Genomic DNA, 55,680 nt, shown 5'->3' with positions numbered 1-55,680 from the left:
GAGACATGCCAGGCCCTGGGCAACGGTGCCACCCCCGGCCAGCGCTTCGGAACGCATCCGCCGAATTCCGTTTCGCGCGCGGACTGCCCCGCGCCGCCCGGGAATTCCGTGGTCGAGGTCACTGCTCGACCGGACCCTTGCCACGCCTGAAGGACATTCTGACCGTGATCGCACCGACGAGTACGGCGATAGCGCTGACAGCCACCAGCCACACCTGACCGGTCGCCACGCCCGTGGCGGCCAGTGTGCTCCCGGGACCCACGATCGAACCGTACGGCATAACGCCTCCCTGAAAGGAAAAATTCGGTACGCCCTTTATATGCGCGAATTCTGAAGGCGGCGCGTTTTGTCTATTCCATTCGAATATGCCAACTCGATTCGCGGGTGTCCGCATCCGCGTTGCAGTCCGCTGGTATGCGCCTTCCCGCCCTCGGCCCGCAGACTGTTCGCGACGGCCCGGATCAGGCATCGCACAGAGTGCGGACCGTGTGCCACGGCGTCATGCCGGCTCGGATGTCGTGGCACAGGAAAGCTCCTCCCAACGCCAGAGCTGCGGCGCCGAGTTGGCGGCGCCGTCAGCGGTAGGCGAGGCTCCGTGAGGGGTGAGCCCGCCAGCTCCACAGGTGACCGGCTCCGCCTGTATGTTGTCCTCCGCACGTTGAAGCAGCGAGGGAAACGACGAGTGCCGGGGGCGGACAGCGGACGGGGCGAGCGGAGAGAGCTGACGGGCAGTCGGCTTCGCGTGTACTTGGGCATAGGTGCCTCGACCGTCGCGCTCCTCGCGTTCTTCGGGATCAGTAACTTCGACGATCTGCGCCAGATGGTCGGCTCCGGGTCGGGCAGCGGGTCAGGTGTGGCGGATGCGTGCAATGCCGCGTACGCGGCATTCCACGGCAAGGAGAACGACGACCGGAGCGTTCCGGTGGACACCGGCCATGAGCAGGGCAAGGCGGCCGAATTCCACGCATACGCGGGAAAGTGAGGCAGGCGGCCGACCTGACCGACGAAGCAACGCTCAAGGCCCATCTCGTCAGCCGTGCCGACGACGTGCAGCACATCGGCGGCTGGTGGGCTAATCCTGCCCGCTCCGAACAGGGCGAGCCGACGCTGATGATGCTGATGGACGATCCGTGGAAGAGGGACTGCTTCGCTCGCGGAATCAGGGACCCCACGAGGTGACCGTGCGCATGCTGCGGGCCTGCGCCGGGTGTCCGCCGCCTCGCGTGTGCTGATCCTGCACCGCTGGTCCCGGCCCAGGCGGTAGCTTCACGGAATGGACACGCGCGTAACCGGCATCCTGATCGAGAAGAGCAGGATCCTGCTCCTGGACCAGGACCCGGACACCGGCGGGAAGAGGACCTGGTCGCTGCCCGGCGGAAAGGTCGAGAACGGCGAATCCCTGGGCAACGCCCTGATCAGGGAAATACGCGAGGAAACCGGCCTGACAGTCCGGGTCGGCCGGTTGCTATACGTGTGCGACAACACCGAGGCGAACATCGTCCACATGACGTTCGAGGTCCACCGGTCCGGAGGAACCCTCGGGAACACCCACGCCGAGGCGGAGACACATCCGATCCGCGCCGTCGCGTTCATCGACCTGGACGACCTGCACCGGCTCGGCTTCACCCACCGGTTCGTCACCCTGTGCCGTGAATCGTTCCCCGGGGCCGGGTCCTACATGGGCCCCAAATCCACCATCGGACTCTGACCCGCCGCCACGACGGCTACGCGGGAAGGTCCGCGACGTACATCGCGGCCGAGCCCCCGCACCCGCCGGACGGGCCGACCGGCACCTGCCCCTGGAAGAACAGGCCCAACGCTCTCCCCAGGTACGGACAGCGCAAGGGGCGGACACGGGTCTGGAATCGATCAATCGGCACGCCGGAAGCGGAAGGGCTTCCCGCCCTGCAGGCCCGTGGGAGTCGCTTCCATGGTGTCCCCGTCGACCACGACCTCCAGGCTCACCGGAACGTTGACCGTGATACACGCGGAACTGAACGCGATGCGGTACTCCAAGCCGTCGCCCTCGTCCTTGGCAGTCACCTTCGCGTCCCCGCACAGCCTCATCGGCGACGTACCGAGTATGGCCTTGCCGTCCTTGTCGACGCGGATCATCGCCAGGTCCGCGAAGTCGGAGAACCCCGACGGCTGCGGCCCGTCCGCGACCCACTCCCCGGTGATCGGCTCCGACTCCTCCGAGCACCCGACGAGCAGCAGTCCGACAGCGAGGGCGGTCACAGCGAGCGTTCGACGCATACGGGTCTCCCGGTGACGGACGGCTGGCTGGGCCGCATTCAATCAGATACGGCGCGAGGCGCGTCAGCAGATCGCCTGGTCCGGCATCCAGGGCGGCTGCGCCGATGTCTCATGCGGTAGCTGGCGGCGTCACTCAGCTTGTTCTTTTTCTTCCGGACCCGACGCCGAAGGTTGGGCAGGCAGCCGCGTGATCGTTGATCTGTGATGCGCCACAGCTCGCTGACCTGGCAAGATGCTCATATGGAAACTGGGTTCCCCTGGGGGTCTACACCAACCGTCGATATCCGCCTGTGGCGTGCTGACGCGATCGTGCTGTTCGACTGGCTGATGAGCACCGACCTGCACACCGTACCGATCACGCACCCGGCTCAGAAGCAGGCTCTCGTAGACCTGCTGGCGCGCTTGGAGGATGTGGACGTCATGGAGTCCACCGAGGAAGAGATCGCCGCAGCCCAGGCCGAGGTGGCCAAGGACATGGGTTGGTAGGGACTCGCTCGAGGTCCGTGATCGCGGACTTCGAACGGTGTCTCGAACTGGGTCGCTCACCTGGGGATTCGCCGGACGCGGGGGCGGCCTTCGTCTGGTCATGTGCTCCGACCAAGGTGCACTGACCAAGACGAAGGGTCGGGTAGCCGGGGCGCCTCCGCGTCCCGGCCCCCTCAGAACCGGACGTGCGGCTTTCACCGCATCCGGCTCAAGCAAACCCCTCTGGGCTTCGATTGCACCTCGGGTCCTTTCCTTCCGGGGGTGCTGGTGAGATATGCCGACGACTTCGTGGTCATTACCCATACGAGGGAAGGACTGGAGAGTTTTTCCGCGTCGTCAGGGACCCGCATATCGTGATCGTCAGCGACGCCGGCTACAACCCTTGACGGTGAGGATGTGCCATCCTTCGGCGATGGTGTCCTCCTGGGCCTTCCGGGCCTGGTCGCGCAGCGCCTGCGCGCGGCGCCGGGCGCGGGCGGCGGCTTCTTCCATTTCGTAGTCGTCGTAGGTCATGTGCCCATGCTTTCACCGCCGGTTGGGCGTGGCGGGGGAGATGTCTGAGAGACGGTTCGGTCGGGAAGGCGGCCGTCGCGGGCACCGGTGGGTCGACGTGCGTGCGGTGTGCGCCGGGTGATGCGGTGTGGGTGCGCTTGTGCGCCCCTTCGGTATGCCGCCTGCGGGGCCGGTGCGGGGATAGCTTCGTAACTTATATCGAGTGGCGGGCCGGGCCCGCCGGACTGGAAGGAGTGCTGGTGCTGAAGCGTGCGGGGTTGTCGGTGGCTGCGGCTGCTGTGCTGGCCGGGGCTGTGGTGCCCGTTGGTCTGACGAGTGAGGCGTTCGCCGTCGGGGCAAAGGCGGGGGTGTGCGAGTCGTCGGTGGACGGTACGTACTGCGGCTACTACTCGGGGTCGGCGTACACCGATCGCGGTGATGCGGGAGCCCGGGTGAGGGAGATCCAGGCGCTGCTGATTCAGAGTCACGGGTACTCGGTGGGTCCGAAGGGTGTGGACGGCTACTTCGGGGCGGGCACGGTGTCGGCTGTGAAGCGGCTCCAGAAGGCCCATGGCTGGAGGGCCGACGGCATTGTGGGGGCGAGGACGTGGGTCGCGCTGCGTGGGGAGCCGGTGCGCTGAGGGCGTTCTTCTCCGGCAGGGGCGAGCGCCTTTCCCTGCCAGGCGACCGGTCGGGATGTCCCCGGAGCCCTGGAGCGCGGCGGCCGGCGAGGTGCTGGCCGTCACCTGCCGCGGGTGCCCGGAAGGGTGAACCGGCGGCAGGTACCCCGTGTGGCCGCCGGGCCGGGGCTACGCTCACCCGCATGAGCGGTGCGGGGGACGAGCGGCGAGTGCGGGTGGTCTACCGGCGCGTCGGGGCGCGCGGCGGCTCCAACGGCTCCACGCCCCCGGAGCCGTTGGAGGTGTCCGTGGGCCGGTCCGCGAGCGAGGACGTGGCGCGGGCGGTGGCCCGGGACGTCCGCCCCTACCTGCTCAGCCCGGTGTACCGGGTCGTGATCGAGGAGGGTGGCCGCAGCGGCTACGTGCTGTGCGGCGTCCGGACCGGCGGCGAGTTCGTGATCGAGAACTTTGCCTGAGCGAGTGTGTGAGAACTCCGGCTGGGAGATGTGTCCCGGACCTGCTTTCGGCGTGCGCCACACGTCCTCCGTCTGGGTGACCCTGGCAGTGGTCAAGGGGATCTCCGGGAGCCAGGCCGATCATCATGGGCGCATGAATCGATCCGTATCCCGACGTACCGCCCTTGCTGCTGTGATCGCTGGTGCGGCTGCTGCGGGTCTGCCCCATGCATCTGCTCTGGCCTCCGATCGTCGCGTAGCGGCCGAGGAGAGCAGTTCTGCGAGCACGGCGTATCGTTACTCCGTCAACCTCGAATCCTGGGCGCATCCGTGGGTGAGTGATCCAAAGGCCGCGCATCTGGCCAATCTTCCGTCGTACGTCGGCACCGTCGTTTTGTGCTTCATGCAGCCTGACGCGCAATACACGCGCGGGTCCTATTCGTTTCAAGGGACCGGCGTCCAGTTCTCCTTCGACGGGACCGTTGTGCGTGATGCGGTGTCCCTGCTGCGCGAGCGCAACCCCGGCGTCGAGGTGCTCGTCTCCGTCGGCGGCGCTACCTACCACAACTGGGCGGGCCTGAACGTGCGGGCGATCGCCGACTTCGTCAGGGACTTCGGTCTCGACGGCGTCGAGGTGTGCTACGAGCCATCGGGCCCGGGGTGCGTGCCGTCCGGGGGTGGGTATACGTGCCGCACAGACGCGGAGTACACGTCGATCGTGAAGGAATTCTCCAAGGCACTGCCCACTGGATCGACTCTCGCGGTCGCCGCATTCCACGTGGGCGCCTATGGCGAGGGGGCGTGGGCCAACTCCCAGCCGGTATCCGCCTACACCGGGATCTCGCTCGGTCTGCTGCGCTCGGACGCGGCCAGTGCGATCACCCGGCTGAACGTCATGGCCTATGACGCCAGCACCGTGTACAACCCGAAAGAGGCTCTGGCCGCCTACCAGCACTACTTCAAGGGACCCGTCCTGCTCGGTGTCCAGATCGCACCCGAGGCATGGCCGCAGGAAGATTCACCCTACGCCCACGTACTGACACTTGACGAGGTCAAAGACCTGGCCAACGAGGTCAAGGCCCGAGGCGCCGGTGGCATGTCGCTCTGGAGCCTGTACAAGCAGCCGAAGTCCGGCACGCCTAGTGCCCGGGAGGTCTCCCAGACCATCTGCGACGCCCTGGAACTGGGCGACAGCACACAGCCGTGGCCGTGGTAGCGGGGGATCACGGCAATGGATCGGTGCGCGCAAGGCGCACCGTCCGGTGGAGAGATCATGTCAGGCGCCAGGGTCGTGGCTGGGCCCCGGTGTGAAGGGCGGGTGACCCTGCTGCCCACCGCTCCCCGAGCACGGCCGACCCCGATGCCTTCCGCGCAATATGCACTCGCTGTACATGTGTTACTACTTTGGGTTACGGCACAGATTTGTGCCCTCTCCTCGCGATCCTCTGGAGGATCACGCATGCCCGCACGCCTGCACCGCACCCTCGCCGCCACCGCGACCGTGCTCGCACTCGCAGCCCTGCCCGCCCTCACCAGCTCCCCGGCAACGGCCGTCCCCGCCCCCACGCGCGCAGCAGCAGCAGCAGCAGCCGAATCGTCCCTTCCGCCGATCGGGGCGGAGATCCCGTCGTCCATGATCTCCATCAACACCCCGATCCGGATCGGAGGTTCGCTGCTCCGGGTGGACCTTCGAGGCGGCATCAAGCAGCGCGTCGAGCCGAACCCGGACAACCCGAACCACAGCGTGCGGCTGCGCACCATTGGCTTCCGGATGACGGGGGAACTCCCCGACGGTGGCACGATCACCATGGAACAGAACGACATCGACGTGGACGCGAACAGCACACTGACCGTGGAGCAGGCTTCACCGCCCAAGCTCGTGGAGCGGGACGAGCTCTCGTTCTCGGTCACGATCGAGCAGCCTGACCAGGACCCGGTCGTACTGGTCTCCAGGGACCCCATGGTCCTCAAAGGAAACCTCACCCAGTTCCCCGCACGAGGTGACCTCTACCGGCTTGTCCAGCCGGTAGACCTGGTGGACCCGGAGAACCCCGACTCGGCCACAGCCACCATCGAGCAGTTCCCCGTCAGGCGCGGCGGCCTGTAGGACGCAGCAGCGCCGAACGAGCCCAGTGCCCGGGCCCGCCTTCTGTTCCCCACAGGCGGGCCCGAGATACACCCATCGGCTCCGAAGATTTCCCCTCTGGCTTTGTTCACGAGAATGGGTTCTGGCTCACTTGAAAGTGAGCCAGAACCCATTCTCGTGAACATAACCAGGCGTGGCGTTCTTCGAGATCCCTGAATACGTCGCCGATGATTGCTGCGCTAATGACGTGCGGTCCCACCTGGCCGGAACCGCATGTCAGCAGCACGCCCCCGAGGTCGTGGGGGCGTGCTGCACAAGGCCGTCCCCACCAAGGCCACCTCTACCAAATGAGGCGAGCAGAGCTACGGACGATCGCCGTCCTCAACGCGCACACTGCGGACTGTCTGGCCAAGGACGTATGAGCGCATCCACCACCACAGGTTCCGTACCCGAGGAGTCGACTATGCCGCGTCCGTTTGCCCTGGCCCACGCCACGATCGTTACCGGCGATGCCGAGGGGACGGTGCTGCCCGACCGGACGGTCGTGGTGGGCAGCGATGGGAACATCGAGAGCGTCGGGGCCGCGACGGACACACCGGTGCCCAGCGGCTACCGCACAATCGGCTCACAAGGGCGGTTCGTCCTGCCGGGCCTGATCAACGCGCACGCGCATCTGTTCTCCGACGGCAAGCCCCTGCCCGCCATCCTGCTCAAGGAGTCCGCGCAAGGCGCGGTCCAGGTCCTGGGCCACAGCCCGCTCGGGAAGATGCTGTTCAAACGGCGCGCGAAGACGAACATCACGACTCAACTGCACTCCGGTGTGACCACGATCCGCAGCGTCGGGGACGTCGACTACGAGGTGGTCAAAGTCGCGGACGAGATCGACCGGGGCAAGTACGCCGGCCCCCGCGTCCTGGCCTCCGGTCCGCTTCTGGCGATGACCGGCGGTCACGGGGCCCCGCAGATCGCCCTGATCAGTGACTCCCCCTGGGAAGCCCGGCGCAACACTCGCCGCAACCTGAAGCACGGGGTCAAGGCGATCAAGATCTCCGCGACCGGCGGGGTCACCGACGCCCGCACCGTGGGCCACGCGGGACGGCCGGAGATGACTCAGGAAGAGATGACGGCGATTTGCGAGGAGGCGCACAACGCCGGTGTCCTGGTCGCCGCCCACGCCCAGAGCGCGGAAGGCATCCTCGCGTCGCTGCGCGCCGGAGTCGACACGATCGAGCACGGTGCGCGCATGACCGAGGAGATCATCGATCTGTTCCACGACAACCCGCGCTCGCTGCACGGCACGTCAGCGCTCATCCCCACGCTCCAGGCATGCCTGCCGCTGGTGAAACTCTCCCAGGAGGTCACCGGCATCAACGACGTGAACAAGGCCAACGCAGAGCTCGTCCTCGAGGAAATGGTCCAGAGCATCCACACCGCCGTGGAGCACGGGATCACGCTCGGAATGGGGACCGACTCGGCCCTCACCTTCGTCACCCATTACAACACCTGGCGCGAACTAGACCTCTTGGTCCGCTACGGCGGCCTCACTCCCGCCCACGCACTCAACGCCGCGACCCGCACGAACGCCACCATCCTGGGCCTGGACGCTGTCACCGGCTCCATCGAGGCGGGCAAGGCCGCCGACCTCGTGGTCCTCGCGTCCAACCCCCTGGACGACCTCCGCGCCTTGGCCGACCCGCACATGGTCGTCGCACGCGGCACGGTCATCGAACACCCATCCATCACCCGCTACCCGGACATCGACAACATGCTCGACACGTTCTGACCACCCGGCCCGGCCTTGAGCCACCCCCGTTCGCGCAGCGGCCCCCGGCCCACAGCAGAGAGGCGGTCCGACCCCGATGACCGCAACCCTGGTGATCCTGCTCCTGGCCGTCACCGCGTTCATCTCCAACAAGATCGCGCCCCCGATCGTCGCCCTGGCCGTCGCCCTCGCGCTGTACGCCACCGGCACCGTCACCCTTGCTGAGTCCCTGGCCGGGTTCAGCGACCCCGTCGTTCTCTACCTGGCGGCCCTGTACGTGGTCAGCGAATCTCTTGACGCGACCGGTGTGACCGCCTGGGCCGGACAGCAACTGGTTCACCGGGTCGGAGGCAGCCTCACCGCCGTCACCGCCGCGCTCATGCTCGTGTGCGCGGCCCTGACAGCACTGATCAGCGTGAACGGTGCCGTGGCCGCGCTCGTACCCGTCGCGGTCATGGTTGCCACCCGTACCGGCGAGCCGCCGTCGCAGATTCTGATGCCGCTGGCCTTCGCCGCCCACGCAGGCTCCCTTCTCACGCTGCTGGGCACACCCGTCAATGTCCTGGTCTCGGAACTGTCCGTGGAAGCTGGCTCCCGCCCCTTCGGCTTCTTCGAGTTCGCCTTTCTCGGACTCCCTCTCCTGGGCGGCACCATCCTGACCTCCCTTCTCATGGGAAAGCGTCTCCTGCCCAGCCGTCAGCCCATGAACGCGCGCCCCGACCTCAGCTTTCACGCCGAGACTCTGGCCGCCCACTACGCCGTCGACGACGACCGCACCTCCATCTCCCACAACCGTGGGGTGAGCGAAGTCATGATCGCCCCCCGCTCCCCATTCGAGGGCAGTCCCGTCTTCCCCGGCATGCGAACCCAGTCCGGTGACCTCGTCGTCGTCGCCGTCCACCGCGCAGGCGAAGACATCGGCAGTGCCCGGCTGCAGGCTGGCGACGTCGTCGTGCTCCGCGGAACCTGGGACGCCCTCGACCGGCAAGCCGGACACCCCGGACTGCTGCCCGTCAACCCGCCCTCCGAACTGCGCCGCCACGCCGTGCGACTGGGCGCCCGCTCCTACACCGCCCTCACGGTCCTGGCCGCCATGTGCACCATGCTCGCGCTCGACATCGCCCCCGCAGCCATCGTCTCCCTCACCGCCGCAGGGACACTGGTCGCACTGCGCGTCCTGTCCGTCCCCCAGGCCCAGCACGCCATCTCCCTGCCGACGCTGCTGATCGTCGCCGGCATGGTCCCCATGTCGACGGCCATCCAGAGCAGCGGACTCGCTGACTCCATCGCGGACGGGCTGCTCCGAGCTTTCGGCGACCGCTCCCCTCTCCTGCTTCAGCTGACGATCGTCCTCACCGTCGTCGTCATGGGCCAGTTCATCTCCAATCTGGCGACCGTACTGATCGTGGCCCCGATCGCGATGACGGCCGCGGCGACCGCCGATCTCTCGCCCCTGCCGCTGCTCATGGGAATCACCGTGGCAGGCGCGGCCTCCTTCATCACGCCCGTCGCCACCGCCGCCAACCTCATGGTCCAGGAACCCGGCGGCTACCGCTTCGGCGACTACTGGCGCCCGGGGCTGCCCAACCTCGCCCTGTTCGTACTGGCCGGATCCTTCCTCGCACCGCTCATCTGGCCCTACTGACCCATCCACCACCGGAAGGCACACACATGTGGACGGCACTCGGTGACGCCCTGCCTCTGGCGACCGGCCTCGCACTCAGCCCACTCGCCGTCATCACCGGCGTCGTCCTGCTCCTCGGCGACCGAGGACGAACCAAAACCGCCATGTTCGGCCTCGGCTGGTTCGTCGCGATCTACGCCGTGGCAGCCCTCGCGCTGTGGGTGGTCGAGGCCGCAGAAGACACCGCAGCACAAGAGACAGCCGACGGCGTGGACATCGTCCAACTCGCGTTCGCCGTACTCTTCCTGGCCCTCGCCTACCTCATCTGGCGCAAACGTCCCAGCAGCGGCGAACCCGTCCCCCAGAGCAGACTCCTCGCCCGCCTCAACAACATCGGTATCCCCGGATCCTTCGTACTCGGCCTTGCCCAGGGGGTCGTCCTCATCCAGGCCCTCCCCCTGTCCCTCGGCGCCGGCGCGCGCCTTGGCGAAGCCGGTCTCGAAGGTACCGACGCCGTTGTCAGCCTGCTCATCTTCTCCCTCGTCGCCACCGCCGGTGTGCTCGTCCCCCTGGCCGTCGCCCTTGTCGCAGGCGAACGCCTCACCACCCCGCTACGCAACACCCGCCAGTGGCTGGAGGAGAACATGGCCGCCGTCACCATCACCATTCTGGTTATCCTCAGCGGCTACTTCATGGGCCAGGGCTTCGGCGTCCTTGACTGACGAGCTCGTGCAGCCGCCCGTCGGCCAACCGCACCGGGTACCGCGTCCCGCCCACAGACGGACGCCGGAGGCCATGGCGGTCTCGCCTGTATGGCCTTCGAGGAGCAGGTCGCCGTCGGCGCTGTCCTTGTGCACATCCTGACCAGTCAGGATGTGCAGGCGCATTGCCTGGCCGTCGCCCTTCCGACTATGCCGTGCCGGACGCGCCGTGGGGGCGCCGCCGGTCGGTCTACCTGCAGAACGGCTCCGATCCGGTGGTGTGGTGGTCTCCGGGGCTCGCCCTCCACCGTCCCGACTGGCTGCACACGCCGCCGGCCCGGGACGTCTCCACCGCCATGCGCTGGTATCCGCTGGTCACGTTCTGGCAGGTCGCCTGTGACCTGGCCGGAGCCGACGGCGTCCCCGACGGCTACGGGCACCGGTACGGGGCGATGCCGACGAGCGCGTGGGCCGAGATCACCCGGCCGCCGGGCTGGACCGCGGCGGAATCGCGGCGCCTCGCACGCCACCTGACGGCATGACACCCACAACGCCACCTTGCATCCGATTTGACATCTTTTGCGCTTATTCTTCAACTGTCCTGGCCTGGTGGCCGTGATGGAGGCCAGCGGCCGCAACGGAGGGAGGAGTCGGGCATGCGCCTGACACCGTCGGATTCCGAGAAGCTGTTGCTCAGCGTGGCCGGGATGGTCGCGCGCGACCGTCGTGAGCGGGGTATCCGGCTCAACCATCCGGAGGCCGTGGCCCTGCTGTCCAGTTGGGCCATGGAACAGGCCAGGGAGGGCCGGACGGTGGCCGAAGTGATGAACGACGGACGACACGTCCTGACGCGGGACGAGCTCATGGAGGGTGTCCCCGAAATGCTGGGCGACATCCAGGTCGAGGCCACGTTCCCCGACGGGCGCAAGCTCGTCACGATCTCGGAGCCCGTCCAGTGATCCCCGGAGAGATCAGGGTCGGCGAAGCGCCGCTACCCGAAGCGGATGCGAAGGAGCGCAGGACGCTGGTGTTCGTCAACGACGGCGACCGCCCGATCCAGGTCGGCTCGCATCTGCATCTGCCGCTGGCCAGTCCTCACCTCACCTTCGACCGCGCTATGACCGAGGGCTTCCGGCTCGACGTTCCTGCGGGTACCTCGGTGCGCTTCGAGCCCGGCGTCAGCCTCCGATTGAACTGCGTGCGGCTGGCCGGCACGCAGTTCGGGAACCGACCGGGCCGGGAGGGCCACGCATGAGCAGTCCGGGACGGCGCGAAGCGGCTCAGCTGTTCGGGCCCACGGTGGGCGACCAGATCCGGCTCGGTGACACGGATGTGTGGATCGAGGTGGAGCAGGACCGCACGGACCGCGCTGACGCCGCGGTGTTCGGCGGCGGGAAGACCATTCGCGACGGCATGGCACAGGGGACCACGTCCCGCGAGCAGGGCGCGCTGGACCTGGTGATCACCAATGTGGTGTTGCTCGACCACTGGGGCATCGTGAAGGCGGACGTGGGGGTCCGCGACGGCCGGATCGCCGGCGTCGGGCGGGCCGGCAACCCGGCGATCTCCGACGGAATCGAACCCGGGATGGAGATCGGGCCGGGCACCGACGTCATCGCCGGCGAGGGCTGCCTCCTCACGGCCGGCGGCGTCGATACCCATGTCCACTTCATCTCCGAGGAGCAGGTGCGCGAGGCGCTGGCCACCGGCACTACCACCCTCATCGGCGGCGGCGCGGGGCCGACCAAGGGCACCAAGGCCACCAGCGTCACACCGGGTGCCCGGGCCCTGGCCATGATCCATCGGGCCATGGACGAACTGCCCGTGAACGTACTGCTTTTCGGGAAGGGCAGCACCGTCAGCGCCCGGGCGCTGCACGAGGACGCACTCGCTGGTGCGGGCGGCTACAAGATCCACGAGGACTGGGGTGCGAGCCCGCAGGTGATCGACGCCGCGCTGCGGGCCGCCGAGGAGCACGGCCTTCAGGTGGCACTGCACAGCGACAGCCTGAACGAGACGGGCTACCTGCCGCACACCATCGAGGCCATCGGCGGGCGCGGCATCCACGCGTTCCACTCCGAAGGCGCCGGCGGTGGCCACGCCCCGGACATCATCGCGATCGCAGGCGAGCCGAACGTGCTCCCGGCGTCCACGAACCCGACCATGCCGTACACAGTGAACACCGTGGACGAGCACCTGGACATGCTGATCGTGTGTCACGCGCTCAATCCGAAGGTGCCCGAGGACCTGGCGTTCGCCGAGTCCCGGATCCGTGCGACCACCATGGCGGCCGAGGATCTGCTGCACGACATGGGCGCGATCTCCATCATGTCCTCGGACAGTCTGGCGATGGGGCGCATCGGGGAGATGATCTGCCGCACCTGGCAGACCGCGCACGTGATGAAAACACGCTTCGGGCGAGGCGAGTCCGCGCTGCCCGCGGACAACGAGCGGGCCCGCCGGTACGTGGCCAAGTACACGATCTGCCCGGCCGTCGCGCACGGCGTCGATCACGAGGTCGGCTCGGTCGAGGTGGGAAAGATCGCCGATCTGGTGCTCTGGAAGCCGGCCTTCTTCGGCATCCGTCCGGACGCGGTTATCAAGTCCGGTGCGGTGGTGGCCGCCCCGCTGGGCGATGCGAACGCGTCGATCACCACGCCCGAACCGGTGCTGATCCGCCCCGGGCTGCCGGGCCACCGGGCGGCCGCGGCCCATCTGTCGACGACCTGGGTCGCGCCGACCGCGCTGGAGAACGGTCTCGAGGAGCGGCTGGGTCTGCGCCGCCGGATGGCGGCCGTCCGCCCCACCCGGGAGACCGGCAAGCGCGACCTGCCGAACAACACCGCCCTGCCGCGGATCGAGGTGGACCCGGAGACCTTCGGGATCAGCATCGATGGTGAGCGGGTCGATCCGCAGCCGGTGACCGAAGTGCCGCTCGCACAGCGGTACTGCCTGTTCTGACAGCGGATTGCGGCGGTGGATTCTGGTGGACCTGGCAGCACTGGTATTGGCCGACGGAAGGCTGCCGACGGGCGGGCACGCACAGTCCGCGGGGCTGGAGCCCGCGCTCGCCGCGGGCCTGGCCCCGGGGCTGATCCCCGACTTCCTCGCCGCCCGTCTCGACACGGTCGCGTCCGTGGACGCCGCCTGTACGGTGCTGGCGCGGCGCGCGGCGCTGTCCGACACGCTCGGCCCCGCGCTGGCCCGCATCACGCAGGAGTACGAGGCCCGCACCCCCAGCCCGCCGATGCGGGCGGCGTCGATCCTGCTCGGACGGGGAATGGTGCGCTTGGCCGAGCGTCTGTGGCCGGACCGCGCTCCGGTGAAGGCACTGCGCGCCCTGTCCCGGCCCCCGCGGCCGGTGGCGCTGGGCGTCGTCTGCGCCCTCACCGGCCTCGACGACATCCAGTCGGCCCGGGTCTGTCTGTACGAGGACGCGCAGACGGTGGCATCCGCGGCGCCGAAGCTGCTGCCCGTGGATCCGCTGGAGCCCGTGCAGTGGGTGCTGGCCGCGGCCGACGCCATCGAGCGGGCGGCAGTCCGGGCCGTTGGCGTGAACGGCCCGGAGGACATTCCCGCGACGGCCGCACCGCTGATGGAGCTGTGGTCGCTGGATCATGCAGAACGAGAGCGGAGGATCTTCCATGCCTGAACCGACGGCCGTGATCCGACCCGATCGCCCCCGGCGCGCCTTGCGCCTCGGGGTCGCCGGTCCCGTCGGCACCGGCAAGAGCACGCTGATCGCGACGCTGTGCCGCCGGCTGTCCGGCGAGTTGCAGATCGCGGTGGTGACCAACGACATCTACACCGACGAGGACGCCCGGTTGCTGAGGGCCGCCGGCGTGCTGCCTGTCGACAGGATCGTGGCGGTCGAGACCGGGGCGTGTCCGCACACCGCGATCCGGGACGACGTCACCGCCAATCTGCTGGCCGTTGAGGACCTTGAGCGCGCGCTGGCACCGCTGGATCTGGTGATGGTGGAAAGCGGCGGCGACAACCTCACCGCTACCTTCAGCCCCGCCCTGGTCGACGCGCAGATCTTCAGCATCGACGTGGCCGGTGGGGGCGACGTGGCACGCAAGGGCGGGCCCGGCATCGAGCGCGCCGACCTGCTGGTAGTGAACAAGACCGACCTCGGCCCCCATGTGGGGGTGGATCCCGAGGAGATGGTGCGCGATGCGCGTTCGGTGCGGGGCGGCCTGCCGGTGGTGGCGCTCAGCCAGCGCGACGAGACCAGCGTCGACCAGCTCGTGCAATGGGTGAGGGACATGGTCGTCATCCACCGCAACGGCGCCTTGGCACCCACCGATCCGGGCCCGATGGCTCCCCACGTGCACGCCGACGACTCCACCCACGAGCATGCTGACGACACCGCCCGCCGCCGCTGACACAGCGGGCGGCACCAGGGCCGTCCCGGTGCGTGCCACCGTGCCGACGCGGGTACGCGCCGAGCTGCACGGCGGGCGCGTCACGCTGCCGGATCTCCAGGCAGGCGACACGCTCGTGCCCCGGGTGCTCGGCGTCGACGGGCCCCGGGTGCGGGTCGCGCTCGTCGGGCGCCGGGCGACGCTGCTCGCGGACGACCGGGTCGAACTGGACATCACAGTCGGCGCCGGGGTCCGGATGGAGATCGTGGAACCGTCCGGCACAGTCGCGTACGACGCTCACGGCAGGAAGTCCTCCTGGGAGGCGCGGATCGACGTCGCACCCGACGCCTCCCTGGCCTGGCGCGCGGCGCCGTTCGTGGTCGCCGACGGCGCGGATGTCAGCCGGGACCTCGATGTGCACCTGGCCGACTCGGCGGTGGCGCTGCTGTCCGAACTCCTGGTCCTCGGACGGTCCGGCCAGGCCGGCGGCGCGCTGTACGCGCGTCAGCGGGTCCGGCACGCGGGCCACTCGCTGCTGGCCGACGACCTTGACCTGCGCGACCCGCGGGCGAGGGCCCGGCCCGGGATCCTCGGCACTCATCGGGTGATCGGCACCGTCGCCCTCCTCGGCACCCGGCCGCCCTCCGCGCCGGAGCCCCCTGCCGGCGTGCTGGCCGGGCCGGGAGCCATGGCGAGGGTGGTGGCCCACGACGCGCACCGCGCACAGCCCGAGTTGGACCGGTGGTGGCATGCGTGGTGCGGGCTTCACGCCGCGGGGACCTGCACCGGATCCTGAGGGCGGTCGCTGTCGCGCCGCCGGGCGAAGACGAGGGCGACCGGTGTCACCACCGAGGCGACCAGGCCAGCCGCGAACCCGTTGCCGTACAGGTTCAGCCCTCCGGCGAACGCGCCGGTGACCTGGCCGACCGAGACATGCAGGAAGCCCGCCAGCACGCCCCAGTGGGGGCCGAACCTAACGACGACCGGCGCCAGGCACGTGCCGAACAAGGCGGCCCACACCACACCGGGATCGGTGAAGCCGAACGGCTTGGCCAGCGCACCGAGCAGTACGCCCACCATCACCGGCACGATGTTCACGGAGTGCTTGCCGCACGCGCCGAAGCCCATCACGCTCACGATGCCGCCGACGACCGGGCCGTTGAAGTCGGCGCCGACGATCACTACGAAGGCGGTGGCGATCACCCCTACCGCCGCCATGTTCAGCAGCGTCGGCCCGGCGCCGTCCGAGGCGATGAAGTCGGCGGGAGCCTGTCCGGTACGCCGGTGCAGCGCCACGTATCCGCACCACGGCCTGCGATCCAGGACGAATGCCGCTGCGATCACGCCCAGCACCATGGCCGCGACCAGGGTCAGCAACTCGGCGTCATGACCCGATGTCCACACCATCGGCGGCTGCGCGGCCAGTCCGTACGACTGGAAAACGGCGACCACCACCGTGCCGAGGACGCCGGCCACGAACCCCATGTTGTACAGGGTGAAGCCGTTGTGCGCGCGGAAGAGCTGACGGGCGACAGGCGGCACGACGAACCCGATCAGCACCGATGTCGCGAAGCCGAGCGGCACCGAAACCGACCGGTCCAGCGCGGAGTTGAACGCCACCTCGGAAAAGACCGGCGCCAGCGCGGTCGCGAAAATGGCGGTGGTGAGATAGTCGCGCACCGGCTCACGACGGACGACGGCATAAAGGCCGACCCCCATGACGACGGGCCACACATTGAGCACGGTCTTCCCGAACAGAGCGAAGCCGAGAAGCATGTAGACACAGCCGACCGCGGCGCCGTCGACACGTGCCCCGGTCAAGCGGTAGGCGGCGCAGGCGATGAGGGTGAGCAGGCCCGCCTGGACGAACGCCCCGCCCAGACCTCCGAGGTCGATGGAGTCTGTGATCAGCACATCCGGAGCGATCACGATGCGGCCGACCCCGCGCACCACCTCTGCCGGCGAATCCACGAGGAAGCCGAACACGACACAGCCGAGCGCCGTCAGAGCCAGTAGCCACAGCAGGACCGACTCGCTACTTCTGTCCAGATTTGTGTGCACGACTCATCTTGACACGCACCACCGCACCTTGGACTCGTGTCACCTTGCCTCTTCCGCCGGGCCGGTGAATCGGGCTCGGCGCACTCGCTCCCCCTCCTCCCTCAAGGTGGACGGCACCTACGGGACGTTCGAGGAGTTCCAGGGCACCGGCTGCCGGTCGGCTACGTCGACGCGATTGGATCGCGCCGCTCACATCGCGAACGCATATGTTTGCTCCGCGAAACCGATCTGCCTGAGGAACAGTTGGCCCTTCTGCGCTCCCCGATCGGCCTCGATCTCGGCGCACACGTCCCCGCAGAGACCGCAGCGTCGATCACTGCAGTAGTCTCGCCCACGAGCATCGCGCCAGCGGTCAGCCCTCTCGCAACGCCAGGGGGCCATACGCCGGAGTCATCACGCGTAACCCACGGCCATCCCGTGCTGGGCACACCGAACGACCTGAGCACGCGCAAGATCGAGCACGTTCTCCCCTGCCTGCAACAGCACGACGACGGGCTTGCCCTGGCCTGCTCCGACCTCTACGACGAGCTCGTAGCCGAACGGGACGAGCTCCTCGCGCGCATCGATACGCTCCGAGCCCCGGCCGACGCGCCCCAGACAGTCATCGCAGCCAGCCCAGGGGGCCCACCACTCTGAACTCCTCCAAGACGGGTGCGGCCTCATCGAGGACCCGGCGGTACACGCCGCCGCTGACCCCGACCGCGACGACAGCCGCGACGGCTACCCCCCCCCGTTACCGTCTTCGTGGCTCCGCAATGGGGCCTCCGGCCTTCGGGTCCGGCATGACTTCCCCCCCTTGTTGTTCATGATCCGGGGGGTGGTGTCACCGGGCCCGGAGGCATCGACGGACCGCTGATGAGGGGCTTGAGCACCGGTTTCACCCGAGCCGGGAGAGCTCTCCGTAACGTGGATGTGGCAGCTCGGTGCCCTGGCAAGGTCGGACGAAAGCGTGATGGAGGGGCCTGCACGTGATCGACACCGGCGACATCGACGTCTTCCTCGGCCTGGACGTCGGCAAGGGCGAACACCACGCCACCGCCGTCACACCGGCCGGGAAGAAAGCCTTCGACAAGCGCCTGCCCAACACCGAACCCAAGCTCCGCGAGCTGTTCGCGAAACTCCAGGCCAAGCACGGGACAGTGCTGGTCGTGGTCGATCAGCCGGCTTCGATCGGCGCCCTGCCGCTGGCGGTCGCCCGGGACGTGGGCTGCCCGGTCGCCTACCTGCCCGGCCTGACGATGCGCCGGATCGCCGACCTCTACCCGGGCGAGGCCAAGACGGACGCGAAGGACGCGTTCATCATCGCCGACGCCGCCCGCGCGATGCCGCACACGCTGCGGACGATCGACGGCGAGGACGAGACGATCGCCGAGCTGCAGATGATCGTCGGCTTCGACGACGACCTCGCCGGGGAAGCAACCCGGGTCGCGAACCGGCTGCACGGCCTGCTGACCCAGATCCATCCCTCGCTGGAACGGGTGCTGGGACCGCGGTTGCAGCACCCGGCCGTCCTCACACTGCTGGAACGGTTCGGATCCCCGGCCCAGATACGCAAGGCCGGACGCCGACGGCTGATCACCCTGCTGCGGACGAAGGCACCGCGGATGGCCGAGCGCCTGGTCGAGGAGATCTTCGCCGCCCTGGACGAGCAGACCGTCACCGTTCCGGGGACCGACGCGGCCGCGCTGATCGTCCCAAGCCTCGCCGCATCCCTGACGGCGGTGCTCGACCAGCGGAAACTTCTGGCCAGGCGGATCGAGGAACTCCTGGAGGCCCACCCTCTTTCGAAGGTCCTGACGTCGATGCCGGGAGTCGGTGTCAGGACCGGAGCCCGGATTCTGATCGAGGTCGGTGACGGCAGTACCTTCCCGACCGCCGGCCACCTCGCCGCCTACGCAGGTCTCGCCCCGGCAACCCGGAGCTCGGGCTCCTCGATCCGCGGCGAACAGCCCTCCCGGAGGGGAAACAAGCAGCTCAAACGGGCCTTCTTCCTCTCCGCGTTCGCCGCACTCGGCGACCCGGCATCGCGGGCCTACTACGACAAGAAGATCACCCAAGGGAAGCACCACACCCAGGCCCTGCTCTGCCTCGCCAGACGCCGGGCCGACGTCCTGTTCGCGATGCTCCGCGACGGAACCTTCTACGAACCCCAACCCGCTGCGGCCAGGTGAGGGGTCCAGACTGCTCGATCAGTCCTCCGGCCGAAGCCGCTGACGAGCGGCCTCAAGCCGCTGGTCATAGTCAGGTGCGAACAGCTCAGGAAGCGCCTTGTCGAGCGTTCCGGCAATCCGATGGATCGGCGCCCAGACCGCCGGATCGTCGACAACGCGGCTGAGGTCCGTCATCTGGAGCTTCTCCAGCCAGTGCGACAGCACCAGTGCCTCGTCACTTGTGAGCTTGATCGTCACCTGACTATCACTCATGCACACCCCCTACGGCTCGGCCTGCCCTTGACCACACGAACCTACTGGCCTTGGACCTTGACCAAACACATAGGGGCACCCCCCCTGCTGCGCCGCGGCCCGGCCCAGACTCGGAACGCCCAGCAGCACGACGACCGGCATACCGCCGCGCCGGACGGTCGCGAGACCACCCTCGCGCCCGGGCTCCGCATCGACGCGCGGTTCAGGTCGTTTGACGTGGGTGACCCCCAGCTTGTCGGGCGACACGAGAGTGTCAGTGGTCGGCGACACGGGATGTGGCAGTGGTAACCGGGGCTCGGGAAGTAGCGGAGCAGGGAACCCCGGTATGGCGTTCAGGCTGCGCAGGGCGAGGACGGCCAGGGCGAGCAGGACGGGTTCAGCGAAGCGGCTAGCCATCTCGGTGTAGGTGCCCCAGGTCGTGAGGTCCTGGCCGCTGGAGCGGAACACGACGGAGTTCAGGACGACTTGCAGAGCCTTGTCGAAGCGTTCTGCGGTGAACCGGTTGCCGGTGGGCAGTGTCAGCTGCGGGTCCTGCTTGTCCACGGTCAGGGTCACCCGTCCGCCGCCGACCGGGACGGTGCCGGTGGCAGTCTGCTTCGGTGAGGAGTCGGGCAGCCCGAGGCCCATGACGAGCAGGATGGTGATGGTCATGGCGGTCAGCAGCCACGCCAGGGGGCGGGTGGCGCGCAGGCCGTAGCCGGAGAGCAGCCAGTACGCCCACAGCAGGCCACGTCCGCCGGGCGGGGTACCGGTGCGGTCGTGGCGGCGCATCTCCATCCAAGCGCTGCTGACGGTCTCTGCGACGGATATCGACGAGCACCTGCAGGAGGCGATCACTGCGCTTCGGCGGGGTGTTGACGCGCCGGAGCCCGTGATGGCCCTGAGCCACCACTCGGCCCACGCCGCTGTGGCCGCTCTCCACGCAGCCGTTGAGCAGGGCGGCCCCCAGCCTTCGCCCCGGTGCCGTTCGCTCACGAGAAGGCAGGCGCGGGCCTGGCGGGTGGCCTGGACGCGCTGTTCCCCGGTGCTGCCTCCGGGGCCGGGGCGGCCCCGGAGGGAGCGGCGCTCGGCAGCCTGCCGGCTGGCGACCCGAGCCATCAAACCGATCATGAAAACACGACGGCGAAGGGCACGCGGCCGGACCGGACGGGTAGTCCAGCAGGCCGGGACCGGCGTGGCCCCAGCCGGATGGAGCTTGTTCCCGAAACGTGCCGGGCGGCCTAGGCTTCCGGGATGACGACATCTCCGGTGACCCCGTTCGGCGCGGTGGTATTCGACTTCTTCGGTGTCTTGACTTTCAACATGGTCGAGGTGATCCAGGCTTTCGAAGACCGGGAGAAGATCGTCAGCGGAACGTTCCTTCGAGGGTGGGCCTCCCCGGAGGGGCAGGAGTTGTTCCGCTGGCTGGAGCTCGGCCAGATCACCCAGGAGGAGTGGAACTCCAGCTTCGGCAACTTGATCGACGTCGAGCCTGCCGGCTTGATGGCGCGCTACCTCCACGACGCCTTCCCTGCCTACCCGGTGCTCAACGTCGCCCGTCAGGCGCGCGCAGCCGGGATAAAGACGGCGGTGCTGTCGAACTCACTCGGCCGCCAGCCGTTCGACCCGTACGCCGGATTCGACCTCGCCGGTGCGTTCGATGCGGTGGTGCTTTCGGCGGACGTTGGTGTCCGCAAGCCGGATCGGGCGATCTTCCGAATCGTTCTGGACCGGCTCGGCGTGAGTGCGCAGGAGTGCCTGTTCGTCGATGACAGCGAGGCGAACCTGGAGGCCGCCGCCGAACTCGGTTTCACACCGCTGCTGGGGCTGGACGAGAACGTGGTGGCCAGGCGCCTGCGCGAGCTGCTGCGCCTACCCGGCGGCGGGCTGTAGGAAGTCCGTGACGGGCCGGTAGGCGGCGTGCGGGGCGAGTTTGGCCCGCAGCCCCTTCAGCTGGGAAGAGGAACGGGCGGAGTCGACGGAGCCGAGGCAGGCGGCCGCCCGCCAGGCGGTGGCGACGGCCGCATCGAGGTCGGCAAGGGCGAGGTGGGCCTCAGCCGCACGGGCCAGGTAGATGGCGTGGCTGCGGGGGAACTCCTCGTCGACGCTGGGGTGTGCCCGCATACCGGCCTCGAAGCGGCGCAGCGCCTCGGCCGGGTCACCGAGGTCGAGCGCGGACGAGCCGGCGATCATCTCCACCTCCGAAGGGGTCACCCAGTACAGGAATTCGGGTTCGTCGTCCTGCGGGTCTTTGTCCAGCATGGCGTGGGCCAGGTGGAGCTGGCGGCCGGCCGCTGCCTTGGCCCCGGTCTTCGACAGTGCGCGGGCGGTGCGGGCGGCGAGCATCGCCTGCATACGGGGGGTGCTGTGCCGCCCCAGCTGTGAGCGGGCGGTCTCCAGGAGAGCCACCGCGCGGTTGGCCTGGCCGGTGGAGTAGAGCTGGACGGCCGCGAAGGAGATCGTGTAGGCGCCCCCGGTCGTGTCTCCTGCTTCGGCGGAGGCGCGGAGCGACGCGTCGAAGTACTGCTGGGCTTCACCGGGGCGATGGCCCTGGTCGAAGGTGCACCAGGCGACCTGTCGTGCCGCTTCGCCGGCGAGACGGAGCAGCCGGTTCGCGGCGGATCCCTGGTAGCGGCCGGCTTTGAGGAGGGTCACGGTGAGCGACAGCTCCCCGAGGGCCTGCTCGCGGACTTGCTTGCTGCCGAGCTCGTCGTCCATCCGGCGCAGGAGCTCGAGTCGGCTGGCCATGTTGGCTAGCAAGGCTGTGCCCCCGAGGCTGCTCGTGCCCTCGCGGCCAGCGCTGGGGCGGGTGAGCAGGGCGTTGGCCCAACTGCCCGCTGACACCGACAGCGCGGCTCCGACCTTGACGAATCCCCGGCGGTCCACTCGTCCTCTTCTCCCATCTACGAGGTCGGAGAGGACCGCCAGGGCCGCTCCGTCCTGATCCCACGGAACGTTGGACGGCGCCGTTTCGCCGTCGGCCAGTTCCCTTGCGAACCGGCCGTCCGTTCGCAGCGCCCGGTCGTAGGCTGCGGCCACGTCGATGGTCACCGATCTGTTCCCGTTCTCCACGTTGCGCAGGTACGCCGGGGTGAAGCTCGTTGCCTGGGCGAACTGCTCCCAGGACATCCCGGACTCCCAGCGTGCCTGGCGCAGATCGTTCCGTAGTCGCTCGGACATCGCGACGCTCCTCGGGATTTGGGATCGCTCATGGATCGGCGTCCGCCATTGTTCCCGAGGCGCTGGCGGTGTGTGCTCGGTTCAGCACAGATCGCAACGTCCACCCCTGGTACGAGCCGGCCCTGGCATCGCGGTCCGGCGCCCTCCCGTACCCCAGATCCCGAGAGGTGCATGATGAACTCTCCCTTAGAAGCCGGCCCGGCGGCCGGCTCCTTGCTGCCCGGGCGGCTCCCGGACCTTCCGGTGGGCGGCGTGTACGCCATCGGCAAGCGGGCAGCCTGCGACATCGCCCGCACGATCGACGGTGCTGACGGCAGCGACCTGATCACCGTAGAGCTCGTTCTGACGGCCCGTGAGCTGGCCAAGCCCGGTTTCGTCGTCGACTTCGGTAACCTGTCTGGACTTCAGCGGCACGTCGACGCGGTCCTGGACCATCACGACCTGGACACGGTCCTGGCCGATCCCACCGACGCCGGCATCGCCGCCCACATCCGGACGTGGGCGCAGCAGAACCTGCCTGAGGAGGTGCGTGAACTGCTCGCCGACGTCCGGGTCCTTACCGGCCGCCTCCCCGCCCCCGCTGATGACCAGGCCGTCCACTTCCGGGCCCGGCACTGGCTGTGTGACCTGCCCGAGGGCCACAAGTGCGGGCGCCATCACGGGCACGCCTACCTGCTGACCCTCCCGGACCCGGACCGGCCGGACAGACTCCTCCCCGTGCCCGAGAGGCTGCGCGAGTTCGTCCTCTCGCGCTTCCACGCCAAGGCCCTCAACGAGGTCTTGGACCTCAACCCGACCAGTGAGCACCTGGCGGCGGTGCTGACCGCGTGGCTCGCCGAGCATCAGCTCACGGCCCCGAGCGGGCGCGCCTTGGAAGTGCGCCTGTCCGAGACGGCGAGCACCTGGGCGCAGTTCACGCTGGAGCCCGCGTGAGGACCCGGCCCGCCGCCGCGGCTTGCGCGGACGAAGGCGGAGCGCAGGCCGGCCGGATCAGGCACCTGGACTGGGTCGAGGTCCAGGGGCAGGCTGCCCGGATCGCCGACGCTGCCCGCGCCGCCGGGGCGCCGCAGACCTTGGTCGCCGTCGTTCGCGGCGGCATGGGCCCGGCCCTGCTCCTGGCCCACCAGCTCGGTGTGCGCGACGTGCGGGTGCTGGAGGTGACCCACACCCTCGACGACAGCGCCAACGCGGCCAAGACGTGCGAGCCCACCGTCCGCAACCCTGCCTCGTTGGGCGCAGTCGACGGCTTGGACGTCCTCGTGGTGGACGACGTCGCCGGCACGGGTCAAGCCCTGGCCAGCGCGGTGCGGATCGTGGAGCAGGCCGGCGCCGCCCGGGTGCGCAGCGCCGTGCTGGTGGTCAACGAGGCGAACTGGACCGGGAACAAGCCGCCGGAGGAGGCGGTGACCTGGATCGGAGAGACCGTCCGCGGGTGGGTCGTCTTCCCCTGGGAGGCGTCCGCGGCCAAGCGGGCGGAGGGAACATCATGAGCACGGTTGCGCTGGTGCTGCTGTCCTACCGGCCCGATCAGCCTTCGGGTATCGACCGGTCGGTCGGCGCCTTGGCCAAGGGGCTGCGCGAGCTCGGGCACACCCCGCTGGTGCTGGCGGCGGGCCCGGCCGGTCCGCTGGACTCCCTGGAGCCGGGCCTGGTCCGGCTGTCCAGCGTCACCCTGCCGCACCCGGCGACGAACGCCGACGTGCTGGCCGCCCTCGGCGACCCCGCGCCGGTGGTGGCGGAGGTCCGCTCCGTCCTGGCCGAGCATGGCGTGGACGCCGTCTGCTGGGCGGACACCCTGTGGGGTCTGGGCTACCTGAGCCCTGCCCCGACCGGGGTCACCACCGCGCTGATGGTCCACAAGATCCGCCCCGCCGTGGAGCAGCGCTGGAAGGACGCCCTCGCGGGGGCCGACGTCGTCTGCCCGGCCAGCGACTACCTTGCCGACCGCGGTGCGGCGGCCGGGCTGGACACCAGCCGCTGGCGGCCGGTCCTCAACTCCCTGCACACCCTGATCACACCTCCCACGGCCCAGGAGCGGGCCAAGCTGCGCGAGAGCGGGCCGGTGCGGCTCGTCTCGCGCGCGGACCCGGCCAAGGGCCTGGCCGAACTGCTTCGGACTCTGCCCCCGGGCTGGGACCGGCCCGTGGAGCTGGTCCTGGCCGAGGCCGGGTTCGAGCTCCAGGCCGGAGGGCAGGCCCGAACGCTGGCCGCCTGCCGGGAAGTCGAAGCCCGGCGCCCCGGTCTGGTGCGCATCCTGCCGGCGCTCGGCTGGTCCGACGTCCCGGCGTTCTTCGCCGGTGGCGCCGCAACCGTCATCGCCACCCAGGTGCCGGAGACGTTCTGCTTCACCGCCGCCGAGGCACTCTCGGTGGGAACCCCGGTGGTCGGCGTCGACCTGGGCAACGTGCCGCTGCTGGCGGGCGAGGCCGGACGCTACGCACCGCTGGAAGCCGGACCGGTGGCCCTGTGGTCGGCCGTGGCCGAACTGCTGGACAACGCCGGGCAGTACGAGCGGGCCAGCGCGGCTGCGCCCGGACGGGTTGCCCGCTTCACGCCCGAGAAGTCCGCCCGCCAGCTCGTGGACGCCCTCGGGCTCTGAGCAGCGCCGTACCACGCTTCGTCGCACGGGCGACCCGTGCGTCCCCGTCACCCTTCCCACGGACAAGTGAAGGAAGACCTTCGTGAACACCACCCTGACCATCCCCGCTGCCGCGGGAACCGGCCCGGCCGACAGCGGCCGCGCCCCGATCGACGGCGAAGCCGTCGAGCACCTGGTCCGCGACCTGCTCGTCGCGCTCGGCGAGGACCCCGCCCGGCCCGGCCTCGCCGATACCCCGGCTCGCGTCGCCCGGTTCCTCACCGGGTTCCTCTCGTACGAGGCGGGCACCACCGACACCACCTTCGACTACCACGCCGAGGGCGAGGGGTGCGTCGCCGTCGGAGGCATCCGCACCGCTTCCCTGTGCGAGCACCACCTGCTGCCGTTCACCGTCGAGGCGGTCGTCGCCTACGCCCCCGCCGACCGGGTGCTGGGCCTGTCGAAGCTGGTGCGGATCGCCCACCGGCACGCCCACAAACTCCAGTTGCAGGAGCGGCTCGGCGCCGAGATCGCCGAGGACGTCGCCCGCCTGACCGGCAGCAAGCAGGTCGCGGTGTGGCTGGTCGGCGACCACTCGTGCATGGTGGCGCGCGGGGTGCGCGCCCACGGTTCCCGCACCGCCACCAAGTACCTCCTGGGGCCGCTGGCAGGCGATGTGGCCGCGGTGGAGCGGCTGCGCCGCGTCGCCGACCTGGCCGGTGGTGTGCGATGAGCGCCGTGGTCACCCTCGAAGGCGTCAACGGGGTCGGCAAGAGCCACCTCGGCCGTCTGGCCGCGGCCGCCCTGGGCCCGGTGTGCCTGCCTCTGGTCGAACTGTCCGACTCCGCCCCTGCCGGCCTGCCCGGCCAGGTCATCGCCGCGCTGCACAGCGGGGGCGACCGGTTCTTGCGCACCGGCCACCCGGGCACCGAGACGCTTCTGCTGGCCGCGCTCCAGGTCCACCGTCACGAGGCCCTCGCCCCCGCCGGCCCGGGCCAGGTGGTGCTGGAGGACCGCGGCCCGGCATCGGTGGCCGTCTATCAGGCCGCTGTTCTCGCCGAGACGGCCGGCGCCACCGACGCCTGGGCGCTGGAGCGGGCGATGGCGATCGAGCAGATGATCCGTATGTGGCGGCCCGCTCCCGCGACCACCGTGCTGATCACCGACGACCCCGACGCGTGCCGGACCCGGTTCGAGCGGCGCACCGGCCAGGCGGCAAGCCTGGACGAGTGGGCCCTGATGTCCCGCGCTGGACGGCTCTACCACCTGCTGGCTGCCGTGTCGGACAACTATGTGGTGCTGGACCGGCAGGTGCTCGACGAGGAGAGCGCTGTCGGCCTCATCACCGGGCTGTGCCGCGACGCGGCAGCCACGGCGCCGGACGGGGTGGCAGCGTGAAGCCGGGGAAGACCATCAGCCTGCTGTGGGGCCTGCGCTCGTTCTGCGCGTCCCACGGCTGCCTCTACTGCTACTTCGGAACCACCGCCGAACACAGCGTGCAGATGCCCACCCAGCGCGGAGTGCTCTCCCATCTCTCACCGAACGACCTGACCACCGAAGAGGTCCTGTCCTTCGCGGCCACGCTGCCCGACTCGCCCGTCGGGCGGGTGTTCCTGGCCGGTGGGGAGCCGCTGCTGTGGAGGCCGATCATCAAGCTGATCGAGATCCTCAAGGCGGGCGGACTGGAGGTGGTGGTGTGCACCAGCGGCGTCGCCCTGAACCGGGCGGACCTGCGCGATCCGCTCATCGAGCTCGGAGTCGACGCGGTGTCGGTATCGCTCGACTCCGCCGACCCGGTCCACAACGACCAGTGGAGGCCGCCGCGCCGCGACGGCGACGGCTGGGAGGCCGTCGTCTGCGGGATCAGCGCGCTGATCGAGGCCCGCGGGCCCGCGCCCCGTCCCAAGGTCGGCATCTACAGCGTCATCACCCGCCAGAACCTGCCCGACATCCTCGCCGTGCCCGAACTCGCGGCGACGCTGGGCTGCGACTACGCCGTACCGCAGCCGATCGCCCTCGACCCCGGTCACCACCTCGCCCAGACGCTGTCCCTCACCCCTGAGCACGTGCCCGCGCTGCTCCGGCACTTCGACGAGCTGTACGCCGCCGACCTGCCGTTGGTGCTGCCCGAGCGCACCTACGCCGGCCAGGTCGCCTCCGCCGTCACCAAGCCCACCGATCTGGTCCCCGGCTGCTTCGGCGGCGACACCCTCTACTTCATCCAGCCGGACGGCACGGTCTGGGACTGCCCCTCCGGCCTCAAGATCGCCGCCACGGCGCCGGAGCGCTACCGCACCATCAAGGACGCCGCCGCCGGGGACCTGTTCCCGGCCCCGACCGGCTGCGGCAACGACTGCGCCCTGTTCTCCGAGGACTGCGTCAACATGTGGCCGCTCACCTCTTTCCCCGTTCTCGCCCCGACCCGACCGGAGGCACCCCGTGCCTGACCCCACCGCGTACGAGGCGATGGCGGCAGCCCTCGCCCGCATGCCCGACCCGGACAGCTACCAGGAGGTCCGAGCGCTGGAGGGTGAGCTGGCGGCCGCGTTCGGCGCCCGCCGGGCCGTTGCCGTCTCCTCCGGCACCGCGGCGATCACGACCGCACTGGCCGCCTGCGGCATCGGCGCCGACGACGAGGTCCTGGTGCCGGCCGTCACCGTCGTCATGACGGTCGCCGCCGTCGCCGCCGCCGGGGCACGCCCGGTGTTCGTCGACGCCGCCGCCGAAGGCCGGGGCATGGACCTGGCCGACCTCACCTCGAAAACCGGCCCGGCCACCAAGGCCGTCATCGCCGTCCACCTGGCCGGGCGCACCGACAACATCCACGACCTGGCCGCCTGCGCCCGCACCACCGGCCTGCGGCTGATCGAGGACGCCTGCCAGGCCCAGGGCACCACCAGCCGCGGCCGCGCGGCCGGTACCGTCGGCGACATCGGCTGCTTCTCCCTCAAGGACGGAAAGATCATCTCGTGCGGGGAGGGCGGCTACCTGCTCACCGACGACGACGCGCTGGCCGACCGGGCCGCCGCCTACCGCACCCACTGGCAGAGCCCCGCTCCCGGGGCCCCGGCAGGCAGCCGCCTCGGCGCCAACCACCGCCTCGCCGAGCCGCTCGCCGCCCTCGCCCGGCACAACCTCCAGCGCTTCCCCGACGCACTGGCGCAGCGACGCCAGCAGGCAGCCCGCCTCCACCGCGCGGTCGACGCCACCGCGGGCCTGGAGCCGATCGCCCCGGCCGACGGCGAGGTACCCAACGGCTACAGCGCCCTGTGGCGCGTGACGCTGCCCGAGCCGCGCGCCTTCGCCACCCGCCTCGCCGGCCTCGGCGTGCCCAACAGCGTCGGCACCCACCGCCTCACCGCAGCCCACCTGCACCCGGCCTGCTCCGGCTACGCCACCGGCGATCTTCCCCGGGCCCGCGCTACGGTGGACACTCTGCTGGCCGTCCCGTTCACCGAGCACGACACCGAACAGGCCATCGAGCAGTGGGCGCTGACGATCCGGCAGGAGGCCGCCGCGTGGAAGAGCTGATGCGCGACGCGCGCTTCACCAAGACGACGATCGTGGTGATCGACTTCGAGGGACTCACCCCCGCCGGGCGGCCCGCCGAGCCGATCGAGGTCGCCGCCCTCGCGCTGCGCGCCGACGGCGGCCGACTGGTGGAGGCCGGCCGGTTCGAGTCGCTGATCCGGCCGCCCGCCGACGTCCCCGTCACCCCGATGGACACCGCCCAGACCGGCCTCACCGGCGCCCTGCTCGCCACCGCGCCCCCGGCGGCCGAGGTGATGGCCCGCCTGGACGCCCGCCTGAGCGCACCGCCGTACCGGCTGGTGGCCCACCACGCGCACACCGAAGCGGGCCTGATCACCCGCCAGGCCCGGCATTGCCCCGTCCTTGCCCAGACCCCTCTGATCGACACGATCGGCCTGGCCAAGGCTGTCCTGCCGCATCTGGGCTCCTACCGGCTGGACAACCTGCTCGCCTACTACGGCATCCCCAGACCCGCGGACCGGCACCGGGCGATGCCGGACATCCAGGTCACCGCACAGATCCTTCAGCTTCTGCTGGCCGAAGGGTGCGCCACCGGCCGGTGGCGCACCATGCTGGAGCTGGAGATGGCCGCAGGTCTCCAGCCCAAGCGCCCGGCCCCGGCCGTCCCGGACGCGGAGCAGAGCGCCCTGTTCTGACCCTCCGATCTCACGCCGCCAGGCTCAGCGACCCGTCGGCGATCATCGCGAAGAGCTGCTTCACCTGAAGGCGCGAGTCCTCGGACAGGCCCTCGGCCTCGGCCGCCTCCTGCTCGGTGAACCACCGCACCTCGTGCACCGCACTGCCCGGCGCCGCGCCGTCGCCCACGCGGGCGACGTAGACGTGATCGATGTGCCGGTGCGGCTCGCGGGTGTGGTTGTCAGCGCAGGCGTCCATCTCCACCACCCACCACGGCGCGACCGGCGCGCCGTGCGGGAAGCCGGAAGGCAGCGGAAGCGACGGACCGGGCAGCAGTTCGGCCCGCAGCCCCGTCTCTTCCTCGATCTCACGCAACGCGGCCTCGGCCGCCCCCTCGTCCACCTCGACGTGCCCGCCGGCGGGAAGCCACAGCTCCAGCCGCGGGTGCCACACCAGAGCCGTCCTGCACGCCCCGTCCCCGTCGACGCGGAAAACGAACGCACTCGCCGTCGATTCCTTGATCACTTCGCTGCTCCTCGGCACTCGCCACCTACCGCGCCGCACCGGCCCACCGGGCGGCAGGGGCCGAGCCTTTCACACCACGCACCACCCATATGACCAAACGTCACCGATCCGGCCACCGCGCCGTCGACCCCGCCAAGGGAGAAACCTATGGAGCCCGTCTGGAACGGCCAGCTCACCTGCGACTACGAGCACACCAGGCCCGGCAGCACCCCGCTGGAGCTCGACCTGTACACCGTCTCCCTCACACGGTGGCCCGCTGTGTTCATGGACGACCTCCGCTCGTACGGGCGACTACGGCGGCCCGGGATCGTCGACATCCCGGAAGCCGATCACCTTGCCCTCACCGGGCGCTGGCACCAGCTCCTCGCCGATCCCGCCTACGCAAGGGCGATGACCGCCGCCGCCGAGCAGCGCCACCAGCTCGCCGACACCACCCTGCTCGCGCTGGAGCACCAGCTCAAGGCTGGTACGGCGGACGGGCAGCACCTCGCGGCGGCAACCACGGCGATCCTCGGCGTGATGAGCGCCCACGTCGTCAACTGGCTCCTGCCCGACGACGACTGGCAGCACCTGCTCGCCACCCTGCTCGGCGGTGACGCCGACGGGCGGGCCTGCCGGCTCGCCCTGAACACCCCCGACGACACCGGCCACCTGCTGGACGCGCACCTGGTGCTCCTGGACGGCGCCGCCGCGCTCGCCGACGGCAGCGACCTCGCCGCCGCGGCCGGCGCCCTCGCCGCGCGCGCCGGAACCCTGTACGGGCACGGATCCCCGGCCGCCGCGACGATGCCCCTCGAAGACCACGCCCGCGCCGCCCACCTGCTCACCGCCACCGCCGCCACCGACACCACCAGCCAGCGCCACGTCATCGACGCCTCGCGGCGCCGGGCAGTCCGGCTGCGCGACGCCTGGGTGCTCGCCGCCCGCCTCGCCGCCGCAGGCGACCCGGACGCCACCGCGCGCGTGGAGGCGATGACCATCGTCTGCCGCTGGGCGGCCGGCAGCGAGGAGACCCGCAAGGTCCAACGGCACCGCTACCTCGCCGCAGCCCGCCGCTGGTGCGAACGCCACGGCGCCGACCCCGCCACCGTGACCACCGCCGACCTGCTGGCCCTGGGAGCCGACCGATGACCACACCCCTGCCCACGCTCGGCGAGGACCTCGACATTGTGACCGCCGGAGCGAAGGCCACCGCCCTTGCCCGCCTGGCCGCCGCCGCTCTGCCCGTCCCCGAAGGCGTCGTCATCCCCGCAGGCCACTGCGACGAGCAGCTCACCGCCGCCGTCGAGGAGATCCTCGCTCGCTGCCCGGCACCGTACGGGCTGATCGCCCGCTCCTCCGCCGCCGCCGAGGACGGACCGGACGCCTCCTTCGCCGGCCTGTTCACCTCCCGCATCGCCCCGGCCGAGCCCGCCGCGCTGCTGGACGCCGTCCGCGCCGTCCGCGCCTCCGCCCACCACCCGACCGTCACCGCGTACGGCCAGGCCATGGGCGTCACCGGCGCGGTGCGCATGGCCGTCCTCGTCCAGCCAGCCCTGCGCCCGGCCTGCTCCGGCGTCCTAGCCGCCGACGTCACCGGCACCCAGTGCACCCGCTGGCGGATCGAGGCCGTCCGCGGCCTGGCCGAGCCGCTCGTCTGCGGCCGAGTGACCGGCGAGATCCACACCGGCGGCCCCGGCCCCGAAGTCACCGTCCGGCCCGCCCGCCAGGAGACCATCCAACTGCCCGCCACGGCAGCCGAGTCGGCGATGCCGCCGGGCGAGTGGGTGGACCTCGGCACGGGCACCGGGATCCGCGCCAAGATCGAAACGTCCGCAGCCGGCGTACTGCACCTGCACACCCCGGCCGCCCTGGCCCACCGGCCCGTACTCACCGCCGAAGCACGCGACCAGCTCCTCGCTGCCGCGGCCCGAGCCGCCGCGGCCCTCGGCCTCGAACGAATCGACGTCGAGTGGGCGATCGACACCGACGCCAGGCTCCACCTCGTGCAGGCACGCCCGCTCACCGTCCCGCTCACCGACCACGCCACCGCCAAGACGACGGCCGACGACGATCGGGTGCTGAGCGGGATCGCGGCCGCCCCCGGCACGGGTACCGGCCCCGCCGTCCACGCCCTCGGCGACGCCGGGATCGCCGACCAGGTGCTGGTCTGCGACGCACTCGGCCCCGAAGCCGTCCCGGCGCTGCTCACGGGACCCGCCGCCGTCGTCGCCACCACCGGCGGCGAGCTCTCCCACACCGCGATCATCACCCGCGAGCTCGGCATCCCCTGCGTCACCAACGTCACCGACGCACACCGGGCCATCACCACCGGCACCACCGTCGAAGTCGACGGCGGCGCCGGAACCGTCCGCCCCGCCCCGGCCGTCCCCGCTCAACGCACCGGCCCCCGCACCCGGCCGCTCACCGCGACCGCGGTGCTCGTCCGCGCCCTGGAACACCCGGCACCCGACGACAGCCGCGCCGCCACCCTCGTCTGGCACGACGAGCACACCCCCGCCCTCAACCCGGCCCAGGCCAGCAGCACCGGCCCGCACCCCATCGGCGTGCTCGTGCCCGGCAACGTCCGCGCACCCATCCCGATCCCGCCCGGATGCAGCCCGATCCTCCTGCCGGGGCTGGGCACCCTGGTGTGGCCGAAGGACGCCCCGCCCCCGCCCACCGAGATCGCCGTCCTCGGCCCCGACGGACAGATCCTCCACCGCAGAACGGTGACCCTGTGAACCCCGCCGAACTCCTTCGCGGCGCGGCGGCACTGATCGTGGACTGGGACGGCACCGTCGCCGACAACACCGCCGCCCGCCACACCGCTCTTCAGGCCGCGCTGGCCCCGCACCGCGTCCGCGTTCCTGCCGACCGCTACCGGGAACTCGCCGGGCTGCCCGTGCGCGAGCTGATCGCCCAGCTCGCCGCCGACGCCGCTCTTCCTTCCCCACCGGTCGATGAGGTGGTCGCGCGCAGCCGGGCTGCACTGCTCGCCGGACCGCCACCGGACCCGATCCCCTGCACCCTCGCTCTCCTCCACGCTGCCCACCAACACGGCATTCCGCGGGCCGTCGCCTCCAGCGCCTCCGCGGTGCTCGTCCGCCACGGCATCCACCAGCTCGGGCTGCAGACCCTGTTGCCGGTTGCCGTCACCCTCGACGACGTACCCCGGGGCAAGCCGGAGCCGGACGCCTACCTCGAAGCCGCCCGGCGCCTGGGCGTCGACCCCAGCCGGTGCCTGGCCGTCGACGACGCCGCCGACGGCATCACCGCCGCGCTCGCGGCCGGCATGCGCACCCTCACCATCCACGACGGCCGACTCGTCCCGGCCCACACCCCCAACACCTCCGGAGCCTCCCGTGCCGCGCAATCCTGACGACCAGCTGGCCGGGCCGCAGTCCGTGCTCGCCGTCTTCGCGCACCCCGACGATGCCGAGCTGTGGGCCGGCGGCACCCTCGCCCTCCACGCCCAGCACGCGCCCGTCCACATCGCCGTCCCCCTCCACGACCCGGTCCGCGACGCCGAGGCCAAGGCCGGAGCGGCAGTTCTCGGAGCCACGCTCCACCAGCACGCCGAGCTCACCCCCACCGCGATCCAGGCCCTGTTCATCGAGCTGAGACCGCACGTGGTCATCACCCACCCCGTCCTCGACGCCCACGCCGACCACCGGCACACCGCCGAGGCCGTCCTCCAAGCCTTGCCCGAGGCGAAGATCGAAACCGGCCGCCCCCGGCGCCTCTACAGCTGCGACACCTACAACTCCCTCACCCTCACCGGCCCGCTCGTCCCCACGGTGATGGTCGACGTCACCGCCACCTTCGACACCAAGATGCATGCCCTGCGCTGCCACAAGTCCCAGCCCATCGACGACCACTTCGGTCCCATGGCCGAAGACCTCGCACGCCTGTGGGGCAGGCGCAGCGGCGCCCTCCACGCCGAGGCGTTCACCGCGCTTCCCGTCCTCGGCCGCCTGCCCGGAGCGGCCCACCTGTGACCGTCGGACACACCCCCGGCCAGCCGGCGCACCGCCCATTCCGCCGGACAGGGAACGTTCGCAGACCGAGGCGCCACTGGCGCCGCCCAGCCCCTACGTGCGCCGGCAACCGCTGTGCACTCCCACTTACTCACAGAAGGAATCCACTTCCGTGTCCACATTGCCCGCCATGAGCCAGCTCCACATCCCCACCCGTCAGAGCGACCAGCACACGAAGTTGAAGATCAGTCAGATACTGGGGCCCACCGTCCAAGGGGAGGGCAGTGCCGCCGGGAGGCACTGCCTGTTCGTGCGGCTCTGGGGCTGCCATCTGGAGTGCACGTGGTGCGACACCGCCTACACCTGGGCAGTGACGGCCGCCAAGGCGGCGAAAACCCGCAGTGGGCAGCGGTACGAACGCAACGAGCCCGCGTACGGTGAGAAGGAGCTGGAGCCCTCCGAGATCCTGAGCCGTCTGCTGGCACTCTGGGACGTCGAGAACCGGCCGACGATCATCGTGATCTCCGGTGGCGAGCCGATGATGCAGCAGCGGGCACTCCTGCCCCTACTGGAGCAGCTGCGCAGCTGGGGCAACGAGATCCACATCGAAACGGCCGGAACCATCGCGCCTCTCGCAGAGTTCGACGCGCTCGTCACGCAGTTCAACGTGTCGCCCAAACTGGCACACAGCGGCAACCAGCTCACGAAGCGGAACAAACCGAAGGCTCTCACCGCGCTGCGGGACACGGGCAAGGCATGGTTCAAGTTCGTCGTCACCCAGAACTACACAACGGACCTGGCCGAGGTCGACCAGATCGTCGAGGCCGTGGCGTTGCCCCAGCAGAGGGTCATGGTGATGCCGGAAGGGTCGGACGCCAGGTCGAACACCGCGACCGCCCAGAAGGTGGTCGACGCGGCACTGGAGCGCGGCTACGGACTGTCCTTCCGAACGCACGTCCTCCTCTGGGGTGACGACCCCGACCGGTAGGCGTGGCGGCCAACGGGGCTCGAACTGCCGGTGAGCGCAACAGCCATCGGAGGAGGGCCCGAGGTCGCACCACGTTCCACGGCGCGCCCCCATGATGCTTCCCCAGTCGCCGATCGGGTTCCGTGCGGGCTTCGAAGAGCTCGGCGACGGCCTCTTCGCAGAGCCGGTCGAGCGCGCTCAGATCCTCGCGCGAGGCGCTGCTGAGCCTTTCGGGGCAGCTCGGTGACGCCGAGCTGGGCGACGAACTCCAGGCCACTCTTGCGCCACATCCGCAGGAGGGTCCGCACGATCTCCCGGACACACTCCATGGGCTCGGGGCCGATCGCGGGCAGCACCATGTGGTGCTGCCGTACAGGGCGGACCGCCATGACAGGCACTGACGGGGTCGATCAGACGGGGCTGCGGGGCTGTGGGCCTGGCGGCGGTTCATGGTCGAGGTGGCGAGCCGCAGGATCCGCAAGGTCTGTGGGGTACGGGGTGAGGCCGGCTGTGCGTCCTGGGGGCGCAGCGGGATGCGATCCGCCGCCGGGAGATGTACGTCGAGGGCGCCAGGCGGTGGGCGACCCGGAGGACGACCTGACCGGCGGCTTCGAGTCGGCCCGCACCGTGCACTACGCCGCGATCCTCCAGCCCGAGGACCCCAAGTACCGCGGCTACGCCCCGCGTCCCGCGCTCGCGGCGGCGGTCCCGCAGACGAGCGGCAAGGAACCGCAGGGTGGAGCTGGACACGTCGATGCCGGACGGGTAAACAAGCACACGAAGCCCCTGGTGGAGAAGGTTCTCTTGGTCGAAAACCCTCCTACCAGGGGCTTCACCTGCTTGTCATCCGAACTGGCCAACACGACCGGCAGGTTGGAAACAGCTCCTTGACCACCAAGTTGGTCCCTGCGCTCGGGACCAGCAGCGGGGTAATCCGTGAAAGCATGGCGGCCCTAACGACCCGCTCAGCAGACGTTCCGGGGATGGGCGTTCCTCGACGAGAAGGTCTCAGCTGATAAGCGCCCCGCCGAGCAACTCGCCCTGATCGCCCTGGACGAAACCCCGCACACTTCGTCCAACCATGCCGTACAGCTGCTGCTGTTCAACGCCCAGCACGTCTTCCCATCGCTCGCTCCGCCAGGCCCCTTCGGTCGCCCACCAGGAGAACGTGGGCTTTCCCGGTGTCGCCGAGGTGTCCTCCCACGGCGGCGGGTGTTCTCCTCACCGCTCGGGGGCGCGGGTACGACACCGTCATTGCCCCGAAGCCGCCCGCGCCGGACTACCACACGGTCATCACCTGCCGCACCGCCGGCACCAGGCCGGTACAGGCCCCCCGCCATCACCGCACCGGGCCGGCCGCCGACTTCACCGTTGGCGGACAAGACATCGGCGTCCCCTCCCGTGGCCCCAAGAGACAGCGCGACATCGTCGAGCGCGCCTGTCGTCGGGGCGTCGAGACTCTGTCGCAGCCCTACGCCACCTTCCCGGAAATGCCCGTCGACGCGACCGCTCGGACTGGACAACAGCGTCGTGTCGACGGGGTGCACACGGATGGCGCCAGTTTCGGCACCCTCCACCATGAACTCCAAGGCGGGCCATCACTAGGAATGCAACTCAAGCCCCTGGTGCTCAAACACCGTTACAGCGTGCCACATTTGGAATACCAAGCTGTCGATGTAGAGCAACATTTGTGCGCTGAGGCTTATTTACCGCCGCCGCTCACTCAACCAGTGCTGGAAAGCAGCGATCTGCACCCCAGCTGCCAGTGCCCCGTGTTGCTGACTCAGCGTCAAGCACACGCGCAACGTGAGAATTTACATAGACCCAAGCATCATTAGCGGCCCTTCCCCTTCGCCGGAAAGCTGACGACAACTTGATCACGCTTCACGATAGATGCGGGACCAGTCGGAATCGCCCCACTTCCCACCAATACACCCCAATAGGCCGAGGCCATCCAGCCGGTTTCCATATGGGAGCGAATCGGCTAGATATGCGGACGCGCACAAGATTCGGCGACCACCCCCAGGAGCGAATGCGCTTTACGTCACATCCCATTTATCTATGGGTTCTGATACGGCATGGTTGCCACATGAAAGCAGTTATCCCGGTCGAATCCGCGATCATGGCACTGGCCAGGCGCCTCACGAGTCAGCCCTCGGAGTGCGACGGAAGCACTGTGCAGCATTTGACTTCGGGACCGCCTGCCGTACAGCAAATGATCAAGGAGCTTGTTGGTCAGCTCGGCCAGCCCACGGCGTACTCCGGCGGCCCCGGGCTGTCCGTTCGGTGGCGCACCGAGTTGCACACCGCGACCCTTGAGACAGGGGACGGCTACCACGTGCAACTATCCGTGCGCCGGAACCTGGGCCTCAAGGAGCACAAGTGGTCGTGGCCAAGGCCTGGCTCCCTCAAGAATGAGGCACTCCCTTACCTGTGGCGCTATCAGCCGTGCGGGCGCACTCTCCCTGAGCCTGCCGCCCGGCTCGCGCAGAACTGGGTCGAACTCGAAGAGGCCCTCGCTACCCTCCTGCGCTCCTGGTGTCAGCACTTGGAGCTGCTGTTCGGGGACCGGGATGCGGGATTCACGATCGATCATGGCGACGGCCAACTGATCCTGATGGTGGATCCCGGGACCGGCATAGAGGATCCCGGCGATGGCGTCGCCGTGTTCGCCGACAAGCGGGACGGTACGGACCGGAATTCTCGACAGTTGCGCGCCATGACAGCCCGTGGCTGGCATTCCTATATACCAGTGCTCTCGTACTGGGAGGCATACTTCGACCGCGGTCGGGACGGATCTGAGGCTGCGGCCCGACTGGTCGTGGAAGAGCTTCGAGCCCGCGGTGTGAGCGGTCCGGACGCCCTTCGACTGATCCGTCCGTCCGTCGGATCAAAAGGTGGCTGGCTGGACGTCCCCGGGGCCGGTATTGCACCTGGGGCGCCTCAGTAGCTTTTCTCTAGGGGCAAATCAGGCGAAGCGGAATTCCAGCCCCCCTTGCGACCACTCCACCAAGGGATGCTTTATCGTCACCTCACGATCGTCTGCTGAATGTGAGTCACGATGATGAGGTTGCGGAGCGAACTGCGTCACCTGCTCCGACGGTGCGAGAAGCATCTTGCCGTACTGCCGGGGCATGTCAGCAGCATTCCAGGGCTAGTGGCAGCGATTGAGGCATCCCGGGGACGCACCATTCGCCTGACGCGTATAGACGAAGCCCCGGGTGACCGGCCCGACGTCTGCGGGATGCGGGCGATACACGGCGAAACCACCCACATCTTCTACCGCTCCAGACCGACTCCGTATCAGACCGAACGTCTTGTCCTGCACGAGCTGGCACATGAATGGCTCGGCCACGATCTGTCAAGCCTTTCTAGCCCGGCCGAACTGACTGCGTCAGCGCAAGACATCAGTGCGGACGTTTCCGCGCGGCAGATAGTGCACGGACGGGCACGTTACGAGCTGGCCACGGAGCGTGAAGCCGCGATGTGCGCGCACCTGCTGGCCCCCCGGGTGGGCGCGTCGGCTGCGGGAACGGATCTGATCAGCCGCCTGGAGTCCACGCTGGCGCAGCCCTTCGGCCTGCACCGTGAGGTTCGAGGCGGTGCGACCGGATCATGCTGACGTTTCTGCTCTGGGTCGTACCGGTGGTGATGTCGGCGACCGTGGTGTGGAGGTTGCCGTCCCTTTGGACGGGTAACACGCTGCACCGGAACCTGTGGCTGTGCTGTGCCGGATTCACTGCCGCCGTGTGGTGCCGAGTCCCGCCGGTGAAAGAAGCCCTCGACAACTCGGCCGTCACCGATCTGTCCGCCCTGTTGAAGTACACCTTCTCGCTGGCCGCGATCCTGGCTGGGCTGAAGTACATCGTCGAGGTCTACGGCCCGGCCGAGACGGGTGCGCCGCCCCGGCATGTCTCGGTGAGCGCGTGGGTCAGCCGCACAGCCCACCGGCTTGCAGTCGCGTGGCTGGCGCTCCTGATCGTGCTGTTCTTCTCGGTGGTAGACCGGTCCGAACCGAGCGTGGATTTCACCGCGGATCACGCCGGCCAGTGGGGCGCCGGGATCTTCCTGACCATTGCCTACACCTACCTTGCGGCGGGGTCGGGGGTGGCGTGCTTCCAGTGGTGGCGGGCCGGCCGGCGAGCGGAGTACCGGTCGCTGCGTATCGGGCTGACGCTCATGTCAGCTGCCATGCTGATCTACGCCGTCTACCCCGTGCTGCGCATCATGACGGTATGGGTGCCCGCCAGCGCCAGCGACGTCACCATGCGCACGATCGCCGACTCGGTGACGCTGACGGTGGCGTTGCTGTGGGCTGTGGGGGCCGCCGTGCCCTCGACGATCGCGCTGGCCGATCGATGGGCTGCGTGGCGGACGTATCAGAGGCTCTACCCGCTGTGGGCTGACCTGGTGCGGCAGTTCCCGCAGGTCGCTCTTCAGCCGGCCGGTACGCGTCTCGGCGAGGCCACCCGGGCCTGGGGCCCCCTCCGCGTTCGCCTCGACCGCCGGGCCCAGGAGATTGCGGATGCCGTGGAGGCCCTGCGCTGGTGCGCCACGCCGACCCTGCTGTCGTGCGCCCGGCGTCTGACCGATTCCGACGACGACCCCGACGTGACGGTCGAGGCGTACTGGATCGCCGCGGCCTTGGACAATGCGGCAGCCGGCCGTACCGCTGTCGGCCGTGCGCGGGCCCTGCCGGCCAAGTCTCTGGCCGACGCCCGCGCCGAGGCGCACTGGCTGGCCCTCGTGGCGGGCGCGTACGTTCGTGTATCCCCGGAAACCGTGCGCATCCTTCACGACCGGGCCGGGCGCCCCGAGGCGGAGGCGGACGCCCAGGCGAAACCAGTGACTACGGCGTCGTAGCGGGCTCTGTCAGCCACGGCCGGACAGCAGATCGTTGAGCGCGGCAAGTAGATCCGCGGACAGGCCGCCTCTCTGCGAGGCAAGGGAAATTCCGCGCTCGTCCGCGAGGTGACGCAGCTCGGACAGCACCCGGCGCTCGGTATCGGTGAGTGTGGGCTGGCCCTGAGGTGCGGTGATCGGTACGGCCACGCCGAAGCTCCGCTCCTGAGCATCGCGCACCTCACGAGGACTCGCTCCGTACAGCGCCGCGAGTGCGTCGACCGCCGGGGCCGTGAGCCGGCGTTCCCCGCCTTCCGCATCACCGAGGACGTGCCGGGTGAGGCCCGTGACCGCGTCGGCGGCGGCGCTCTGCGTCAGGCCCGCGTCGCACCGCAAGTCGACGAGGTCGCACGGGCCCTCGCGCGGAAAGAGGTTGTCGACGTCTACGCCGATGATGTCGGCGATGCGGACGAGCTTCTCTGCCGGCGGCGGCCGTTGGCCTTTCTCCCACCGCGCTACAGCGACGTGCGAAGTGAGCCCCAGCCCCTCGGCTACCTGCTTCTGCGTGAGGTCAGCTTGGCGACGGGCCATTCTCATCGCATCGCCGGAGAAGCGGCGTGGTGGCACAGGATCTCCCGAAGGTGCTGGTCAGCAAGGCGGTCGGCATGTGATCACCCCTTGCCTCTAGAAGGTACATCACGTAACGTCTGGCGGGATAGTTGCGGAGGCCACCCCTCCGTAACTAACACCATCCCTCCACGCCCGGCGTCCCACCACGCGCGGCTCGCCGCACGGAGAGGGGTCGGCTACTACAACGTTGTAGAACCAATCATGGACTAGTGCCACGCACGCTGCGTATGTTCGTCCTCCCCCGGGCAGCCCGCCCGCGGCGGCGAACGCGAGGAGATCACAAGCGAAGCGGACCACGAGGGTCCACGAATAGCGACGGCGCCCGAGAGCGGCAAACTCCCGGACGCCGGACGCAAAGTGGCAGCTCCGCCCCGGCAAGGGCGGCGATTGCCCACCATCACCACGCTGAGTCCTTCCGAGGGGCGCATCAGCGTGGCAACACTGCAAAGGGGAGTATCGCATGCCTCCTGCCCTGCGCAAAAGGCCCTTCAGCCCGGCCTGCGCGGCAGTCATCTCCACCTCGGCGCCTCAGCGCCCCGAGCCGGATCTCACCATCCCGGCCCCGGCGAACCGCCGGACCCGGCCGCTCCAGGGGAGCGGCCGATGAGCAGCGAAGCCCGTGAGTGGGTCTGGGAGCACAGCACCAGCCGGGGGGCCGCGCGTCTGGTCCTGCTGTCGATCGCCGACCGTGTTGCCGACGAGCAGTGCATCTCGTACGCCTCGCTGTCCAGCCTGGCCAAGCGCACCCGCGCCTCGCTCTCCACGGTCCGTGACGCGATCGAGCGTCTGCTCGTGGCCGGTGAGCTGGATCAACTCGACGACCTCGTCGGCCCGCAGCGCAGCACGGTCTACCGCATGCCTCTCGCCGCCGAGGCGATCAACCAGGCCCAGCGCGAGGAAGCCGACCGATCTGGGGCGCCGGACGAGTCCTCCGATCCCTCGAAGCTGCGCCTCTCTGCCCTGCGGCGGTACGGAATCCGATCCCGTGAGGTGCCGGAATCCGCCGCGAGGGTACGGAATCCGGCAGTACCGGCCACCGGCAGGTCCCGGCGGAACCCGGCACCCCGGCGTACCGGCCACCGGCAGAGCGGGGTACCGGCCACCGGCACACAGAACCGTAGTGAACCTGATTTGAACCGGAGGTACAGCAGTAGTGGTGCTGTCGCGGTCCCGGCTGCCGAGTGGCAGATCGGCCCCGCCACCCACTCCTGGATCCGCCAGCAGGGACACCTTGACCGCCTCGGCAAGGAAGGGCTGCGCGCCGCCGACGCCAAGTGGCGCGCCCATCGAGCCGCCCACAAACCGAGACCGGCGGAAGCTTGGGACATGGACTGGCGCTCCTGGATAGCCCGGGAACATGCCCCCAGCCGCCCGAACCTCTACGCCGTGCCCGGCAAACACGCCGCCGCGCCGGGGGGCATGACCCGGACGGAGGCCCACACCGCCGCCCTGCTGGCCGCCCTCGACGAGCCCACCGGATCGGAGGGCTGACCGTGGATCGCCGCGAAATCGCCGCCCTGCTGGCCTACATCGGCAGGCTCGACACCCGCACCATCCGCACCGACCAGGGCGAAGCCCGCGATCAGCTCGCCCAGTGGCACGAGCTGCTCGGCGACGTACCGATGGCCACCCCGCACGGCTGGGATGTCCGCGTCGCCGCCCGCCAGCACATCCGCACCTCGCCGTACCCGATCCTGCCCTCGGACCTGGCCCGGCCGTGGGAGAGCTACCGGCGCGACCGCCTAGCACGGCACTCCGACCCGACGCCGTCGGTCGACCCGGACGACCAGGCCGCCTGGACCGCGGAGCTGCTCGGCGCCCGGCGCGCCGTCGCCTCCGGTACCGCGCAGCCTGCACAGGCCCGAGCGATCACGAGCGGTCGCGAGGGCGTCAGCACGAGGCTGAAGGCGCGGCTGCGGGAGAGCGGCTCCTGCATACCGCCCGCCGTGCGAGCCGCCCTCGCTCCCTACCGGCCCGCCCGCGCAGCCCGAGAGTCCGCTGTCGAGCAGGGGCTGCCCGACGCCCTGAGCGTGCGGTGCGAGTGGTGCCTGGCCCAGCCCGGCGAGCCGTGTCGGCGCCGACGGATCGCTCTCGATGGCGGAGCACGCGGAACCGCTCCGTGTGCCACCCATCCCAGCCGTCTCGACCTCGCAGCCGCACTGCAGGCACAGCACGCCGAGCAGACCCAGCCCGCGCTCGCCTGACCGGCCGGTGTGTGCTCCCGGCACGGCCCCCTGAATCCACCGACTCGCATCGGCTGCGGCGTGCCCCCGCGCCGCAGCCGGTACCGCCGCCGCACCCGTAGGTCGGCGCGGACGCACATCGGAGACCCACCTTGCGCCACATCACCACACACGCCGCGCCGGCCACCGGCCTGCGCGGCATCGGCGACACCACCTGGCACCGCCGCGGGACGTGTTACGGCATGGACGTCGAAGACGCCGAGGCCGTGTTCTTCCCTGGCCCTCGGGACCACGCGGAGATCGCGGAAGCCAAGGAGCTGTGCGGATGGTGCCCCGTGCGCCGCGAGTGCCTGGACTTCGCCCTGGAGAACTCCCTGAAGGAGGGCGTCTGGGGCGGCATGACCGAAGCCGAGCGGCGTCCCCTTCACGACAAGGTGCACAAGCGCCTGGACTACCGGCGCATAACCGCCTTCTTCCACGGACGCGATGTGCACCTCTCAGAGACCGAGCGGCAGGTCGTCATCGACCACGCGTACGTCCGGGGCTGGCGGCCCGATCGGCTGGCCAACGCCTTGCAGATCAGCCACAAGCACGCCCGAGATCTGCTCAGGCAGGCAGCCAACAAGGTCCTCGACCGGGACCGCAACTACGGCGTGCCCCGCCCCGCGAAGCAGCGGAAGAAGACCTCGAAGGCCAAGAGCGCCGCCGCGCCCACGGCTCCCGGCACCTCTCAGCGCGTAAACCGCCCGGCAGTATCGGCCCCGACACGGGCCTCACTCGGAAAGGCAGCATGACCCACCCCGCACTCGCCGTCGGTGCCGCTTCGAACCTCCCGCTCCTCCTGGCCGCCGTCGTCCCCGCCGCGCTCACACTCATGCTGGCCACCTGGGCCGTCCGCCGCCGGGGAACCCGAACGCAGAAGCGTCTCGGCGGGCCGGCGGTCAAGGTCGCAGCCGTCGCTGCCCTGGGCTGCACCGCCTACAGCGCCGACACGAGCTGGACCTTCGCCGCCGACTATCTCCACATGGCAGGGACCGCCGAGCGCGCCAGCATGTTCGCCGCAGCCGAACTCGCCCTGTTCGCGACGGCGCTGATGGCGCGGCAGAACCTTGCGGTCCAGGGTGCACCCGGGCTGCCGGGCACCCTGGTCTGGGTGATCACCACGGTGCAGGTGATCCCCGCCTACGCCGAGAGCGGGCCCGTCGGCGGCACCGTCCGGGCCTTCGTCGGGCCGGTCATGGCGGCGATGCTGTGGCACCTGGCCATGGGGATTGAACTGCGGCTGCGCACCCCCGGCGCCGCGTCGAACGGATTGGTCGCCGTGCTGGGCCGGGAGGCCCGCGAAAGGGTTCTGTCCCGCCTGGGAATTGCCGCGCGGGACCGTGATGCCGCACAGATCACCCGGGACCGGGCCACCGCCCGCGCGGTCGCTCTCGCTGCCCGCCTCGCGGAGCGCACTCCCGAACAGCAGCGCAACCGTCGGGGTCGACGGCTGACTCGACGCCTGTCGAAGGCGGTGGGCAGGGCCGCCGTCGGCACCGACCCGATCCAGCGGGCACAGCTGCTCGACCAACTCGCCGCTCGGCGCCATGCCCTCGCTCTCGCCACGGTCCCGCTTCCTTCTCCATGGTCCCCGGCCAGCAGCAGCATGTCGGCGGCCTCGGTCCCTCAGCAGGCAGCACCGGGCGTGACAGCGATCCCCGTATCCGACCCGGAGGTACCGGATTCAGTGCTCGCCCCGTCCGGGACCGACACCACCCAGGACCCCGGACCAACCACCGCACGGTCCGGGACCAACACCACCCAGGACCCCGGACCAACCACCGCACGGTCCGGGACCGACACCACCCAGGACCCCGGACCAACCACCGCACGGTCCGGGACCGACACCACCCAGGACCCCGGACCAACCACCGCACGGTCCGGGACCGACACCACCCAGGACCGCGGGCGTAAGGTCCCGCACCGCCGGAAGTCGGTACGGAAGCCCCGGGCGAACGCCAAGGACAAGCGTGCCCGGTCCCGCTCTCGCCGGGCGGAGCGTCCGTCGCGCGAGCTGGGCGAGCCCGAGCGACGGCTCGTGCACGACGTACTCCCCCATGTCCCCGCCCTCCTTGCACGGGACGGCAACGAATCCATCACCCGGGTGCAGCTGCGCGAGATCATCCGCCGCCAGGACCTGCCGGGGGTCGGCAATGACCGACTGGGCCTCGTCCTCCAGGAACTGCGGAGCAAGGACACCACCACGCCGAGGAGCACATCCCGATGAAGACCTGCCGCCGGTTCAACACGGTCAGGGCGCAGTACGAGCGAGAGATCGAGTTCATGCTCGCCCACTCCGAGCGGTACGCCGGAAGGCCGGCGGCGAAGGCCAGCGCGAAGCAGGCGGCGTCGGCGAAACAGCGGATGGCCCGTGCGCTCAGCAGTCACGTCGGCCGCTGTCCCGAGTGCGGATGAGCCGACAGAGCCCAGCTCATCCCGCCTATCCGAACCTGCTGGCCTGCTTCGTGCCGGGCCATCTCCCCGCTCCAGGAGCCGCCCTGTGATCCCACGCCCTCCCATGCCGACATTCGCCGAAGCCACCGCCTGGGCGGATGTTCTGGTCCGCCGACGGCTGCTGCACGCGGCAGTCCTCATGCCGTCCGGCCAGTGGTTCGTCCAGGACCGGTCCGGCGGGCCCGTCCGCGTCCTTTCGGGGCCGGCCGACATCGTCGCGCTGGTCGCGGCTATCCAGTACCGCACCCGCTCGGCGAGGCACGAATCGCGATGACGAACACACCTTGGAACGGCACCGCCCACGAACCTGGAGCCGACCTCAACTGGGTGTCTCAGCGAGCAAGTTGGGGCGGAAGTAGTACTTCCGCCAAGCCCGCCCTTGAGGGGGCGGGAGAGGACCTGCACCGGGGGGTGCAGGTCCTGGAGGCTTCGACCGGGGGCGGATCGAAGCCGGAGGAGAAGCGCGAGCCTCGTCGTCGCCCCAGTGAGCGCCCTGCCCGTCAGCGTCCACGTCAGCCGCCCGAGAAGAAGCGCCGACATTTGCGCACGACCCGCTTCAACGATGCCGAGTTCGACCTGATCGTCTCCGCCGCCGCTCGTTGCAACCTGACCGTCGGCGGGTTCCTCGCCCGTGCCGCGCTCGCCGCGGCCCGCGATCTCGACCGAACAAGCGCCGAGATCGCCACCGAACACGATGTCCTGACCGCACTGTTCGACAGCCGGCGCAAGCTCGGCTGGGCCGGCAGCAACCTCAATCAGGTGACCAAGGCCCTCAACGCCGGTGCCGATGCCGCCGTCCCTCAGCTGGAGGCAAGCCTCGCTGCCGTACGACAGGCCGCTACCGCAGTGCATGCCGCCGCGACTGCTGTCCTCCAGCACCAGCAGGAATCATGATCCCGAGCGTCAACCCGCCCGGCTCCCGGACCATCGGCCTGCTCGCCTACCTCTACGGCCCCGGCAAGCGCGAGGAACACGTCGACCCCCACCTCGTGGCCTCGTTCGACGGTATGGCCCCCGATCCCGGCCGCGATCCGGACGCCACGCTGACGGCCCTCCAGCAGCTCCTGGACCAGCCTGTCCAGGCACTGCCCAAGCACGCCCGGCCTGCCAAGCACGTGTGGCACACCTCCGTACGCACCGCGCCGGGCGACCGGCCCCTGTCGGACGACGAGTGGGCCGAAGTCGCCCGCCGGATCGTCGCCGCCACCGGCATAGACCCCGGCGGCGGACAGCCCGGCTGCCGCTGGGCCGCCGTACGGCACGCGGACGACCACATCCACATCGTCGCCACCCTCGTAACCGAGGACGGCCGACGCCCCGACGACTACCGATCCGGGGCCCGCGCCCAGGCCGAAGCCCGGCTCATCGAGAAAGAACTCGGCCTCCACAAAGTCGCACCCGGCGACGGCACGGCTGCCCAGCGGCCCACCAGCGCCGAGCGGCACAAGGCCGACCGCCAGGGCCGCGAGCGCACCGCCCGCGAAGAACTGCGCGAGACCGTACGCCGTGCCGTGGCCGGCACAGCGGGCGAGGAGGAGTTCTTCAGCCGGCTCGCCGCCGCGGGCCTTCTGATCCGCAAGCGCGCCGCCCCCTCCGGGGACCTGCTCGGATACAAGGTCGCGCTGCCTGATGATTTGAACAAGGACGGCGAACCAGTCTTCTACCCGGGTGCCCGTCTTGCTCCCGACCTCTCGTTGCCCCGCATCCGCGAGCGCTGGTCCACCAACGGCCCGGCGGTCCGGCAGCAGGAGGAGGTTCGTACAGGGGCGGGCCGTTCGGCCGCCGCACGCCGCGCAACGGCCTCGGCCCTGTGGCAGACCGTGCTCGTCTTCGGGCACGACGAGGACGCGGTCGCCGCCGCCCACATCGCTGCGGCCGGCGAGGTCCTGGACGCGCTCGCTGCGACGTCCGCCGCTCACACCCGCCGCGAACTGCGCGACGCCGCAACGGCTTTCGAACGGGCCTCGCGCTCGCACATCCGGGCTGTACGCGGGCACGATCACGCCCTGCGCCAGGCCGCCCGCGACCTCGTCCAGGGCGGCCCGGTTCTCGGCCGAGGCGAGGACGGAGCCAGCACAGCGATGGTGATCGACATGCTGTTCTTCCTGATCACCGCCGCCGCGCACTGGCACGCTCGCAAGGGGCACGCCCAACAAGCCGACGCCGCCGTCCAGGCCGCCAAACATCTGCGTACCGCCTATCAGGCCGCAGCCGCCCAGCCGCTCGGCGTTCTTTACCAGCACGGCCGGCGTCTCAGCCGGCCGATACTCCAGCGCCAGAGCGCACTGCTGCGCGAGGCTCTGCCGGACCTGGCCGAGCAGATCCTCACCGAGCCCGGCTGGTACGCCCTGGCCGCCACGGTTACGGAGGCGGAAGCCGCAGGTCATGACCCGGCCGCGCTGCTGTCCGACGTCGCCGCACAACGCGAGCTGGGCACCGCCGACTCCATCAGCGACGTGCTCGTCTGGAGGCTGCGGCGCGCCGCGGACCTACCCGCCGACGTCACCCACTCGTCCGAGACCAGCTCCGGGGCCCGATCCACGACGCTCAGGGGAACCGCCAGAGCGTCCGGCCCCGGCCGGCGGCGCAATAGCGAGGAATCCTCGCGTCAGCGCCTGTAGGCCTGAATCGGCATGGGCTTGTCGGCATCCGAGAAGTCAGTTGTCCAGCGGACCCGGACTGTGGACGTTGAGAATTGAAACGGCCGCCGGCCTGGGGCACGATCATGATCCGCGCAGGACAAGGTGACAAGGTAGAGGAGGACGTCAGGGTGTTTCACCGGATACGCCGAAGGGCCATGGAACCGACCGAGGCTCAGAGGCAGTTCGCCGAGCTGCACGCACAGATGATGGGACAGGTCCCGCCCGGATTCGGTGAGCCGACATACGGCCCGGAGCCGACGCCACCGGTTGCCGTCGTGGACAACTTTCTTCCGCCGGACCTGCGCGTGCCCAGTCACGACCAGCTCGACGGCAGGATGATGCCGTGGGCACAGCCCCTCGTCCTCGACGGCGAGATGGTCGCCTGTGCCGAATGCGGCTCGTACCGGGACTGGCTCGTCCTTTCCACCCGTGACGAGATCTGGCTGCGTTGCCGGGCCGGGCACCAGCAGCAGGAGACGCGCCTCGACACCGCCTGGTACAACCGCACCAGCGGGCCGGCGGACGCGACGCATGCCACGTTCGAGGACTGCCTGCGCCACCTCGGGCACTGACCGACACCCCTGCAACCCCCTCGGGCCTGCGGGCCCCTGCTGACCACCCCGTCCCTTCGGGCAGTCGCTGAATTGTTCGCCCTTGGGCATGACACGATGGCATCCAAAGCTCAAGTGCCGTGCTTCTTGGGGGTATTGGGTGGATCCGTTAACCGGCGATGATCCGAGGCAGGTCGGGCCATATCGACTCCTGATGCGCCTGGGCGAAGGCGGCATGGGACGGGTGTATCTAGGACGCTCGCCCGGTGGCCGAACGGTGGCCGTCAAGTTGGTGCATGCCGGGCTGGTCGGAGCGTCGGGCTTCCGAGAGCGGTTCGCCCGGGAGGTACATGCCTCACAGGCAGTTTCGGGGACGGGCACCGCGCCCGTACTGGCCGCCGATCCTGAGGCTGCTGTTCCATGGCTGGCCACCGCATACATACCCGGTCCTTCTCTGGCCGAGGCCGTGCACCAGCACGGACCGCTGCCCGAGTCGGCATTGTGGCGCCTCCTGGCCGGGCTGACCGAGGCGCTGGAGGTGGTGCACGCAAGCGGGCTCGTGCACCGAGATCTGAAGCCCTCGAACGTCTTGCTGTCCCTGGACCGACCACTGCTGATCGACTTCGGGATCGCTCGGGCCGCCGATGGGGCTGACCTGACCGCGACCGGACTCGTGGTGGGCTCGCCCGGATACATGTCGCCGGAGCAGGCCGAAGGACGAGAGGTGACCGCGGCAAGCGACGTCTTCTCGCTCGGCGTGGTACTCACGTACGCAGCGACTGGACGAAGCCCCTTCGGCGGCGGTACCGGCCCGGAGTTGCTGTATCGAATCGTGCATCACGAACCCGACCTGAGCGGTCTACCGGATTCATTCGCTGAATCCGTACGGGGGTGCCTGGCCAAGTCACCGGAGCACAGACCATCCCCAACAACGCTGAGATCCCGCGCAGAAGCCGCCCGCCGAGACAGTGGAACCGACTGGTTGCCTGCTCCGGTTGCCTCCACGATCGCCCGCAAGGCTGAGTATCTGTTCAACCTGGACGGGGAAGCGGACACCGAAGCCGGAGATAGACGGCTCGCGGTCCCACCCACTGCCGTCGTCACCACGGTGGATTCTCGCCCGGCGCCTCATCCGCATGCCGCGCCGACCCAGGCAGCAACTGCCCGTGGTCTCCCCCAACCCCCACTGCGGGCTGTACCCGCCCGCCCCGGCCCGGATCCCTTCCCCGCGCACACGGCGCCGCAGCTCGCCAAGGCCCACACGGGCAATCGCACCAAGTCCAACCCTCTTCTGTGGGTCGCTGCTGCCAGCATCGCTGCGGTCGCGGCGGTGGCCATTGCGGTCAACGGAGGAGACACTTCGGGATCCGCCGGAACTGGGTCAGACACGTCTTCGGCGCGTCCGACCGGGCAGCCGACGAACCACTCGACCGATCCGGAACCGGACAAGCCGGCTGAGCAGGCGACAGCGGACCCGTCGCCCGTTACCGGTGAGTGGCGCGGCAGCTACTTCTGCGGCCAAGGGCACACCGGCCTGACCCTCACGATTTCCCAGGACGACAGTGGCCTCACAGCCACCTTCGACTTCTATCCGCTCGCGTCCAACCCCGATGTGCCCAGAGGGTCCTTCGCCATGCAAGGGACGTACGCCGACGCGCGCATGAATCTCTATGGCGACCACTGGATCGACGAGCCGGAGGACTACCTCATGGTCGGCCTCTCGGCGGAAGTCGCCGCACCCCATAAAATCACGGGATCCGTCACTGACCCTGACGGCAAGGCGTCGGACAGCTGCACGACGTTCACGGTGGAGAAGAGTTGACCACCGCAGGCCCCGGAGATGACGCCGTGGGCCGGCCGTTTCGAAGGTGTACTCGATCAAGCTGGCCTGGCCGACTGTGGAGGTGTCGCGCGGGCCCCACCGGCGGTCAGGCTGAACAGGTCGCAGATACGGCGGGGGCGCCGCCGTCGTCTCGGCCTCGCGAAGGCACCCTCCCCGGTCACAGAAACGAACTGGCCATAGTCCGTCGCCCTGTCCCCGGCCGCCCCGCGGTCGGGACTTCCCCGGCCCTCGGCTCACTGATCCGTACGAAAATACCCGGCCTTCCGTGAGCGGAAGGCCGGGCATTCTGTTGGTGCTGAGCGAGGCGGGCGGGGTCCGTGGGCGCCATTCCCACGTCGGGGCTCGAAGCCCGGGGATGCCTTCGGGCGTACCGCGGTCCGCCCGCCTCTCCCGCTCCGGCCGAGAGCGGGGGCCTTCACCGCTGAACGGTGAACGCCTCCACTCTCGGACCGAGCGAGCGTGTCCGGGTCTGTCACCGCGTCCGGCCCAGGACGTGCCGATAGATCGTATGTCTGCTGACCCCGAAGAGCCTGGCTGTGCCGGTGACGGTGGTGCCGGGCGTGGCGAGCATGTCGCGGGCGCGGACGATCTGGTCTCCGTCCAGCGGAGCAGCCCTCCAGCCGTACGGGCCGCCGCTGTCGGCTACGTCGTAGCCGAAGGCGACGGCATCGTCGTACGGCAGGTCGGAGGCCATGCAGCGGTAGAGGCAAAGGATGATCTTTCGGCCCAGCTTCCTCAGTGCTGTGGCGTGCGCGTCTCCAGCATCACGGCGCATCCGGTAGTAGGCTCTGGCGCCCGGAGAGTGGCTGATCATGGAGAAGGCCAGCGCATGCAGGGTGCTGCGCAGGCGTGTGGACGACGCCTTGCGGAAGGAGACCCGCACCGTCTGCCCGGAGGCCCAGGTGACCGGGGCGACGCCGGCGTAGGCGGCGAGGGAACGACCGCTGCCGAACCGCTCGACAGGCCGGTCCCCTATCTCCGCCAGGAGGTAGCCGCCGAGAATGGCGCCCATGCCGGGGACACCGGCCACCAGCGGGTGGAACGGGTGGATGCTGTAGTGCTGCTCGAGTTCCCGCTGCAGGCCGTCGGCCTGCCGGACCGCGTGGTCGAGCACCGCGAGGAGGTGCCCGATACGCAGGGCCTCCGCTTCCTCGACACGGGGGTCGAGGACCATCACCGGGCGGAAGAAGCACATGCGCAGACGCTCGGCCTCGTCCTGGACGGTGCGCTTCCTGCCCGCCGCGGTCAGCAGCGCAGCCAGGCTCGTCCGATCCAGCCGGGCGGCGGCACGCGGCGTGGGGGCGGCGCCCAGGACGGCACGCGCTTGCGCACTGCACAGCCCGCCGACACCAGCGGGCCACGCGGAGACGGCTGCCGGCCAGATCCGCATCAACGCCGCCCGCAACGCGGCCAGGGCGTCCACGCGGCGGGCCACGGCCGCCCGGTGGGCGTGTGCCACGACGCGCAGCGCCTGCGCCGCCGGGGAGTCCACGACGACGGGGCGGCATTCGCCGGCCAGGGTCATCGAGGCGAGCAGCCGGGCGTCGGCGCGGTCCGTCTTCGGGATCCCCAGGGCCACGCGGTGCCGGGCAGCACGGGTGGGATCCACGTGCACGACGGACATCCCGGACGCCGCGAGTGTGCGGGCGAAGAGGATGTTCACGTCCTCGATCCCGGTGACCGTCGATCGCCATCTGCGGCCAAGGCTCGACAGGAACTCCCGGTAGCGGGCGACGGGATCCGGGTTCTCGGCGTAGACGATCCGGGCCTCGCCGAGGACCGCGCCGGACCGATCGAGCACGGCAACGTCGAGCCACTGGTCCGACCAGTCGCATCCGGCATACAACAAGCAACCACCTCCGCGAAGTTGAAGAAGTCCGATCTGTACCGGATCTAGCTGGCCGGGGCGCGCAGAAGACGCTCCCGGGTGACCTCCGGCAGTACCCGGCGCAGGACCGGTGCGGTCGAGCTGAGCGAGGCGGCGAACGCGGCCACCAGGTCGTCCGGGACGCTGGAACTGAAGGAGGCCGCCCACAGGCAGGGGGTGCCGATCGCGGGCTCGGCCCACGCCTGCCATCCGTCCAGCCCCACCTCGTCGGGCTCGGTGGTCAGGATGCGCGGATCGGCATCCTGGATGAGGGGCGGGACCTCGCCGAGGCTGATGTGCGAGGTGAACGTCGGGTCCGTCGCCCCCACGTGGGGCTGGTCGATGTCGCGCAGCCAACCGTGGGCGGCGACAGCGTCAAGGACCGGGTCGGGGCCGCGGTACACCACGGCGGGCTGGTCGCGGTCGTCGAGCGCGACAAGGAAGTCGACCACGGTCTCCCCCGGGACGCCGGTGGTGAAGTAGGCCGTCCACGACGCGAGCGAACTGCTCGTGTCTGGGCGGGCCGAGATCTGCCAGGCGATCGGCAGATCTCCGAGATAGAACGGCTCGTCCGGCAGTCCCCACTGCGCCCAGCGCAGGGCGTCGGGGCTGATGTGCAGGACGGTGCTACGCAGGACCTGGCGATCCTCCAGCGCTTCGTCCGGTTCTTGGCGTCCGCGGATGATCGTCAGGCTCGTCCAGCCCAGGCCGGCGAGCGCGTCGGCAACCACGTCGTAGAGACGCCCGTCGTCGCCGGCCAGATGCCGGGGGCCGACCCAGTACGCGGGCTGGCCACCATGCGGGGTGGCCGGGTCGGGCGGGAATTCGGGGTACAGGGGCGCCTCCAAGGGGCGGTGCGGGTCTTAGTTGCCACCGGCACGACGGCGGGGGCGGCACGGGGGAGCCTGAACGGGGCCCTGCCACGTCAGGGCAATGGCGACCTCCGGAGGCAGGTGGCCGAGTTGCGCGTCCTCGTCCCGTCCTTCGGCTAGGTAGACGACGGTCTGGCCGGTCTCGTCCCGGCTCTGGAGGACCTGAGCCAGGCGGTGGGCCATCGGGAAGTAGGGGTTCATGGCCTGGCGGACCGGAGCGTCCGGGTCGCAGGCTGACAACAAGGCAATGAGACCGCCGACGGTCATTTCCGAGGACGTCACAAGCAACCTCCTGGTACAGGAAACGGACATGCACGGCCGCAGGGCCGATGAGCCGAACGGGGGCGTCCCACTCGTGGAGTGGAGGCCGTGCCTCTGCGGCGCCCGCCGTCAGAGGCGGTTCGAGGACTCCAGGACACGCGCCACCACTGCGGCGACAACGTCGGCCGGCGTCTGAGTGTCGAAGGACACGTGGAAGCCGGGTGTCTCGGCGGTTCCGGTGACCGCGATCTTCCAACCCTCGCCGTCCGTGCCGGGGCGGCCGAGGGGAAACCAGCCGAGGTAGAACCGTCCGTCCTTGCTGCTGACGTGCACGTCCGCGCGGTCATCGACGACCAGGTGGAAGTCCTCGGCGGAGAACTGATCCAGGACCAGGGTCGGCTGGCCGGAACCGAGCTGCCACTCCCGCAGCCGGAGGGCTTCGGATGTGGTGGAGAAACCAGGGCCCACGGGGGCTACGGTCACGGGCATTCACCTCTCTGACCTGGGCTTTCTTGCAAGGTCGTTTACCTTGACATGCCCTCACACCCGTTGGCCAGTCTTTACGCTCTCTTTCCTGTCTGCCCCCGGCGAACTTGAACCCGGCCACCGCGAACAAGAAGTTGTTGGTGGCGACAATTCCGGTAATCGAGAACAATGCCTCCCGGGGCCGACTCCGCACCGACCTCGCCCCCGAATGATCCAGCGCGCCGATTCACTTCCCAAAATCGAACAGACATAGCATCGAAGGGTGCACGATTATCCTGAAGACCTGCGCGCAGCGCAGGTCGCCCTTCACCGCACCCATGCTGACTTCGACGAGTACGCGACAACGCTGCCGTGGTCCGCGGACCCCATGCCTGGATGGGAGACGGAGAAGCAGCCCTACTCGTCGTTCCGGTCAGGGAAACCGGACAGCCCCGGGTACACGGACGAGCAACGTGCCACGGTCGACCAGTTCCGGGCCGAGTTGCTGCGGCTGTCCGAGGCCGTAGCGACACACCCTTACTGGGCGACTCTCGACCGTGGCGATGTCGTGTCGGCTCGTATGGCGCTGAAGCACGCCCACGAACAGCCCGAGGCGTAGTCGTGTCCGACCTGGAGAAGAACCAGATCTTGGCCGAGTGGCTGCGGTGGCAGCTGCGGCAGACGGAGATCCGGATCCGGGAGCTGAACACCCAGGAAGAGCAGGAACGGCATCGGCGGGAGCGTGCCCGCGCGGAGAGGTCCTGGAAGATCCAACCGCCGAGAGCCGGGCGTCCGGCGATGCTGCACCGGGGCGGGTGCACACTGTCGGCCGGGGAACACGGACTGATCGACCGCGAGGAGGCGCTGATCGCCATGACCGAGCCGGACATCGAGGCATGCAATGTGTGCCGGCCGGAAACTGGGCTCACCTGAAGGTTTGACACCACCGCCCCGCCCTCTCCAGGCGGACCGCGGAAGGGCGTCGATCCCCGTGATACCGGGGATGCGGAGCACCTGCGCGCACCAGACCCATCGGGTCGTCGCGCACGAGCGGGAGCCACAGCGGCGCGACCCGCTCGCCCGTCGCCCGGTTCACCCCGAATCGCGAAAATGCCCCCTGGATTCCAGTCGGAATCCAGGGGGCATTGAGCCGTAGGGGGGTGGAGGGCCGGTCAGACCTCCTCGGTGAGCTCGTCGTCGCGGGTGGCCGCTCGGATGCGGCGGGCGACGAGGAACGCCCCTCCGCCAACCACGAGCAGCGCCGTTGTGCCGCCGATCAGCCATGGGGTGGCGGTCGTTCCGGTATGGGCGAGGGAACCCGTCGGAGTGTTCGGCCGGGAGTCACGGACCGGGGCTGCGGTCGCGGCCGAGGACCCGGTATCCGGCGTGGGGCTGCCCGGTGCCGGGGATGTTGCCGCTCCCGTACCGTTGCTCGGCTCCCTGGTACTGGAGGCGGTGGGCTCGTCCGTCGGCTTGTCCGAGGTCTCGGGGGCGGTCTTGGCGTTGGCTACGGTCACGGTGACCGGGGAGCCGGGGCCTGCGGTGAACGTCTTGGTCTGCGTGTAGAGGTCGTAGCCGGCGGGGGACCTCGTCTCCCTGACCCAGAACTTCGCGCTTCGGGTCGACATGGGCAGAGCGCCGGAGGCGGTTCCCGCAGCGCCCGTCGTCAAGGTGAGTAGCGTGCGGCTGCCGGTACCGATGGTCACGGTCGCGCCGGGCAGGAGTCGTCCGGTCTTGTTGTCCTTGGCCTGCAGAAGGAGCTTTGCGGGCTTGAACAGGACGTCAATGGTCACCTGGGTGATGCTGCTCGGCGTGACGATGACGTCTTGGTCGGCGGCGGTGTCGTGGAGGGGGCTGCCGGTGACCGTCTGCTTGAGCCGGTAGACGCCGGGACGGAGATCGCGGAAGGTCAGCTTTCCCGAGGCATCAGTCCGTCCACGGGCCGCTTCCTGGCCAGCGGAGTCGAGCAGCAGGAACGATGCGCCGGAGAGGACGCCCCCGGCCGTGTCCTTTGTGGTGATCTCGACGCTGCCCGCGTCCGGCGTTGGTGTCTCGGCGACGGCTGTGAACGACGGGGTCGGGTCGGAGGGTTCGGCGTTCGCGGTCGGCACCCAAACGAGGGTGCTGGCTGCCGCGATGACAAGGGCAGCGGCGGATCTGCCGAATCGTATGTGCACGGGAACAGGAACTCCTTGATCAGTTGGAATTGGGGGCGTCGAGTACGGCCCGCTGCGGGATAGCGGCCTAGGCACTGTTTCTCGGATCTCCTGACGTGCGTGGGGTGTTGGGGGCAGGCTGCTTTTATGGGCCGTGGTGATCTGACGAATGCGGAGTGGGACC

Annotated in this window: 63 protein-coding genes and 2 pseudogenes (1 of these 65 only partly in view); 49 read left to right on the top strand and 16 right to left on the bottom strand. The window is 69.8% G+C overall.

The window, feature by feature from the left end; genetic code table 11:
* Positions 1-122, bottom strand: the beginning of a protein-coding gene (locus ACFVDM_RS26090) for a glycosyltransferase (RefSeq protein ID WP_383644819.1). Its footprint begins 1,369 nt before the window's first position; 122 of the gene's 1,491 nt are visible here — the first part of the coding sequence; it begins with the start codon at positions 120-122; its stop codon lies beyond the left edge, outside the window.
* A gap of 620 nt (positions 123-742) precedes the next feature.
* Between ACFVDM_RS26090 and ACFVDM_RS26085 the strand changes: the two genes are divergently transcribed.
* From ACFVDM_RS26085 to ACFVDM_RS26075, 3 genes are all read left to right on the top strand, one after another.
* Complete coding sequence (locus ACFVDM_RS26085) at positions 743-982, top strand: hypothetical protein (RefSeq protein WP_383644816.1); 240 nt, start codon at positions 743-745, stop codon at positions 980-982.
* The gene (locus ACFVDM_RS26080; protein ID WP_383644813.1) at positions 979-1,179 is read left to right on the top strand and encodes a hypothetical protein; all 201 of its coding nucleotides are present in this window, start codon (positions 979-981) and stop codon (positions 1,177-1,179) included. The genes ACFVDM_RS26085 and ACFVDM_RS26080 overlap by 4 nt, the downstream gene beginning before the upstream one ends.
* A 94-nt stretch (positions 1,180-1,273) precedes the next feature.
* Positions 1,274-1,708 (top strand): NUDIX domain-containing protein, encoded by a 435-nt coding sequence (locus ACFVDM_RS26075; RefSeq protein ID WP_383644810.1) that lies wholly within the window; start codon positions 1,274-1,276, stop codon positions 1,706-1,708.
* Positions 1,709-1,869: 161 nt separating this feature from the next.
* Here ACFVDM_RS26075 and ACFVDM_RS26070 read toward each other — a convergent pair whose 3' ends face one another.
* Positions 1,870-2,256 carry a hypothetical protein gene (locus ACFVDM_RS26070; RefSeq protein ID WP_383644807.1) on the bottom strand — a complete coding sequence of 129 codons (387 nt, stop codon included), beginning with the start codon at positions 2,254-2,256 and terminating at the stop codon, positions 1,870-1,872.
* A 204-nt stretch (positions 2,257-2,460) separates the two neighbouring features.
* Between ACFVDM_RS26070 and ACFVDM_RS26065 the strand changes: the two genes are divergently transcribed.
* The gene (locus ACFVDM_RS26065; protein ID WP_383645438.1) at positions 2,461-2,742 is read left to right on the top strand and encodes a hypothetical protein; all 282 of its coding nucleotides are present in this window, start codon (positions 2,461-2,463) and stop codon (positions 2,740-2,742) included.
* A 360-nt stretch (positions 2,743-3,102) separates the two neighbouring features.
* Here the strand turns inward: ACFVDM_RS26065 and ACFVDM_RS26060 are convergent, their stop codons facing one another.
* The gene (locus ACFVDM_RS26060) at positions 3,103-3,255 is read right to left on the bottom strand and encodes a hypothetical protein (protein WP_383644804.1); all 153 of its coding nucleotides are present in this window, start codon (positions 3,253-3,255) and stop codon (positions 3,103-3,105) included.
* Between the two features lie 239 nt (positions 3,256-3,494).
* On the opposite strand from ACFVDM_RS26060, the gene ACFVDM_RS26055 reads away from it, so the two are divergent.
* From ACFVDM_RS26055 to ACFVDM_RS25990, 14 genes are all read left to right on the top strand, one after another.
* Entirely contained in the window at positions 3,495-3,875 is a 381-nt protein-coding gene (locus ACFVDM_RS26055; protein WP_383644801.1) for a peptidoglycan-binding protein, read from the top strand.
* Between the two features lie 182 nt (positions 3,876-4,057).
* Positions 4,058-4,330, top strand: coding sequence for a hypothetical protein (locus ACFVDM_RS26050; RefSeq protein WP_383644798.1), 273 nt, complete (start codon positions 4,058-4,060; stop codon positions 4,328-4,330).
* Positions 4,331-4,463: 133 nt separating this feature from the next.
* Positions 4,464-5,525, top strand: coding sequence for a glycosyl hydrolase family 18 protein (locus tag ACFVDM_RS26045; protein ID WP_383644795.1), 1,062 nt, complete (start codon positions 4,464-4,466; stop codon positions 5,523-5,525).
* Positions 5,526-5,768: 243 nt separating this feature from the next.
* Positions 5,769-6,416 carry a hypothetical protein gene (locus ACFVDM_RS26040; protein ID WP_383644792.1) on the top strand — a complete coding sequence of 216 codons (648 nt, stop codon included), beginning with the start codon at positions 5,769-5,771 and terminating at the stop codon, positions 6,414-6,416.
* 442 nt (positions 6,417-6,858) lie between these two features.
* Positions 6,859-8,178 carry an amidohydrolase family protein gene (locus ACFVDM_RS26035; RefSeq protein ID WP_383644789.1) on the top strand — a complete coding sequence of 440 codons (1,320 nt, stop codon included), beginning with the start codon at positions 6,859-6,861 and terminating at the stop codon, positions 8,176-8,178.
* A 76-nt stretch (positions 8,179-8,254) separates the two neighbouring features.
* Positions 8,255-9,802, top strand: a complete 1,548-nt coding sequence (locus tag ACFVDM_RS26030) for an SLC13 family permease (protein WP_383644785.1) — start codon at positions 8,255-8,257, stop codon at positions 9,800-9,802.
* A 26-nt stretch (positions 9,803-9,828) separates the two neighbouring features.
* Entirely contained in the window at positions 9,829-10,503 is a 675-nt protein-coding gene (locus ACFVDM_RS26025; RefSeq protein WP_383644780.1) for a GAP family protein, read from the top strand.
* Positions 10,504-10,667: 164 nt separating this feature from the next.
* Complete coding sequence (locus ACFVDM_RS26020; protein ID WP_383644776.1) at positions 10,668-11,024, top strand: alpha/beta-hydrolase family protein; 357 nt, start codon at positions 10,668-10,670, stop codon at positions 11,022-11,024.
* 114 nt (positions 11,025-11,138) lie between these two features.
* Positions 11,139-11,441: an urease subunit gamma gene (locus tag ACFVDM_RS26015; RefSeq protein WP_383644772.1), complete on the top strand. Its 303-nt coding sequence runs from the start codon at positions 11,139-11,141 to the stop codon at positions 11,439-11,441.
* A complete protein-coding gene (locus ACFVDM_RS26010; protein ID WP_383644769.1) occupies positions 11,438-11,737 on the top strand; it encodes an urease subunit beta in 300 nt (99 codons plus the stop codon). The genes ACFVDM_RS26015 and ACFVDM_RS26010 overlap by 4 nt, the downstream gene beginning before the upstream one ends.
* On the top strand, positions 11,734-13,443 hold the full coding sequence (locus ACFVDM_RS26005; RefSeq protein WP_383644766.1) for an urease subunit alpha: 1,710 nt from the start codon (positions 11,734-11,736) through the stop codon (positions 13,441-13,443). Before ACFVDM_RS26010 ends, ACFVDM_RS26005 begins: the two co-directional genes overlap by 4 nt.
* Before the next feature lie 25 nt (positions 13,444-13,468).
* Positions 13,469-14,134 carry an urease accessory protein UreF gene (locus ACFVDM_RS26000; RefSeq protein WP_383644763.1) on the top strand — a complete coding sequence of 222 codons (666 nt, stop codon included), beginning with the start codon at positions 13,469-13,471 and terminating at the stop codon, positions 14,132-14,134.
* Positions 14,127-14,870 carry an urease accessory protein UreG gene (gene ureG, locus ACFVDM_RS25995; protein ID WP_383644760.1) on the top strand — a complete coding sequence of 248 codons (744 nt, stop codon included), beginning with the start codon at positions 14,127-14,129 and terminating at the stop codon, positions 14,868-14,870. The genes ACFVDM_RS26000 and ureG overlap by 8 nt, the downstream gene beginning before the upstream one ends.
* Complete coding sequence (locus ACFVDM_RS25990; protein ID WP_383644755.1) at positions 14,842-15,645, top strand: urease accessory protein UreD; 804 nt, start codon at positions 14,842-14,844, stop codon at positions 15,643-15,645. The genes ureG and ACFVDM_RS25990 overlap by 29 nt, the downstream gene beginning before the upstream one ends.
* On the opposite strand, the gene ACFVDM_RS25985 is transcribed toward ACFVDM_RS25990, so the two are convergent.
* Positions 15,615-16,910, bottom strand: coding sequence for a DUF1576 domain-containing protein (locus ACFVDM_RS25985; RefSeq protein ID WP_383644751.1), 1,296 nt, complete (start codon positions 16,908-16,910; stop codon positions 15,615-15,617). The genes ACFVDM_RS25990 and ACFVDM_RS25985 overlap by 31 nt on opposite strands.
* A gap of 36 nt (positions 16,911-16,946) precedes the next feature.
* Between ACFVDM_RS25985 and ACFVDM_RS25980 the strand changes: the two genes are divergently transcribed.
* Both ACFVDM_RS25980 and ACFVDM_RS25975 read left to right on the top strand, forming a co-directional pair.
* Positions 16,947-17,546, top strand: coding sequence for an XdhC family protein (locus ACFVDM_RS25980; RefSeq protein WP_383644748.1), 600 nt, complete (start codon positions 16,947-16,949; stop codon positions 17,544-17,546).
* 332 nt (positions 17,547-17,878) lie between these two features.
* A complete protein-coding gene (locus ACFVDM_RS25975; RefSeq protein ID WP_383644745.1) occupies positions 17,879-19,081 on the top strand; it encodes an IS110 family transposase in 1,203 nt (400 codons plus the stop codon).
* A gap of 18 nt (positions 19,082-19,099) precedes the next feature.
* On the opposite strand, the gene ACFVDM_RS25970 is transcribed toward ACFVDM_RS25975, so the two are convergent.
* The 3 genes and pseudogenes from ACFVDM_RS25970 to ACFVDM_RS25960 form a co-directional block, all read right to left on the bottom strand.
* Complete coding sequence (locus ACFVDM_RS25970) at positions 19,100-19,318, bottom strand: hypothetical protein (protein WP_241990208.1); 219 nt, start codon at positions 19,316-19,318, stop codon at positions 19,100-19,102.
* A 24-nt stretch (positions 19,319-19,342) separates the two neighbouring features.
* On the bottom strand, positions 19,343-20,110 hold the full coding sequence (locus tag ACFVDM_RS25965) for a hypothetical protein (protein ID WP_383645453.1): 768 nt from the start codon (positions 20,108-20,110) through the stop codon (positions 19,343-19,345).
* Between the two features lie 123 nt (positions 20,111-20,233).
* A pseudogene (locus ACFVDM_RS25960) lies at positions 20,234-20,422 on the bottom strand (hypothetical protein); the annotation flags it as partial.
* A gap of 144 nt (positions 20,423-20,566) precedes the next feature.
* On the opposite strand from ACFVDM_RS25960, the gene ACFVDM_RS25955 reads away from it, so the two are divergent.
* Positions 20,567-21,205, top strand: a complete 639-nt coding sequence (locus ACFVDM_RS25955) for an HAD family hydrolase (protein ID WP_383644742.1) — start codon at positions 20,567-20,569, stop codon at positions 21,203-21,205.
* On the opposite strand, the gene ACFVDM_RS25950 is transcribed toward ACFVDM_RS25955, so the two are convergent.
* Entirely contained in the window at positions 21,185-22,492 is a 1,308-nt protein-coding gene (locus tag ACFVDM_RS25950) for a helix-turn-helix transcriptional regulator (protein ID WP_383644737.1), read from the bottom strand. The two genes, ACFVDM_RS25955 and ACFVDM_RS25950, sit on opposite strands and share 21 nt — an antisense overlap.
* A gap of 252 nt (positions 22,493-22,744) precedes the next feature.
* Here ACFVDM_RS25950 and ACFVDM_RS25945 point away from each other — a divergent pair, with 252 nt between their 5' ends.
* From ACFVDM_RS25945 to ACFVDM_RS25910, 8 genes are all read left to right on the top strand, one after another.
* Positions 22,745-23,425: a 6-carboxytetrahydropterin synthase gene (locus ACFVDM_RS25945; protein ID WP_383644734.1), complete on the top strand. Its 681-nt coding sequence runs from the start codon at positions 22,745-22,747 to the stop codon at positions 23,423-23,425.
* Complete coding sequence (locus ACFVDM_RS25940; protein WP_383644731.1) at positions 23,422-23,982, top strand: phosphoribosyltransferase; 561 nt, start codon at positions 23,422-23,424, stop codon at positions 23,980-23,982. Before ACFVDM_RS25945 ends, ACFVDM_RS25940 begins: the two co-directional genes overlap by 4 nt.
* Positions 23,979-25,091 carry a glycosyltransferase family 4 protein gene (locus tag ACFVDM_RS25935; RefSeq protein ID WP_383644728.1) on the top strand — a complete coding sequence of 371 codons (1,113 nt, stop codon included), beginning with the start codon at positions 23,979-23,981 and terminating at the stop codon, positions 25,089-25,091. The genes ACFVDM_RS25940 and ACFVDM_RS25935 overlap by 4 nt, the downstream gene beginning before the upstream one ends.
* Before the next feature lie 82 nt (positions 25,092-25,173).
* The gene (gene folE, locus ACFVDM_RS25930) at positions 25,174-25,803 is read left to right on the top strand and encodes a GTP cyclohydrolase I (protein WP_383644725.1); all 630 of its coding nucleotides are present in this window, start codon (positions 25,174-25,176) and stop codon (positions 25,801-25,803) included.
* Positions 25,800-26,468: a thymidylate kinase gene (locus tag ACFVDM_RS25925; protein ID WP_383644721.1), complete on the top strand. Its 669-nt coding sequence runs from the start codon at positions 25,800-25,802 to the stop codon at positions 26,466-26,468. The genes folE and ACFVDM_RS25925 overlap by 4 nt, the downstream gene beginning before the upstream one ends.
* Positions 26,465-27,517: a radical SAM protein gene (locus ACFVDM_RS25920; RefSeq protein WP_383644716.1), complete on the top strand. Its 1,053-nt coding sequence runs from the start codon at positions 26,465-26,467 to the stop codon at positions 27,515-27,517. Before ACFVDM_RS25925 ends, ACFVDM_RS25920 begins: the two co-directional genes overlap by 4 nt.
* Positions 27,510-28,601: a DegT/DnrJ/EryC1/StrS family aminotransferase gene (locus ACFVDM_RS25915; protein WP_383644711.1), complete on the top strand. Its 1,092-nt coding sequence runs from the start codon at positions 27,510-27,512 to the stop codon at positions 28,599-28,601. Before ACFVDM_RS25920 ends, ACFVDM_RS25915 begins: the two co-directional genes overlap by 8 nt.
* On the top strand, positions 28,589-29,257 hold the full coding sequence (locus ACFVDM_RS25910) for a PolC-type DNA polymerase III (protein ID WP_383644707.1): 669 nt from the start codon (positions 28,589-28,591) through the stop codon (positions 29,255-29,257). The genes ACFVDM_RS25915 and ACFVDM_RS25910 overlap by 13 nt, the downstream gene beginning before the upstream one ends.
* A 10-nt stretch (positions 29,258-29,267) precedes the next feature.
* On the opposite strand, the gene ACFVDM_RS25905 is transcribed toward ACFVDM_RS25910, so the two are convergent.
* Positions 29,268-29,762: an NUDIX domain-containing protein gene (locus ACFVDM_RS25905; RefSeq protein ID WP_383644702.1), complete on the bottom strand. Its 495-nt coding sequence runs from the start codon at positions 29,760-29,762 to the stop codon at positions 29,268-29,270.
* A 147-nt stretch (positions 29,763-29,909) separates the two neighbouring features.
* Between ACFVDM_RS25905 and ACFVDM_RS25900 the strand changes: the two genes are divergently transcribed.
* The 5 genes from ACFVDM_RS25900 to ACFVDM_RS25880 all read left to right on the top strand — a co-directional run bounded on the left by ACFVDM_RS25900 (position 29,910) and on the right by ACFVDM_RS25880 (position 34,709).
* Complete coding sequence (locus ACFVDM_RS25900; RefSeq protein WP_383644695.1) at positions 29,910-30,893, top strand: hypothetical protein; 984 nt, start codon at positions 29,910-29,912, stop codon at positions 30,891-30,893.
* Entirely contained in the window at positions 30,890-32,485 is a 1,596-nt protein-coding gene (locus ACFVDM_RS25895; RefSeq protein ID WP_383644690.1) for a PEP/pyruvate-binding domain-containing protein, read from the top strand. Before ACFVDM_RS25900 ends, ACFVDM_RS25895 begins: the two co-directional genes overlap by 4 nt.
* Positions 32,482-33,123: an HAD family hydrolase gene (locus ACFVDM_RS25890; RefSeq protein WP_383644685.1), complete on the top strand. Its 642-nt coding sequence runs from the start codon at positions 32,482-32,484 to the stop codon at positions 33,121-33,123. The genes ACFVDM_RS25895 and ACFVDM_RS25890 overlap by 4 nt, the downstream gene beginning before the upstream one ends.
* Positions 33,107-33,742, top strand: a complete 636-nt coding sequence (locus ACFVDM_RS25885; RefSeq protein ID WP_383644682.1) for a PIG-L deacetylase family protein — start codon at positions 33,107-33,109, stop codon at positions 33,740-33,742. The genes ACFVDM_RS25890 and ACFVDM_RS25885 overlap by 17 nt, the downstream gene beginning before the upstream one ends.
* Positions 33,743-33,911: 169 nt before the next feature.
* Complete coding sequence (locus tag ACFVDM_RS25880) at positions 33,912-34,709, top strand: 7-carboxy-7-deazaguanine synthase QueE (protein WP_383644677.1); 798 nt, start codon at positions 33,912-33,914, stop codon at positions 34,707-34,709.
* Positions 34,710-35,369: 660 nt separating this feature from the next.
* On the opposite strand, the pseudogene ACFVDM_RS25875 reads toward ACFVDM_RS25880, so the two are convergent.
* Positions 35,370-35,465: pseudogene (locus tag ACFVDM_RS25875) on the bottom strand (IS5/IS1182 family transposase); the annotation flags it as partial.
* Between the two features lie 1,438 nt (positions 35,466-36,903).
* On the opposite strand from ACFVDM_RS25875, the gene ACFVDM_RS25870 reads away from it, so the two are divergent.
* The 3 genes from ACFVDM_RS25870 (at position 36,904) to ACFVDM_RS25860 (ending at position 39,551) form a co-directional block, all read left to right on the top strand.
* Positions 36,904-37,638, top strand: coding sequence for a hypothetical protein (locus ACFVDM_RS25870; RefSeq protein WP_383644672.1), 735 nt, complete (start codon positions 36,904-36,906; stop codon positions 37,636-37,638).
* A gap of 207 nt (positions 37,639-37,845) precedes the next feature.
* Positions 37,846-38,310 (top strand): hypothetical protein, encoded by a 465-nt coding sequence (locus tag ACFVDM_RS25865; protein ID WP_383644669.1) that lies wholly within the window; start codon positions 37,846-37,848, stop codon positions 38,308-38,310.
* Positions 38,304-39,551 (top strand): MAB_1171c family putative transporter, encoded by a 1,248-nt coding sequence (locus ACFVDM_RS25860; protein WP_383644666.1) that lies wholly within the window; start codon positions 38,304-38,306, stop codon positions 39,549-39,551. The genes ACFVDM_RS25865 and ACFVDM_RS25860 overlap by 7 nt, the downstream gene beginning before the upstream one ends.
* A 9-nt stretch (positions 39,552-39,560) precedes the next feature.
* Here ACFVDM_RS25860 and ACFVDM_RS25855 read toward each other — a convergent pair whose 3' ends face one another.
* Positions 39,561-40,157, bottom strand: a complete 597-nt coding sequence (locus tag ACFVDM_RS25855; protein WP_383644663.1) for a helix-turn-helix transcriptional regulator — start codon at positions 40,155-40,157, stop codon at positions 39,561-39,563.
* A gap of 606 nt (positions 40,158-40,763) precedes the next feature.
* Here ACFVDM_RS25855 and ACFVDM_RS25850 point away from each other — a divergent pair.
* From ACFVDM_RS25850 to ACFVDM_RS25805, 10 genes are all read left to right on the top strand, one after another.
* A complete protein-coding gene (locus ACFVDM_RS25850; protein WP_383644660.1) occupies positions 40,764-41,651 on the top strand; it encodes a helix-turn-helix domain-containing protein in 888 nt (295 codons plus the stop codon).
* A 2-nt stretch (positions 41,652-41,653) separates the two neighbouring features.
* The gene (locus tag ACFVDM_RS25845) at positions 41,654-42,364 is read left to right on the top strand and encodes a hypothetical protein (protein ID WP_383644657.1); all 711 of its coding nucleotides are present in this window, start codon (positions 41,654-41,656) and stop codon (positions 42,362-42,364) included.
* Between the two features lie 131 nt (positions 42,365-42,495).
* Positions 42,496-43,137, top strand: a complete 642-nt coding sequence (locus ACFVDM_RS25840) for a WhiB family transcriptional regulator (RefSeq protein ID WP_383644654.1) — start codon at positions 42,496-42,498, stop codon at positions 43,135-43,137.
* Complete coding sequence (locus ACFVDM_RS25835) at positions 43,134-44,612, top strand: hypothetical protein (RefSeq protein ID WP_383644651.1); 1,479 nt, start codon at positions 43,134-43,136, stop codon at positions 44,610-44,612. The genes ACFVDM_RS25840 and ACFVDM_RS25835 overlap by 4 nt, the downstream gene beginning before the upstream one ends.
* The gene (locus ACFVDM_RS25830) at positions 44,609-44,800 is read left to right on the top strand and encodes a hypothetical protein (protein WP_383644647.1); all 192 of its coding nucleotides are present in this window, start codon (positions 44,609-44,611) and stop codon (positions 44,798-44,800) included. Before ACFVDM_RS25835 ends, ACFVDM_RS25830 begins: the two co-directional genes overlap by 4 nt.
* A 103-nt stretch (positions 44,801-44,903) precedes the next feature.
* Complete coding sequence (locus tag ACFVDM_RS25825) at positions 44,904-45,113, top strand: hypothetical protein (protein ID WP_383644644.1); 210 nt, start codon at positions 44,904-44,906, stop codon at positions 45,111-45,113.
* A 266-nt stretch (positions 45,114-45,379) separates the two neighbouring features.
* Positions 45,380-45,733: a mobilization protein gene (locus tag ACFVDM_RS25820; RefSeq protein ID WP_383644641.1), complete on the top strand. Its 354-nt coding sequence runs from the start codon at positions 45,380-45,382 to the stop codon at positions 45,731-45,733.
* The gene (locus ACFVDM_RS25815) at positions 45,730-47,460 is read left to right on the top strand and encodes a relaxase/mobilization nuclease domain-containing protein (RefSeq protein WP_383644638.1); all 1,731 of its coding nucleotides are present in this window, start codon (positions 45,730-45,732) and stop codon (positions 47,458-47,460) included. Before ACFVDM_RS25820 ends, ACFVDM_RS25815 begins: the two co-directional genes overlap by 4 nt.
* Before the next feature lie 149 nt (positions 47,461-47,609).
* Entirely contained in the window at positions 47,610-48,053 is a 444-nt protein-coding gene (locus tag ACFVDM_RS25810; protein WP_383644634.1) for a hypothetical protein, read from the top strand.
* A 193-nt stretch (positions 48,054-48,246) separates the two neighbouring features.
* Positions 48,247-49,854 carry a protein kinase gene (locus tag ACFVDM_RS25805; protein WP_383644631.1) on the top strand — a complete coding sequence of 536 codons (1,608 nt, stop codon included), beginning with the start codon at positions 48,247-48,249 and terminating at the stop codon, positions 49,852-49,854.
* A 493-nt stretch (positions 49,855-50,347) separates the two neighbouring features.
* On the opposite strand, the gene ACFVDM_RS25800 is transcribed toward ACFVDM_RS25805, so the two are convergent.
* The 4 genes from ACFVDM_RS25800 to ACFVDM_RS25785 all read right to left on the bottom strand — a co-directional run bounded on the left by ACFVDM_RS25800 (position 50,348) and on the right by ACFVDM_RS25785 (position 53,358).
* Positions 50,348-51,724, bottom strand: a complete 1,377-nt coding sequence (locus ACFVDM_RS25800) for a transposase (protein ID WP_383644628.1) — start codon at positions 51,722-51,724, stop codon at positions 50,348-50,350.
* Between the two features lie 44 nt (positions 51,725-51,768).
* Complete coding sequence (locus ACFVDM_RS25795) at positions 51,769-52,590, bottom strand: DUF317 domain-containing protein (RefSeq protein ID WP_383644626.1); 822 nt, start codon at positions 52,588-52,590, stop codon at positions 51,769-51,771.
* Positions 52,591-52,605: 15 nt separating this feature from the next.
* Entirely contained in the window at positions 52,606-52,896 is a 291-nt protein-coding gene (locus ACFVDM_RS25790; protein ID WP_383644623.1) for a hypothetical protein, read from the bottom strand.
* A gap of 108 nt (positions 52,897-53,004) precedes the next feature.
* Complete coding sequence (locus tag ACFVDM_RS25785; protein WP_383644620.1) at positions 53,005-53,358, bottom strand: DUF317 domain-containing protein; 354 nt, start codon at positions 53,356-53,358, stop codon at positions 53,005-53,007.
* A 265-nt stretch (positions 53,359-53,623) separates the two neighbouring features.
* Here ACFVDM_RS25785 and ACFVDM_RS25780 point away from each other — a divergent pair, with 265 nt between their 5' ends.
* Positions 53,624-53,959, top strand: coding sequence for a hypothetical protein (locus ACFVDM_RS25780; RefSeq protein ID WP_383644617.1), 336 nt, complete (start codon positions 53,624-53,626; stop codon positions 53,957-53,959).
* A gap of 2 nt (positions 53,960-53,961) precedes the next feature.
* Positions 53,962-54,273 (top strand): DUF6233 domain-containing protein, encoded by a 312-nt coding sequence (locus ACFVDM_RS25775; RefSeq protein ID WP_383644614.1) that lies wholly within the window; start codon positions 53,962-53,964, stop codon positions 54,271-54,273.
* 239 nt (positions 54,274-54,512) lie between these two features.
* Here the strand turns inward: ACFVDM_RS25775 and ACFVDM_RS25770 are convergent, their stop codons facing one another.
* Positions 54,513-55,517: a SpaA isopeptide-forming pilin-related protein gene (locus ACFVDM_RS25770; protein ID WP_383644611.1), complete on the bottom strand. Its 1,005-nt coding sequence runs from the start codon at positions 55,515-55,517 to the stop codon at positions 54,513-54,515.
* Positions 55,518-55,680 lie beyond the last annotated feature (163 nt).

The organism is Streptomyces sp. NPDC057682 (assembly GCF_042799575.1).
Classification (GTDB): Bacteria; Actinomycetota; Actinomycetes; order Streptomycetales; family Streptomycetaceae; genus Streptomyces.
This window is presented reverse-complemented; position numbering and strand designations above follow the sequence as displayed.

Bases quoted from the DNA above. Each gene is read 5' to 3' on its own strand.
- ACFVDM_RS25860 (WP_383644666.1), top strand. From the start codon at position 38,304: ATGCTGACGTTTCTGCTCTGGGTCGTACCGGTGGTGATGTCGGCGACC.
- ACFVDM_RS26030 (WP_383644785.1), top strand. From the start codon at position 8,255: ATGACCGCAACCCTGGTGATCCTGCTCCTGGCCGTCACCGCGTTCATC.
- ACFVDM_RS26015 (WP_383644772.1), top strand. From the start codon at position 11,139: ATGCGCCTGACACCGTCGGATTCCGAGAAGCTGTTGCTCAGCGTGGCC.
- ACFVDM_RS25900 (WP_383644695.1), top strand. From the start codon at position 29,910: ATGGAGCCCGTCTGGAACGGCCAGCTCACCTGCGACTACGAGCACACC.
- ACFVDM_RS26060 (WP_383644804.1), bottom strand. From the start codon at position 3,255: ATGACCTACGACGACTACGAAATGGAAGAAGCCGCCGCCCGCGCCCGG.
- ACFVDM_RS26005 (WP_383644766.1), top strand. From the start codon at position 11,734: ATGAGCAGTCCGGGACGGCGCGAAGCGGCTCAGCTGTTCGGGCCCACG.
- ACFVDM_RS25965 (WP_383645453.1), bottom strand. From the start codon at position 20,110: ATGGAGATGCGCCGCCACGACCGCACCGGTACCCCGCCCGGCGGACGT.
- ACFVDM_RS26065 (WP_383645438.1), top strand. From the start codon at position 2,461: ATGCGCCACAGCTCGCTGACCTGGCAAGATGCTCATATGGAAACTGGG.
- ACFVDM_RS25825 (WP_383644644.1), top strand. From the start codon at position 44,904: ATGCCGACATTCGCCGAAGCCACCGCCTGGGCGGATGTTCTGGTCCGC.
- ACFVDM_RS25990 (WP_383644755.1), top strand. From the start codon at position 14,842: ATGCTGACGACACCGCCCGCCGCCGCTGACACAGCGGGCGGCACCAGG.
- ureG (WP_383644760.1), top strand. From the start codon at position 14,127: ATGCCTGAACCGACGGCCGTGATCCGACCCGATCGCCCCCGGCGCGCC.
- ACFVDM_RS26045 (WP_383644795.1), top strand. From the start codon at position 4,464: ATGAATCGATCCGTATCCCGACGTACCGCCCTTGCTGCTGTGATCGCT.
- ACFVDM_RS26035 (WP_383644789.1), top strand. From the start codon at position 6,859: ATGCCGCGTCCGTTTGCCCTGGCCCACGCCACGATCGTTACCGGCGAT.
- ACFVDM_RS25935 (WP_383644728.1), top strand. From the start codon at position 23,979: ATGAGCACGGTTGCGCTGGTGCTGCTGTCCTACCGGCCCGATCAGCCT.
- ACFVDM_RS25805 (WP_383644631.1), top strand. From the start codon at position 48,247: ATGCGCCTGGGCGAAGGCGGCATGGGACGGGTGTATCTAGGACGCTCG.
- ACFVDM_RS25870 (WP_383644672.1), top strand. From the start codon at position 36,904: ATGATCAAGGAGCTTGTTGGTCAGCTCGGCCAGCCCACGGCGTACTCC.
- ACFVDM_RS26040 (WP_383644792.1), top strand. From the start codon at position 5,769: ATGCCCGCACGCCTGCACCGCACCCTCGCCGCCACCGCGACCGTGCTC.
- ACFVDM_RS25925 (WP_383644721.1), top strand. From the start codon at position 25,800: ATGAGCGCCGTGGTCACCCTCGAAGGCGTCAACGGGGTCGGCAAGAGC.
- ACFVDM_RS26070 (WP_383644807.1), bottom strand. From the start codon at position 2,256: ATGCGTCGAACGCTCGCTGTGACCGCCCTCGCTGTCGGACTGCTGCTC.
- ACFVDM_RS25830 (WP_383644647.1), top strand. From the start codon at position 44,609: ATGAAGACCTGCCGCCGGTTCAACACGGTCAGGGCGCAGTACGAGCGA.
- ACFVDM_RS26050 (WP_383644798.1), top strand. From the start codon at position 4,058: ATGAGCGGTGCGGGGGACGAGCGGCGAGTGCGGGTGGTCTACCGGCGC.
- ACFVDM_RS25815 (WP_383644638.1), top strand. From the start codon at position 45,730: ATGATCCCGAGCGTCAACCCGCCCGGCTCCCGGACCATCGGCCTGCTC.
- ACFVDM_RS26025 (WP_383644780.1), top strand. From the start codon at position 9,829: ATGTGGACGGCACTCGGTGACGCCCTGCCTCTGGCGACCGGCCTCGCA.
- ACFVDM_RS25895 (WP_383644690.1), top strand. From the start codon at position 30,890: ATGACCACACCCCTGCCCACGCTCGGCGAGGACCTCGACATTGTGACC.
- ACFVDM_RS25835 (WP_383644651.1), top strand. From the start codon at position 43,134: ATGACCCACCCCGCACTCGCCGTCGGTGCCGCTTCGAACCTCCCGCTC.
- ACFVDM_RS26075 (WP_383644810.1), top strand. From the start codon at position 1,274: ATGGACACGCGCGTAACCGGCATCCTGATCGAGAAGAGCAGGATCCTG.
- ACFVDM_RS25880 (WP_383644677.1), top strand. From the start codon at position 33,912: ATGAGCCAGCTCCACATCCCCACCCGTCAGAGCGACCAGCACACGAAG.
- ACFVDM_RS25850 (WP_383644660.1), top strand. From the start codon at position 40,764: ATGAGCAGCGAAGCCCGTGAGTGGGTCTGGGAGCACAGCACCAGCCGG.
- ACFVDM_RS25950 (WP_383644737.1), bottom strand. From the start codon at position 22,492: ATGTCCGAGCGACTACGGAACGATCTGCGCCAGGCACGCTGGGAGTCC.
- ACFVDM_RS25955 (WP_383644742.1), top strand. From the start codon at position 20,567: ATGACGACATCTCCGGTGACCCCGTTCGGCGCGGTGGTATTCGACTTC.